Raw genomic sequence first — 57,219 nt, forward strand, 5'->3', positions numbered from 1 at the left:
TGGGGCTATAGCTCAGCTGGGAGAGCGCTTGCATGGCATGCAAGAGGTCAGCGGTTCGATCCCGCTTAGCTCCACCAAATTCGAAACCCTCGCTACGGCGGGGGTTTTTTGTTTGTCTGGCGGAGGAAATGTAAAGCATTCTCTGAATAAGTCAGCAAACCTCTGCGTTAAGTAATTTCAGATTTTTTCACTATTTAAAATCTTGCCTGCCTTTATTAAGCAACATAATATCTGTTGCCTGAATATATTTATTGCAGCCGGAGTTTTAATTAACAATAATGATTGATCATTTTAACATTAAGATCAAAAAAACTCTGCTGGCGCTCCTGGTCTGCTTTATCGCAATTCCGCTGTCCCGATTTATTTCCCCACAAACCATTATTGACGGAAATCAAATTTATCTGGCATGGCTACCGCTGAGCTTAATGTATTCCGTACTTTTTATTTTTGGCCGCTACGCCGTTGCGCCATTGATTATCGCGTTTGCGATCACTAATGCCTGGATAATCGATCTGACGCTAACCCAGGCGCTGATCCTGCTATTTTGCCAGCTCTTCTCGGTTTTCCTGTCCTGCGCGATTGTTCGCTTTCAGCTTGGAAGGCGCTGGCGCGCTGGGCTGACGGCAAAACATATGGGCGCGAGGATTTTTTGGGGCGGCTTTTTTGCACCGTTCCTTTTGAAGGTCACCATGTATCTGGCGGGGCGTTTTTTTGCTTTTCCGTTGGCAATATCCAGCTATTTCGGCAGTATGTCGGTTATTTACACCATTATCGATATACAAAGCCTGATTAGCGCCGCATTAATTTTCACGACATTCTTTTATTATCCGTTGCGGATGATTATCAGTCCACGTTATGCACGAGCATTCTGGCGTAATCTTTGCCACTCATGGCGGGCGGGCGAGCAGCGGGTATTTACGTTGTATTGGTTTGTGGCCCTGGCGGCAATATTACTGGTGCTGTGTACGCCTTATGATTCTGTTTTTATTGCCGGTTATTTAGTCCCGCTTATTTTCATTTTATACTTCATTGGTATTAGCCGCCTGGGGCATACGCTGATTCGCATTTCATGGTCCGTTTCAGCCTTTTTACTCGTGGCGTATAACCAGAATTTTTTACACGGCGTGCAAACTGAATATTCACTGTCGTTTGTCCTTTCGGTACTCATTTGTTTCACTATCTGCCTGTTTTATATGGCGGATATCTATGCTCGCAGTGAAAGAATGAAGTTCAGATGGCGGGATCAGGCGGAAGAAGATCCGCTAACCGGTTTACCCAATCTGCGCGCGCTGGAGAGTCACCTGCAGCGGAATCCTGCTGTGGCTATCAGCAGCCTGCGCATTCAGAATCTGGACTTCCTGAGCCGCCATTATGGCATGATGATGAGAGTGGAGAGCAAGCGGCAGATAGCCCGGAAGCTACAGCCGCTATTAGCTCCCGGCGAGCGAATATTTCAGCTCCCCGGCAGCGAGCTACTGTTGGTACTGAAGGGGCCGGAGCCAGAGGCGCGATTAAGTCATATTGTTTCCACGCTTAACCATAAAAAGTTTAGCTGGAATAACCAGGCGTTGGATCTGGAATTTGGCGCATCGTGGGGCGGCTACCGCGGCATAGAATCTGAGCTTCACCCTATGCTTGGTCAGCTTAGCTGGTTATCGGAGCAGGCCGGCGCGGCGCGGCGCGTATTAGCGCTGGACGCGGCGCAAGAGCAGATTTCCGATCAAACGAGCGAACAGGTACGGCTGCTGGCGAAGATTAAGCAGGCGCTTAACGAACGTGGGCTGGTGCTGTACGCCCAGCCTATCCGGGACGCCTCCGGAGAGGGGTATTACGAGATACTGAGTCGTATGCGCTGCGGTAATACCATCATTACGCCCGATCGGTTTATCCCGCTGATTGCGCAGTTTAACCTGAGCCAGCGTTTTGATATGCAGGTGCTGGATACGCTGTTTAGTTCGCTCAATCACCATCAGGGTCAGCATTTCTCCGTCAACCTTCTGCCCTATACGCTGATGCAAAAGGATAGCGCGGCGCAAATCATCGCGCTGTTTAAACGCTATAACCTGTCGGCGGAGGCGATAACGATTGAAGTTACCGAAGAGCAGGCGTTTTCCGATGTCGAGACCAGCATGCATAACATCCAGCTGCTGCGAGATTTCGGTTGCGGTATAGCGATTGATGACTTTGGTACCGGCTACGCAAACTACGAGCGTCTGAAAAGCCTGCGGGCCGATATCCTGAAAATTGACGGCTGCTTCGTGCGTGATATCGAGACCGATCCGCTGGACGCCATTATGGTCAAATCCATTATTGAAATGGCTAAGGTTAAGAAGATGAAAGTGGTGGCGGAATACGTTGAAACGCCGGAGCAGCGGGAAAAGCTTCTCGAGTTAGGCGTCGATTATCTCCAGGGGTATCTGGTTGGTAAGCCGCTGCCGTTGAGCGAACTGCGGGAATGAAAAAGCCGGGACTTGCCCGGCTTTCGCGATAACGCTGACGAATTACAGTACCAGCGCGGCGATAGACGCAGAGAGCACGCTCACCAGCGTAGAACCGTACACCAGCTTCAGGCCGAAGCGGGAAACCACGTTACCTTGCTCTTCGTTCAGGCCTTTAATCGCGCCGGCGATGATACCGATAGAAGAGAAGTTGGCGAAGGAGACCAGGAAGATAGAGATGATGCCTTCCGCACGCGGAGAGAGCGTGGCGGCAACTTTCTGCAGATCCATCATGGCGACGAATTCGTTAGAAACCAGCTTGGTGGCCATAATACTTCCTACCTGCAGCGCTTCACCTGCCGGTACGCCCATCACCCACGCAACCGGATAGAAGATGTAGCCGAGGATCCCCTGGAAGGAGATGCTATAGCCGAACCAGCCGGTGACGGTGGCGAACAGGGCGTTCAGCGCGGAAATCAGCGCGATAAAACCAATCAGCATGGCGGCCACGATAATCGCCACTTTAAAGCCCGCCAGGATGTATTCACCCAGCATCTCGAAGAAGCTCTGCCCTTCATGCAGGTTAGACATCTGCAGATTTTCTTCGCTTTCGTCAACGCGATACGGGTTAATCAGCGACAGCACGATAAAGGTGCTGAACATGTTCAGTACCAGCGCCGCAACTACATATTTCGGCTGCAGCATGGTCATGTACGCGCCCACGATAGACATGGATACCGTAGACATCGCGGTCGCCGCCATGGTGTACATGCGGTTGCGGGACATCTTGCCAAGAATATCTTTATAGGCGATGAAGTTTTCGGACTGGCCCAGAATCAGCGAGCTGACAGCGTTAAAGGATTCCAGCTTGCCCATGCCGTTGATTTTGGACAGCACGGTACCAATCGCGCGAATGACGATAGGCAGAATACGAATATGCTGCAAAATACCAATCAGCGCAGAAATAAAGACGATCGGGCACAAAACCTTCAGGAAGAAGAACGCCAGGCCTTTGTCGTTCATGTTGCCGAAGACGAAGTTTGTCCCTTCGTTGGCGAAACCGAGAAGTTTTTCAAACATCTCGGAGAAGCCCTTCACAAAACCCAGACCAATGTCAGAGTTCAGGAAGAACCAGGCCAGCAGCACTTCAATGACAAGCAGCTGAATGACATAACGAATACGAATCTGCTTACGATTGTGGCTAACCAACAGGGCCAGAATGGCCACCACTACGATCGCGAGAATAAAGTGCAGGACGCGGTCCATATTTGCTCCAAATATGAGGCAGGTTAAATTTCTGTGCACATTCTATGTAACAAGCGCAAAGAAAACGAGAGCCAGCACACACTATTGCAAGGATATGTGACTAATGGCAAAAATAGTGATCAACCATGCATTTTTGTTATGTTACGTAAAGGTTTTAAAAGTTGCTCGGTTGTACTATTCTGGTGATTAATTAAAAGCGTTTATCAGTTCCCCGGTTTTCCGTTGCCAACCCGCTATCGTTCTCTCCTATCACAGCAATCATTATCATCGCTCCAAATGAACTTGATAATCATTCGCATTTTGATAGCATAAAACATAGCAAAGGCTATATTTCCAGAGGCAGAAAATGACCAACAGTCGCGTTGAGAATAGCAGCGGTCGCGCAGCGCGCAAGATTAAGCTCGCCCTGATGGGGCCGGCGTTCATTGCTGCCATTGGCTATATCGATCCGGGTAACTTCGCCACCAACATTCAGGCCGGCGCCAGCTTTGGCTATCAGCTGCTGTGGGTGGTGGTATGGGCTAACCTGATGGCGATGCTGATTCAGGTGATGTCGGCGAAGCTGGGCATCGCCACCGGTAAAAATCTGGCGGAGCAAATTCGCGACCACTACCCGCGTCCTGTGGTGTGGTTCTACTGGGTGCAGGCCGAAATTATCGCTATGGCGACCGATCTTGCCGAGTTTATTGGCGCGGCTATCGGATTTAAGCTGGTGCTCGGCGTGTCATTGCTTCAGGGCGCTGTATTGACCGGAATTGCGACCTTCCTGATTCTGATGCTGCAGCGTCGCGGTCAAAAGCCGCTGGAAAAAGTGATAGGCGGGCTGCTGCTGTTTGTCGCCGCAGCGTACGTCGTTGAGCTTATCTTCTCCCAGCCCGCGCTGGCACCGCTGGCGAAAGGGATGATCGTGCCTTCACTGCCGACCAGCGAAGCGGTGTTTCTTGCCGCCGGGGTATTGGGGGCGACCATCATGCCGCATGTTATCTACTTACACTCATCGCTCACTCAGCACCTGCACGGGGGGACGCGCAAAGAGCGCTATAACGCCACGCGCTGGGATGTCGCCATTGCCATGACCATCGCGGGTTTTGTTAACCTGGCCATGATGGCGACCGCCGCCGCCGCCTTCCACTTTAACGGCCACACCGGGATTGCCGACCTCGATCAGGCCTATCTGACGCTGGAGCCCTTACTGAGCCACGCGGCAGCTACCATCTTTGGTCTGAGCCTGATAGCGGCGGGTTTATCCTCCACGGTTGTGGGAACCCTGGCAGGGCAGGTGGTAATGCAGGGCTTTATCCGCTTTCATATCCCGCTGTGGTTTCGCCGGGCGATCACCATGCTGCCGTCGTTTATCGTCATTTTAATGGGGCTGGATCCCACGCGTATTCTGGTGATGAGCCAGGTATTGCTGAGCTTTGGTATCGCCCTCGCGCTGGTGCCGCTGCTGATATTCACCAGCGATTCCCGGTTAATGGGCGACCTGGTCAATTCCCGGTGGGTAAAACTGCTGGGGTGGGGGATAGTTGCGGTCGTTGTGCTGCTTAACGGCTGGCTGATTATTGGAACGATATTCAGTTAAGCGTGACGATGAAAAAGGGAGCCGAATGGCTCCCTTTTGCGATTAATGATGCCCGTGGCCATGTCCGCGTCCGCCGCCTGGCCCACGCCCCCAGCCGCCGCGTCGGTCATCGCGATCTTTCCAGCCTTCGCGATAGCCGCGTTCGTAGGCTTTACCTTTATCCCAGCCGCGATGCCAGCCGTTGTCGTGACGACGCCAGCGGTTATCGCGCCACTCATAGTGTCGACGCCAGTAATCACGGTCGCGCCAGCCGCCACCGTCCCAGTAGTTACCGTAATTGTCGCGATCGCCAATTTGTAATTTTATTGATGGCAACAGGGTGATTTCACCAGCGTTAGCGACCAATGGCGCTGAAGCCAGAAGCACTGCAGCCAAAATCAGTGACCTGAACATACTCTTCTCCTTCACGATCGGGGCCGTTGTCGGCCTGTTAACCTGATATTACGGGGCGGTAAAGCCCCGCCGCATCGGAGGAACTCCTAAATCGCAAGTGAGAGCACTTTTTGCTAAAGTAACAATGAATTTACACCGCAAGGATCGCGTCAATGGTGGCCCGTTCTTCGGCGCTGAAATGGCGGTTTCCCAGCATGCCAACCGCATCGTCGAGCTGCGAAGTTTTACTGGCGCCAATCAGTACCGACGTCACTTTCTCATCGCGCAGTACCCAGGCCAGCGCCATCTGTGAGAGCTTTTGCCCGCGGGATTCGGCCAGCGTATTCAGCTGACGAATCTTTTCCAGTTTGCTTTCAGTAAGCTGATCCGGTTGCAGGAACCGGCTGCCGCTGGCGGCGCGGGAGTCCGCAGGGATACCGTGCAGGTAACGGTTGGTGAGCTGGCCGCCCGCAAGCGGTGAAAACGCTATACTTCCCACCCCCGAGCTCTGTAGGAAATCGAGTAATCCCTCCTCGACCCAGCGTTCAAACATCGAATATTTGGGCTGATGAATCAGACACGGCGTGCCGAGATCGTTAAGGATATTGACGGCTTCCCGGGCCTGTTCGAGCGGATAATTCGATAATCCGACGTAGAGCGCTTTCCCCTGGCGGACGATGTGGTCCAGCGCGCTCATGGTTTCCCGCAGCGGCGTTTCGGGATCGGGGCGGTGATGGTAGAAGATGTCGACATAGTCGAGACCCATTCGCTTAAGGCTCTGGTCGAGGCTGGCAATCAGGTACTTGCGCGATCCCCAGTCGCCATAGGGGCCGTCCCACATGGTGTAACCGGCTTTACTGGAGATAATCAGTTCATCGCGATAGGGCAAAAAATCCTCTTTCAGGATGCGGCCAAAATGACTCTCCGCCGAACCCGGCGGTGGCCCATAGTTGTTGGCTAAATCAAAATGAGTCATGCCGAGATCGAATGCGTGACGCAGAAGCTGGCGGCTGGTTTCCACCCGCGTTTCGTCGCCAAAATTGTGCCAAAGCCCAAGAGAAATCGCCGGTAGCTTTAGTCCGCTATGACCGCAGCGGCGGTACTCCATCGTTTGATATCGCGTGGCGTTTGCCTGGTAAACCATACTTCCTCCGCAGATAAAACAGGGTTGTGTATACGTTTACACTAAAGAATGTTTGCCGCGGAGTACACACCCTGAAGGCGTAAATTTTGCTTTCCACCGCCATTGTTGAGCGCAATCTGGACAGCGCACCTGCTTATTCAATACTCAACTTACCTGCACGAGAGGAGAGTAAGGATATGCAACCGACTTATACCATTGGCGATTATCTGCTGGATCGTCTCGTAGATTGCGGCATAGACCGCTTGTTTGGCGTACCGGGTGATTACAATTTACAGTTTCTCGACAGCGTTATCGCGCAGCAGAGCTTAGGGTGGGTAGGCTGTGCTAACGAGCTAAACGCCGCCTATGCCGCCGATGGCTATGCGCGCATTAAGGGCGCGGGCGCGCTGTTGACCACCTATGGCGTCGGTGAACTGAGCGCGCTCAACGGCGTTGCCGGGAGCTACGCTGAGCATGTACCGGTCCTGCATATCGTCGGCGCTCCCTGTACCGGCGCACAGCAGCGCGGCGAGCTGCTGCACCATACGCTTGGCGACGGTGATTTCAGCCACTTTTCGCGTATGAGTGAACATATTACCTGCTCTCAGGCGGTGCTGGCGGTGGGAAATGCCTGTCATGAAATAGACCGGGTACTGAGTGAAATGCTGACCCAGCATCGCCCCGGTTATCTCATGCTGCCGGCCGATGTGGCCAAAGCAAAGGCCACCCCGCCAGCTCACCGCTTGCTTATTCACACGCTGCCCGCCGACGAGAACCAGCTGGCCGGGTTCCGCGAGCATGCCGAGCGGATGCTCAGAAGCAGCCGTCGCGTATCGCTGCTGGCGGATTTCCTCGCCCAGCGCTATGGACTACAAAACGCTCTGCGAGAGTGGGTGGCGAAGGTGCCGGTTGCTTACGCCACGATGCTGATGGGCAAAGGGCTTTTTGATGAGCAGCAGCCTGGGTTCGTCGGGACTTATAGCGGGATAGCCAGCGCAGAGGATACCCGCGATGCCATTGAAAGCGCGGATACCATTATCTGCGTCGGCACGCGTTTTACCGATACCATTACCGCCGGTTTCACCCAACACCTTCCGCAGGAAAAAACAATAGAGGTCCAGCCCTTCGCCGTTCGGGTTGGCGATCGCTGGTTTAGCCGGGTACCGATGGAAAAGGCGCTGGATGTCTTGATCGAACTCTCTGCCAGCCTGGCGGCAGAATGGCATGCGCCAAATGTTCAGGCGCCGGGCGTCAGCGGCGCGCCAGAGGGGAGCCTGACGCAGAAAAACTTCTGGAGTACGGTGCAGAAACAGCTGCGCCCGGGAGATATTATCCTTGCCGATCAGGGGACGGCCGCTTTTGGCGCCGCCGCGCTTAAGCTGCCCGCTGACGCAACGCTGATTGTCCAGCCGCTATGGGGATCGATAGGTTTTACCCTTCCGGCAGCCTACGGGGCGCAAATCGCGGCAGCGGACAGAAGGGTGGTGCTGATTGTTGGCGATGGCGCTGCGCAGTTAACTATTCAGGAACTGGGGTCGATGCTCAGAGATAAGCAGCGCCCGCTGATCCTGTTGCTCAATAACGAAGGCTATACGGTCGAGCGCGCGATTCACGGCCCCGAGCAGCGCTATAACGATATTGCGCTCTGGGACTGGAATCGCCTGCCTGACGCTTTTGCGCCGGATGTCCCTTCCCGATGCTGGCGAGTGACGCGCACCCACGAACTGCAGGAAGCGATGAATAGCAGCGTCGCCTCAGACAGGCTGACGCTGGTGGAGGTGATGCTGCCAAAAATGGATATTCCCGACTTTCTGCGCACGGTCACTCAGGCGCTGGAAGAGAGAAACAGCCGGGTTTAATCTCCACGCTTCCTGGCAATCATCAAGGGTTTACCGGCCAGCAGCAGCCAGGCCGGAAGCATGACGATACACAGCAGCGGAAGCAGCGTGGAATCGGGCACCACGACCGCTGCCATAAACAGGCTCAACCAGCCATCACGCGTCACTACCAGCGTCAGTCCGAGGATGGCGCAGGAAACGGTGATGGCTGCCGGCACGGCATCCACGTGTGCGTGAAGCATCAGGCCTAGCGCGACGCCGACGAACACCGCCGGAAAAATTCGACCGCCGCGAAAACCACAGGCGGCCGCCAGCACCAGCGCCGCCAGCTTCACTAAAGCAATAAGCATGTAATCGCTGGCGGTTAACGTCTGGCTGAAGGCTAATTGCTGCATTTCATCCAGGCCTTTAAACAGCGTGATATGCCCGCCGACGACGCCCAGGATCCCCAATAAAAATCCGCCAATACCGAGGGTTAAGATCGGATTTTTCAGCCGCTGCATCAGCGCGTGCAGGCGCGGTAGGCACCAAACGCCAACCATGCCGACGGCAATAGCAATCAGCGTCACGATAGCCCCGCTAAAGATATCGACAAGCTGCCACCGCTCGTAGTGCGCAATAGGTAACGAAAAGTTGGGGTGGAAAAACAGCCCGGTGGTCAGAGAGCCCGCCGCCGCGGCAAGTAAGGGGGCGAAGAGTCGGTCCCAAAGCGGGACATCGTTACTGCTGTTCAGCGTTTGCGAAAAGATCAGCGCCGCGGCAACAGGCGTGCCAAATAGCGCCCCGATAGTGCCGGAGGACGCCAGGATCGTCCAGTCCAGCGCGCTGACTCGCGGGAAAAGGCGGGAGCCAAGCGCCACAGTGAGGGCGATATTAATCACCATGATAGGATGCTCCGGCCCGAGGCTAACGCCGCCCGCCAGGCCGACGATCAGCGCAGCGAGCAGGCCGGGCAGAGCGCCGGGACTCACCGGTGCGCCAATGAGTGACTCGGTGGCCGGATCGGGTCCGGCGTGACCAGGACTAAAACGCACGACCAGACCCACGGCGATGCCGGTGCCGGTGAGGATAGCTATCGTCCAGAAAGGGCCGCTGGCGTTCATACCCAGCAATCCAGGCAGGCTACTCCAGAGAATATTCTGCAGCATGGCTGCCGTTTTCATCGCCACAATCAAGACCAGGCTGGCAGCAATACCAATCACGATTGCGGGTATCGATAACAACAGCATCGTTCTGGCGCGCGGGTGCAGCATGAAAATATCCTTCTGAAGGTTTCGACGCACTACTTTGCCCGGGCGCGTTAAGGTCGTTGGCGCAAATGGTGCTGAAACGATAAAGTAAAGAGCTGGCCTGACGATCGGCCGCACAATAATTTCATAAATTACAGCCTAACTGTGACGTAGGTCGCTAAACAAAGGGCGCTTATGCGTTGGTCGTTGTTGTTAGGACGTCATGAATTTAGAGTGTGCCAAAGAATCATTTTGACTTTAGCGGAGCCGTAACGGAATGACAAAATTTGCTTTAGTAGGGGACGTTGGCGGAACGAATGCTCGTCTGGCGTTATGCGATCTGGCAAGCGGGGAGATCTCCCGTGCTAAGACCTATTCCGGGCTCGATTATCCCAGTCTTGAAGCCGTTGTTCAGGTCTATCTGGAAGAGCATAACGTCCAGGTAGAAGACGGCTGTATTGCCATCGCCTGTCCGATTACCGGCGACTGGGTGGCGATGACCAACCACACCTGGGCATTTTCTATCGCTGAGATGAAAAAGAACCTGGGTTTCTCGCATCTGGAAATCATTAACGATTTTACCGCGGTATCGATGGCGATCCCCATGCTAAAAGCTGAACATCTGATTCAGTTTGGCGGCGCGGAACCGGTGGAAGGCAAGCCGATTGCCGTCTACGGTGCCGGTACCGGGCTGGGCGTTGCTCATCTGGTACACGTTGATAAGCGCTGGGTGAGCCTGCCGGGTGAGGGCGGCCATGTGGATTTCGCCCCCAATAGCGAAGAGGAAGGCATTATTCTCGAAGAGCTGCGCAGCGAGCTGGGGCACGTCTCCGCTGAACGCGTCTTATCTGGGCCGGGGTTGGTCAATCTTTACCATGCGATCGTGAAGTCTGACGGGCGTCTACCGGAAAATCTGCAGCCTAAAGATGTGACCGAACGCGCTCTGGCCGATACCTGCATCGATTGCCGCCGCGCGCTGTCGCTGTTTTGCGTCATTATGGGCCGATTTGGCGGTAACCTGGCGCTGACCCTCGGCACCTTTGGCGGCGTGTATATTGCTGGCGGTATCGTGCCGCGCTTCCTTGAATTCTTCAAAGCCTCCGGCTTTCGCGGCGGTTTTGAAGATAAAGGCCGATTTAAAGCCTTCGTCCAGGATATTCCGGTCTATCTGATTGTCCACGACAATCCGGGATTGCTGGGCTCCGGCGCGCACCTGCGCCAGACTCTGGGGCAGATTCTGTAAGCCCCATCTCTTACCCGAATAAAATGATTATTCGGGTAAATCCTCTACAGATGCATGAGCTGGCGAAACTCTTTCACCTTGCTGCGGCTTACCGGAACCTGAAACTCAAGGTCGCGTAGCCGCAGAATATAGGTGTTGTTGAACCAGGGTTCGATTTCGCGAATTTTGTTCAGGTTGACGCAGTACGAGCGGTGACAGCGGAAAAAGTGCGCCGGCGGTAGCTTGTTGCAGAACTCCGTGATATTCATCGGCATCACGAAGGACTCCTTGCGGGTATAAACGAACGTCATCTTTTCATGCGCTTCCGCGTAGTAAATATCGTGGATGCTGGTGACGATAATCCGTTCATCTTTAACCAGATTAATCGTGTCGTTTTCCCTGGCTGGATTGGCCGCTGCCCCGGTACCGGCGCTGACCTGCTGCTGTTGCTGCCAGGCGCCGGTCAGCTTTTGCAGCATGTTGATAATGCGCGATTCCTGGTAGGGCTTGAGAATATAATCAAACGCCTCCAGCTCAAAGGCTTCCACCGCATGCTCTTTCCACGCGGTAATAAAAACGATAAAGGGCTTATGCGCGAATTGGCTGATGTTTTGCGCCAGCAGTACGCCATCCAGAGATGGAATATTGATATCGAGAAAAATGGCGTCGACTTTGTTGTGCTGTAAGAACTTCAGCACATCCAGACCGTCGTCAAAGGTGCCGACAATCTCCATTTCGCTATGGGTGTTAATCAACCAGGTGAGCTCTTGCTGCGCGAGGAACTCATCTTCCACAATGATGACCTTCATTTTATCTCCGCTCATGACAGCAGCGACTCCGTAGCCACCTGGGGCGCGTGTTGGGTTGGCACATAGAAGGCAATTTCGGTCCCCGGCGTCAGGCGTCGGATATGCAGTCCTTCCCCGTACAGTAGCTTGACCCGGTGATGAACATTGAGTAAACCGATTTTATTTCCCGGCATTTCGTCAGCCTCTACCCTCGCTACCACCGCAGGGTCGATACCGTTCCCTGTATCGCGAACGCTAATTCGTACCCGATTCCCGCACTCATTGATGCCAATGGTCACCACGCCTTTTCCTTTGCAGGGCTGAATCCCGTGGACGATAGCATTCTCCACCAGCGGCTGAATTAGCAGGCTGGGGATCATAAAGCTGACTTCATCATCAATATCATAAATCACCGTCAGCTTGTCGCCGAAGCGAGCCTGTTCAATCGCGATGTAATCCTTGATTTGATACAGCTCCCTTTTGATATCTATCTGTTCATCATCTTTTAATTCAATGTTGTAGCGTAAATAGCGCGACAAATTAAAAATTAACTGACGCGCGGTGTCCGGATTCATGCGAATCGACGATGAAATGGCGTTCAGCGCATTAAATAAGAAATGGGGATTGATTTTGCTTTGCAGCGCCCGCAGCTCGGCTTTATTGGCCATTTCACGCAGCTGTTCAGCGCGGGAAACCTCCAGCTGCGTAGAGATGATTTGCGACAGGCCTACCGCCATTTCCTGCAATGAAGAGGTGATGCGGTGCGCGTGGCAGTAATAGATTTTTAGCGTACCGGTAACGACGCCTTTTTCCCACAGCGGAATGACCAGCATAGAGTGTATTTCCGGCGTCCGATGAGCCTCATCATTGTTTTTAATAATGATTTTTCCATAGCGGATCGCCTGTTGCGTCGTCGGGCTGATAAAGTCATCGTTATCGCGGTAGTTGATTTCCCCGACGCCGACGTAGGCCATCACGTGTTGGGTATTGGTAATCGCGACGGCATCGGCACTGATATCGCGGCGGATAATGTCGCATACCTGACGCAGGGACTCGCTGTTGACGTGGCGAAATAGCGGGAGCGTTTTGTTGGCGATGTCGAGCGCCAGTTTTGCCTGGCGGGCGGCGCTGGCTTCCTTTTCCCCCTCAACGCTCTGCACCAGCAAAACGATAAAGCCGATACATACGCTGCCAAGGATCATCGGAATACCAATCTTAGACACGATATCTATCCCCAGCGCGAATGAAGGCGCCCACACGATCACGAGAATCATGGTTAAGGTTTCGCATAGCATCCCGGCGAGGATCCCCGCTTTCCAGCGCTGGGCTTTCGGCACTTTACGACCAATAAAACCAGAGAGCAGACCGGCGACAATGCTGGTAATAAAGCAGGGGACGGCGGTGACGCCATCAATATCAATCAGGTAGCGATGTACGCCGGCGATCGCGCCGACAATAGCCCCAACCCACGGGCCGAACAGGATCCCGCCGGACATGACCGCGATAATACGCACGTTGACCAGCGATCCCTCGACCGGTACGCCTGACCAGGTGCTAAAGAGGGCAAAGAGAGAGAAGATCGCGGTAACGGCCAGCAATTCTTTAGGGGTGTGCGCGGATTTATGCAGAAGTTCACGAAACAGGCGCAGGCGAATGAGGAAAAAGAGACAAATCAGCATTAATGCCGCGCGGTCAAAAACCGCCAGCAGCATAGTAAATATTTCGTGCATGTGTGCGCCGTGTTAATCGCGAGAAAGCAACATGATAGAAAACCTCGCGGCAGAAGGCCAGCTGAAGGCATGAATAGGGAAAAGTCTTACAAATAAAAGGGGATTAATAACAAACACCCGCGATTCAATAGCGTCTACGGATGAGCAAGCATTTAAGTAAAATTAAAGATATCAGTATGTTAATTTTGATGGGATAGTCGAGGAGGGGAAAGAACGTTGCTGCCGTATTTAGTCGTACTGATGCCCGTTTTTATCGCCAGAAATTATTTTTCTCTGCCCCTCTCGACAGCAGGAAAATTTTCGGGTTATTTTCTAAACGTGCTGCACAGGCAGCAGCGTCGCTCGGACGGTCCGGGCGCTAACGTTAATCCGAGGAATCTATGGCTGAATTCAGTCCTGAACGCCGTTTTACGCGTATCGATCGTCTCCCCCCTTACGTTTTTAATATCACTGCTGAACTAAAAATGGCTGCGCGACGCCGCGGCGAAGATATTATTGATTTCAGCATGGGTAACCCCGATGGCGCCACTCCGCCGCATATCGTTGAGAAACTTTGCACCGTTGCCCAGCGTCCCGATACCCACGGCTATTCTACTTCCCGCGGCATTCCGCGCCTGCGCCGGGCGATTTCTCGTTGGTATCAAGAGCGCTATAACGTTGAGATCGATCCGGAATCAGAAGCGATAGTCACCATTGGTTCAAAAGAGGGGCTGGCGCATCTGATGCTGGCGACGCTTGACCATGGCGATACCGTGCTGGTGCCAAATCCCAGCTATCCCATCCATATTTACGGTGCGGTGATTGCCGGAGCCCAGGTACGTTCGGTACCTCTGGTCGAAGGCGTGGATTTCTTCAACGAGCTTGAGCGCGCGATTCGTGAGAGTTACCCGAAGCCGAAAATGATGATCCTCGGTTTCCCTTCCAACCCGACCGCGCAGTGCGTCGAACTGGAGTTCTTTGAGAAAGTCGTGGCGCTGGCGAAGCGTTATGACGTGTTGGTGGTGCACGATCTGGCCTATGCCGATATTGTTTACGATGGCTGGAAAGCGCCCTCTATCATGCAGGTCCCCGGCGCGCGCGATGTCGCCGTCGAATTCTTTACGCTCTCTAAAAGCTATAATATGGCGGGCTGGCGTATCGGCTTCATGGTCGGTAACAAAACGTTGGTTAATGCGCTGGCGCGCATTAAAAGCTATCACGATTACGGCACTTTCACCCCTCTACAGGTTGCGGCGATTGCCGCGCTTGAAGGCGATCAGCAGTGCGTTCGCGACATTGCTGAGCAGTATAAACGTCGTCGCGATGTACTGGTGAAAGGGCTGCATGAGGCCGGATGGATGGTGGAATGTCCGAAGGCGTCAATGTATGTCTGGGCGAAGATCCCAGAGCAGTATGCGGCGATGGGCTCACTGGAGTTTGCTAAAAAGCTGCTGCAGGATGCAAAAGTCTGCGTTTCTCCGGGCATTGGTTTTGGAGACTATGGCGATACCCATGTACGCTTCGCGTTAATTGAGAACCGCGATCGTATCCGCCAGGCGGTGCGCGGCATTAAATCAATGTTCCGTGCCGACGGACTGCTTCCCGCGTCGGCTAAGTTGACCAGCGAAAGCCACGAATAAAAAAAGGAGCCGAAAGGCTCCTTTTTTAACACCGTTAAAGCTAGATCATCAGGGCGAAAGTACCGGCCCAAACGATGACCATAAAAGAAATGCCCATTAAGAAATATTTCACGACTCATCACTCCGCGCTCTCGGCGAGACGCCTTAAATGAATTTGCTCTTCATTGCCTGCTCAGCTATCGCTCACGAAAACGACGCTTTTTCAGCGGGCGGTAGCTGTAAATTCTGAGCGTAAACGGCTCCAGATGGCGCTAATGTACGCCTAAAAAATGAGGGAAACAAGAGCCATTTTTTTATTAATTTTTAGTTACTTACGAGTGTCGTGATTCGGCGACACATTAATTTCATTCGGTATTAAATTTCATTCTGGCGACGGTCATTAACAACAGTTTTTGTACTGATATAGTTGTTTGATTTTGTGCTTTTTTCTGCCTGAATGCGGGAGGAGTTAACTATCCCGCATGAGGAGATGACGGGTTTAGCGAGCGGCTGAATCCTTATGTTGCCACTCTTGCGGGTAGCGTGCGGGAGCGAAACGCAGCGTTATGGCCATTAAGGCCAGGACGCAGGCGGCGTGAAGCATCCAGTCGAGCTGGTAATTGCCGCTTAAACTCCGCAGCAGTCCCGACAGCCAGGGGGAAAGCCCGGCGACAATAAAGCCTACTCCCTGCATAAACGCGACCAGTCGGCCCGCAATGGCGGGGTGCCTGGCGTGATCGAGCGCCAGGACCAGACACAGCGGAAATGCGCCGCCAAGCCCAATACCGCAGCAGATGGCCCAGACAAGCGGTACCTGCTGCGGTAGCCAGATAAAACCGCAGAAGCCGACAAGCTGTAAGGCCAATGCCAGCATCAGAAGCGTTCGTCGATCCTCATGTCTGGCCAGGATGGGCAGCAGGAGCGCTCCGCCGGTCTGGCCGATGGTCATTAACGCCAGCAGGGTACCGCTGAACTGCGCGCTGTAGCCCGACTGCATATAGTAAGGCGGCAGCCAGGCAATCAGGCTGGCATAGCCGCCGTTGATCAAACCAAAATAGAGGCTAAGCGTCCACGCGCGACGATGGCGAAAAAGTGTGACCCGGGTTGTTGATGGCGTCCGGGCGGGTAACGTTCGGCTTAGCGGCCACCAGCAGAGGAGCGCGGCGGCGGCGGGTAACGCCCACCACGCAAGCGCGTGATACCAGATAGCGCTATGCTGCGCCAGCCACGGCGTGAATGCCGCGCCCAGGCCGCCGCCGCCCATCAGCGCCGCGGACCAGAGCCCCATCACCTGCGGCGTCCGACGATGAAAAAGACGCTTTATCACCGCGGGAATGAGCGCCTGAATAATACCAATGCCGATTCCGCCAAGGAGCGCGCTGCTGAGTAATAGTGCGCTCTGCGGTGCCAGTTCGCGAAGTAAAGCCCCGGCGACGATCGTTAACAGGCTGAGGGAGATACTTTGACGCTCGCTGAAATGACGGTTAATCCAGCCGCCGGCTAGCGCCAGCAGACCCATAGCGATCACCGGTAGCGCGGTGAGCAGAGAGGCAAGCGTGAAGCTCATGCCGCTTGCCTGCTGGATCTGCGGAAGGAGGGGGCCAACAGAGGTCAACAGCGGACGCATATTGATACCGATAAGCACCAGCACCAGCAGCATCGTGCCATTACGTTGCGTCAGGTTCATCGTTGAGTGGCCGGCGTTTGTTTCGCAGTGGGGAAGGTATTAACGCAGTTCATGCCGATCTCCTGTGGCGTTTGGTAAAGAATCGCGAGCAGAGTACGTAACTTATTTCATAAGTTAAAATACTTAATTATGATTGAGTTCATTTGAATTTCTTATGGATGAATTCATGCTGCCGCGACATCTCAACTACTTTATTGCCGTTGCTGAACACGGCGGCTTTACGCGAGCGGCAGCCATCCTGCATGTTTCACAGCCGGCTTTGTCGCAGCAGATTCGACAGCTGGAAGAGACTCTGGGGGTACGGCTTTTTGATCGCAGCGGGCGCAACACTTGCCTGACGGACGCCGGCAAGGTCTGGTTGATTTATGCGCGCCGCGCTTTACGGGAACTGGCCGAGGGGCAGCGCGCGCTCCATGATGTTGACGATTTGCAGCGCGGCACCTTACGTGTGGCGATGATGCCAACCTTTACCCATTATTTTATCGGGCCGCTGGTGGCTTCGTTTTATCAACGTTACCCGAATATAACGCTGGATATACAAGAGCTGGCGCAGGATCGAATGGAGACTCTGCTGCTCAATGATGAGCTGGATATCGGGATCGCTTTCGACGGTGGCGCTTCGCGGGATATTGTGTCTCAGCCGCTGCTCTCTGAAACCCTGGCGCTGGTGGTTGGCCGCTCTCATCCTCTGGCGGCGACCCGTCGTGTGGCGCTGACGGCGCTCAATCAGGCGTCACTGATTCTGCTAAGCAGCGCTTTTGCTACTCGCGAACAAATCGATCGCGACTGCCGACAGCGCGGTATTCAACCGAAAGTGCAGATGGAGGCCAACTCGATTAGCGCAGTGCTGACCGTGGTTGAACGCACGTCGTTGGCAACCTTGCTTCCTGCTGCCATTGTCCAGGGGCGTGACGATTTAACCGCGATCGAACTCGGGCCATCATTACTGGAAAGAACCGCGTGTTTGATACAGCGAAAGGGGGCCTGGCAAAGCGCCGCGACCCGAGAGTTTATACTAATGGCACATCAGGCTGCGTCAGTATTGAGCGCAGGGCAGGGCTTTCAGGAATCGACTGGTGGAGACTTAACGTCACGTTGATTCGCTGTATATGAAGTGATTCATAAGCATCAGGAGCGTTTATAGAGAACTGTTTTATTGTGAAGCCAGATTTATATATGAATTCATATTGAAATGCATTTCACATTTGCTACTGCGTTGCGCGCCCTGTATCTATGGCGCTGAAATGATTCATTCTGATATAATTTAATTAAAGAAGTATCATTCGAACGTATATTCTGTCGTCGGAAGATTAATGCTGCCGTAGCTGGAAACCACGCCTTCAGACCTGAGTTTATCCATAGCTCTATTAAATATTTTATTTTTTTTGTTTTCAGTCGCGTTAAGCATGTTATCGCCAAAATGTGGATTGGATTGAATGATGTGATTGATAAATTCAATGAGCAACTTATTTTGCATAATCGTTGAGGGCGTCGCCATATCTTGCTCCTCAGGTAAATGTAAGGCTTTTTCAGAAAGTTCGAGAGGGCGACTGCTGATGGTATGTTCATAAATTTTCTCAATCGCCTGACTCGTGATGTAAAGCTTACTCAGCGTGATGGTTGGTCTCTCATCCTCGTCGGGTATGAAGTGACAGAAGAGGATATTGGTGGCCGGTGATATGATGCTTATCCTCTCCTCGGTAATCATGCCATCAGGCGTTTCTAAGATCTCCATTAAATTTCTTGTGTGGCAGTACCATAACCCGGAGACGGAAACCCGGAGTTTCAGCTGGGTAATCGGCATACCATATTGGGCTTCCTGATTTGCTTCACTATCATTAAATTTAAAAATTTTGTTAATTTTTGAATGCCGTGACCACGATCTTTCGCTGATGCTCAATTCATCAACATTGGGTGCGTTAAGAAAATAGAGATTATTACTGCTCTGGTCATGTTGGAACGCACCTTTTAATGTTCCGTTAATTTTACCCACTTTTATGCACAGGTTTATCGCGCCAATATCATGCCAATGAAGCAGATCTTCTATTTCACAATTCAATAGTTTTTTAGCGCGAGATATTGAACAGTATTCCAGGGGGGGAAGATTGTTTAGTTTCCATATGTTTCTTTCTTTTCTTTCCATGGTCTATATCATCTTATGAAAAATAGGGGGTTATGGTTTTCTTAAATTGACCTCTATCGACGTTGTGACGATTTCGATTCATACAAAATTTTTATCAAAACAGATGTTTTATATCAAACTTTGATATTGTCGCGTCATGTTGAATCTGGTCAGAATATTATCTGTAATGCATCTTATCAGCTTTCCTCTAATAATTAAATGTATCGCGGCTAAAAAAATCCGCAGTACTCATTATCCTTGTGATGAATTAATGACTTTTAATTATTTTGTTGGTGCATTGAATTTCAAATAATTATATGAAATTACTAATAATGCAGGAGGCGATATTGAGTCAAAAGGCTGATGATTCATCGAAAGCGCAACCTGCTTGAAAATCCTCGGATAGCCGATGCGGCTGGTGAACGGACAGAAGAGGGATCGCCATGGGTCAGGCCTGTATCGTGTAAATGCTTGTTTTGACGCGGGCTCGTGCGCAAAGAATCCTGCTATCTCCGCCATAAGGAAAACAGAATTTGCCCTGCGGGAATCAAGCTGACGTACGGTGGGGAGCATATTTTTGAAAGTACGGTGGGGGTATACCCCACCGTACTGTTCTTACTTTTTCACTGCGTTTTTAGCCGCAGTTTTTGCGTTGTCGCAGGCTGCCTGGTTTTTAGCACAGGCGTCTTTGGCTGCTTTTGCTTCTTTCTGCGCAGTCGCTTTCGCCGTGGACTTTGCCTGGGCGCACTGCGTTGCGTTGTTCTGGCAGGCTGATTTCGCCTTTGAAACGACCTGACCATTTGCCGCGCTGGCAGCGCCACAAGCCATAAGCGCACAGATACCCAGTGCCATTGCGAGTTTTTTCATCATATCTATCCGTATAACCAATTTAGGTAAGGCAACAGGCTGTCCGCAAGTCCTGTACAGAACCCGTTCTTGTCGCTGACATCCTGCCGCAATATGAAGCGGATGGCTGAGAAGATAGTCTTTCATCCGCCATAAACCGCCGGACGCGCTGCTTTTAAGCAACGCTGATACTGAAAGAACAGCAGTTCAGCGCATCCGGCAGCGGGAAGAATACGTGACGTTGGGGATTTATCTACCGGCATTGTTTTGCGAATCGTAACGCAAGGAAACAATCAACAATGATAACTACCATGAATGTTTGTTTTTAATCTATTTGGTTGATTTTAAATGGAATTAAATTTATGAATGGAATGTCAGGCCAGGCATAATTATGAAAAGCGTTACGGTAGAAAAATTCTTCCCCTCTCCGGGCAAGTAATACCACGACCCGCGTTGATGCAATTCTGACCGATACTTCAGCCAGGCTGTAGGGCGCTTCATCGTCGGGAAAAAGATATTGCGGAAGGCGCGCGGCTTATCCGATCGGGGCTTTAAGGGGGATTAACTATAATTACCGACAGCACGGATAGTTCAGAGCGTCAGTGTGTCAAAAGCTTACGCTGGGCTTCGTAGCGAGAGCCACTCGTTATAAGCGGGTAGCACAAATGGCGGGAGTGCGGAAATGGAGCGCATATGAAGATAAGAGAAGTACTGATGACTATTGCTGTGCTGTATCCGATAGCGGGGTACTCCGCGAGTTTTGATTGTCAGAAAGCGACGCAGGCGGATGAAAAGGCTATCTGCGCTAACCGGAGCCTGAACGATATGGATGTTGCGATGGCGACGAAGTATCAGTTTCTGCGAGGGCTTTTTCCAATGGGGACGCGTGGCGAGATGATGGATGCACAAAAAACATGGCTCCATAGCCGGCAGAAATGCGGCAGCGACAGCCGTTGTTTGACGAAATCATATGAAGGCCGGTTACAGCAGCTTGATGAGATCTATGCTGGGATCGATAAACCTCTATGATTCATCTGCTTTGGGGCTGGCGTTTTTCTGCGGTGGTGATGATTAAACGAATGCTGTAAACGGAGGTAAACGACGCAAAAGTGTCCCCTGCAGGAATCGAACCTGCAACTAGCCCTTAGGAGGGGCTCGTTATATCCATTTAACTAAGGGGACGAAGCGCCGGGATTATAGCGTTATTTTCGGCGCTCGTTAAGCTTGTACGGGCCAACTGCTTAATCTATAGCCATTTAGCGCTTTTTGGCCTCCTCGGCTGCACGAGCCTTCTTCTCGTGACTCATGTCATTGCGAATTTGGGCATGGCTTAGTAAAGCGAAAATAAAGGTCCCGCCGCATATGTTGCCGGCAAGCGTTGGCAGAGCAAAAGGCCAGATAAATTCCTGCCACGGCAGCGTCCCGTTAAATACCAGGTAGAAAATCTCGACGCTGCCAACCACAATATGCGTGGTGTCCGCGAGGGCGATAAGCCAGGTCATCAGAATGATGACGACAATCTTTGCAGAACCTGCGGCAGGAAACATCCACACCATAGTGGCGACCAGCCAACCGGAGATAATTGCATTGGCAAACATCTCCAGCGGCGGGTTTTGCATGACCTTCAGGCTAATTTTAAGAAAGGCTTCGCGAGTGGGCTCATCGAACACAGGCATAACATCGAACGCCCAGGCTGCGATAGCGGTGCCGATTAGGTTACCCGCCAGCACAATCCCCCATAAACGTAACAGCAGGCCGATGTTGCCTGGCGTGGGTTTATGCATAATAGGCAGGACGGCGGTGACGGTGTTCTCGGTAAACAGCTGTTGGCGAGCGAGAATGACGATCACAAAACCAAAGGTATAGCCAAGATTTTCCAGCAAGAAGCCGCCGGGAAGTTCGCTCAGATGGACATGGAAAATGCCTTTGGCGACCAGCGAGGCCCCCATTGAAAGCCCGGCGGCAATCGCTGACCATAGTAGCGCCATGGCATCGCGCTCGAGCTCTTTCTCGCCCTCCTGGCGAATCACTTCATGAGTGGCCATTGCCTGTGAAGGCAGGCGTTCTTCATCAACCTCAATTTCTTCACCATTCTGCTTTTCTTCACTCTCTACTTCAACATCCTCATTATCATGGTGAGTTTGCGGTTTCATAACTTTTCCTCAACGGCGGGTCTTTATTATAATCCTAGAGCGGTTTCGGCTGTTCGGGTCGGATAAGCTCCTAAATTCTTCACAATGACAAGATTAGCAATACGGAAATTGCAAAATGTGTATAGAATCGGGACACCAACAATGATGCTAAAAAAGGCTATGCTGAAAGCAGGCACATGCTTACGGGCGATATCTTTATGGAGGCAGCTGTCCCCCGATAACCCCCAGCGATAGCTTAAATTAACAGGGAGACACCTATGAATTTTCGCCTGTCGGCGCTTGCGCTTGGCGCCACATTGCTGGTGGGATGCGCCAGTTCTAGTTCTGGCGATCGGCCGCAGGGGCGTTCAGATCCGCTTGAAGGCTTTAACCGTACCATGTTCAACTTCAACTTCAACGTTGTCGATCCCTATGTCCTTCGCCCCGTCGCGGTGGCGTGGCGTGATTACGTTCCGCAGCCGGCGCGTAACGGGCTGAGTAATTTTACCAGCAACCTCGAAGAGCCGGCGGTAATGGTGAACTCCTTCCTGAAAGGCGATCCCTATAAAGGAATGGTGCACTTTACGCGTTTCTTCCTGAACACCATCCTTGGGATGGGGGGCCTGGTTGATGTGGCCGGGATGGCGAATCCGAAACTGCAGCGCGTTGAGCCTGCCCGCTTCGGTAGCACGCTGGGTCACTATGGCGTTGGCTATGGTCCATATGTGCAACTGCCGTTCTACGGCAGCTTCACCCTTCGTGATGAGGGTGGCGATATGGCTGATGACCTGTATCCGGTTCTTTCCTGGCTGACATGGCCGATGTCTATCGGCAAATGGATGGTTGAGGGCGTTGAAACGCGCGCGCAGCTGCTGGATTCAGACGGCTTGCTCCGTCAGTCCTCCGATCCGTATATCTTAATGCGTGAAGCCTACTTCCAGCGTCACGACTTTATCGCCAACGGCGGTAAACTTTCCCCGAATGAAAACCCGAACGCGCAGGCGATTGAGGGCGATCTCAAAGATATCGATTCACAGTAACCGACGGGTAGAAAGTAAAAAGGGTGAACATGATGTTCACCCTTTTTTGTGGCTTCACATTATCAGAAACGGTAGTTGAAGTTCGCGCCGTACAGCCAGGCTTTACCTTCTGATTTAAAGGTATACGGCCCTTCTGTAAATTCAACGTGCTGACCGTGCATATAAGACACACCGACGTCGACTGAGGCATCTTTATTAAAGGCGTAAGTCGTACCGGCGCTGAGCCACAGGCGATCCTGGTCCGGAATAGAGATAGAACGATTGGAAGCCGGGACCGGGCTATCATCAAAGGCGATACCGGTACGGAAGGTCCAGTTATCGTCGTGGTAATAGGTCGTACCTAGCGCGATACGGTAGGAATCTTTAAAACCTTCGTCCTTGTAGAACAGCGTTTCCCCACCGCTGGTTTTGGTCGCTTTCAGCTCCTGGAACTGGCTCCAGCTGGTGTATGCCAGGCTGTAGTGAACGGCCCATTTTGGCGCCACGCGGTTATAACCTGATACTTCCCACATTTCTGGCAGATTCAACGTCAGAGAACCGCCAATCGTGGAGCCGCCGGTGCCGTACGGCAGACCCAGGCCCAGAGCAGAGTTGATGGGGTTGAGGGACGACGGCAGGCTGCTCTTGTAATCCCCGTCAAAATCAACTTTGACTTCAGAGCGGTAGGTTAAGCCGTAGCGGTTGTTTTTATCGACTTCATATAAAATACCGGCATTCCAGCCAAAGCCCCATTCATCACCCTTCAGACGAGCAATTTGGGTGTCGCGGCTGATACCGCCGGCCTGTTGACCGATGGCCGCAGCCTGAGCCGGGGAGAGTTTGCCGGCTTTCACCATTCCCGGTAGCTGTGCGCCGATAATTTCCGGTAAATCACCCGCATAGCGCTCTAATTTTGCTCGAGCGTACACGGCGTCAAAGCCCAGACCAAAACTCCAGTGGTCGTTGAGACGATAAGCGCCGCTCAGGTTCAGGTTAAGCGTTTCGAGATCGGTGGTTCCGCCCATCGAGCCCGCGGCAAAATCGTTGTTGAACTCGGTGGCTAAACCATAGTTAGAGGTCAGGGAAGCTCCCCAACCGAACTGGTCGTTAATCGGCGCCACGAAGTGCAAATTTGGCACCCATGCGGTAGGTGCGATATTGTCCTGGCTGGCGTCATTACCGATAACTGAACTACCGGTGACGTTGACATCAGGATCGACGAAAATAGCGCCGCCGGAGAAGGTTGGACGGTCGAACATCATGATTAACGCCGGGTTACGACTGGCGTTTCCCGCATCATCAGCAATAGCGCCTTCACCTGAATAGGCGCGACCAAGGCCCGATGAAGAGAATTCGTTTAGCTGAAAGCCTGCTGACCAGGCCTGGGTTGAAACGAGTGCTACAGCCACTGCAAGGGCAGATTGGGTAAGGCGGGTTTTCTGGCTCATGCCCATAACCTCATAGAGTTATTTTTATTTAAACAATGTTACATGCTGTAACAGGAGCGCGAAGTGTAGGGTCTGCTTTACGACAGAGAAATCAGACCAGTGCGCTGAGTATAGGTCTGACCAGATGATATGTTGCAAGTTTGTTTATAAGTTTTTTCAATTGTGATCTAAGAAACGCGATCCAGTTGGCAAATTTGCCCGGGTACCTGTTACCCAAAGTAGGCGCTTTTTGTTTTGGATCATTTTTAAGTGTGATTTCGGTCACTTATCCCGTTTGTCGCCATTAACGACTGGAGGCAGGCATGCCCGGGGCGTAAAATACGCACATTATTTGTCTGGCACCTTGAGTGCATATACAGAGGAAATCTACGATGAGTAAATGCAGTGCTGATGAAACCCCGGTTTGCTGCTGTATGGATGTTGGCACCATTATGGACAACACCGATTGCACCGCCTCTTATAGCCGCGTGTTTGCGAACCGTGCCGAAGCCGAAGAAACGCTCGCCGCATTAAGCGAAAGAGCGCGTAACGTTGAATCAGAGCCGTGCAGAATCACCCCGACCTTTACCGACGTTGATGGCGGCGTGAAGCTGGATATCGATTTCGTGTTCAGCTGTGAAGCTGAAACCCTGATTTTCCAGCTCGGCTTGCGTTAATCCTTCCCTTAATGCCCCTCATGGCAGGGGCGTTACCTTTTCTAATCAATGTGTTTTGGCTCCCACTTTTTCGGTTCCCCGATTGGCTTAATGTAAAATATTAGTTAAAACTGTTATCAGGTCAGACCACTTTGTTTTATCGGTTAACAGGGGAGCGTTATGAGTCAGGCATTACCGCTAGTCACCCGACAGGGCGATCGTATCGCGATAGTCAGCGGTTTACGTACTCCGTTTGCCCGACAGGCGACGGCTTTTCACGGCGTGCCGGCCGTTGATTTAGGTAAGCTGGTGGTCGGCGAAATGCTGGCTCGCAGCAACATCCCCGCGGACATAATAGACCAGCTGGTATTTGGCCAGGTGGTGCAGATGCCGGAAGCGCCGAACATCGCCCGGGAAATTGTGCTGGGGACCGGCATGAGCGTGCATACCGATGCCTACAGCGTCAGCCGCGCCTGTGCGACCAGCTTTCAGGCGGTGGCCAACGTCGCGGAAAGCCTGGTGGCAGGCACTATTCGCGCGGGTATCGCCGGCGGAGCCGACTCCTCTTCCGTATTACCTATTGGCGTCAGCAAAAAACTCGCCCGAACGCTTGTTGATGCCAACAAAGCTCGCACCCTGGGACAGCGCCTGAAGCTATTTTCTCGGCTACGTTTTCGCGACCTTTTGCCCGTACCGCCAGCGGTTGCCGAATACTCAACCGGCCTGCGGATGGGCGATACCGCCGAGCAGATGGCGAAAACGTGGGCTATCACGCGCGAACGGCAGGATGCGCTGGCGCTGCGTTCACACCAGCTTGCCGCCAGAGCCTGGGAGGAAGGTAAGCTCTCGGCAGAAGTGATGACGGCGTACACGCCGCCGTTCCGTGAGCCGCTGGAACAGGATAATAATATTCGTAAAAATTCAACCCTGGCGGATTACCAAAAGTTACGCCCGGCCTTCGATCGTCAACACGGGAGCGTAACCGCCGCGAATAGTACGCCGCTAACCGATGGGGCGGCGGCGGTGATCCTGATGACCGAATCCCGGGCTAAAGAGCTGGGCCTTGTTCCGCTGGGCTATCTGCGAAGCTACGCTTTCACCGCGATTGATGTTCGCCAGGATATGCTGCTGGGCCCGGCGTGGTCGACGCCGCTGGCGCTGGAAAGAGCGGGGCTGACGTTGGCTGATTTGACCCTGATTGATATGCATGAAGCTTTTGCCGCGCAAACGCTGGCTAATCTGCAATGTATGGCCAGCGATCGCTTTGCCCGCGAAGTGCTTGGCCGCTCTCAGGCTACCGGGGAAGTGGACGAGAGCAAATTTAACGTGCTTGGCGGCTCGATTGCCTACGGTCATCCCTTTGCCGCCACCGGCGCGCGGATGATTACCCAAACGCTGCATGAACTGCGGCGGCGCGGCGGCGGATTTGGTCTGGTCACCGCCTGCGCGGCGGGTGGGTTGGGTTCAGCGATGGTTCTGGAGGCCGAATAATGGAAACCGTATCGGCATTTGCGCTTGAGGTTCGCCCGGACAATATCGCCGTCATCACCATTGACGCGCCCGGTGAAAAAATGAATACCCTGAAAGCTGAGTTCGCCAGCGAGGTGCGGGGGATCATCCGCCAGATCCGCGACAATAAGGAGCTGCGCGGCGCGGTGTTTATCTCGGCAAAAGCGGATAACTTTATCGCTGGGGCGGATATCAATATGATTGCCCGCTGCCATTCCGCGCAGGAAGCGGAGGCGCTTGCCCGTCAGGGCCAGCAAATCATGGCCGAGATCCACGGCCTGTCGATTCCGGTGATTGCCGCTATCCACGGCGCATGCCTGGGCGGCGGCCTTGAGCTGGCGCTGGCCTGCCACGGGCGGGTATGCAGCGATGACGATAAAACCCGGCTTGGCCTCCCGGAAGTTCAGCTGGGGCTGCTGCCCGGCTCTGGCGGAACTCAGCGTCTACCGCGATTAATTGGCGTCAGCGGCGCGCTGGAGATGATCCTGACCGGTAAGCAGCTTCGCCCGCGTCAGGCCCTGAAGGCAGGGCTGGTTGATGAGGTGGTGCCGCAGACTATCCTGCTGCAAACCGCGATTGAACTGGCGCTCAAAGGTCGCCCGGCAAGCCGCGCTGTTCCGGCGCGCGAACGTATTCTCGCAGGCCCGCTTGGCCGCAGCCTGCTGTTTCGTCTGGTCGCGAAAAAGACGCATCACAAAACCCAGGGGAACTACCCGGCAACTGAGCGCATTCTGCAGGTGATTGAAACCGGACTGGCGCAGGGCTGCAGCAGCGGATACGCCGAGGAGGCCCGCGCTTTTGGCGAGCTGGCGATGACGTCGCAATCGCAGGCGCTACGGTCGATTTTTTTCGCCAGCACCGATCTGAAAAAAGATCGCGGCGCGGATGCTGAGCCCGTCGCGCTGCGCAGCGTGGGCATTCTGGGCGGAGGACTCATGGGGGGCGGTATTGCTTACGTCACCGCCTGCAAAGGCGGATTACCGGTACGCATTAAGGACATCCAGCCGCGCGGGATAAATCACGCGCTGAAGTACAGCTGGGATCTGCTCGATAAACAGGTGCGTCGCCGCTATCTGCGCGCCAGCGAGCGCGATCGCCAGATGGGATTAATATCCGGTTCGCTGGATTATCAGGGATTTGCACATCGCGATGTGGTGATCGAAGCGGTGTTTGAAGATCTTGCGCTCAAGCAGAAGATGGTCAGCGAAGTTGAACAGCACTGCCGCCCGGAGACGATCTTTGCTTCTAATACGTCGTCTTTACCGATCGGCGAGATCGCGGCGCATGCAAGCAGGCCGCAGCGGGTCATCGGGCTTCACTTCTTTAGCCCGGTAGACAAAATGCCGCTGGTGGAGGTGATTCCGCATAGTGGTACGGATCGGCAAACAATTGCGACGGCGGTTAAGCTGGCGAAACTGCAGGGTAAAACGCCGATTGTCGTCGCCGATAAAGCGGGCTTTTATGTTAACCGCATTCTGGCCCCCTACATAAATGAAGCCATGCGCCTGTTGATGGAAGGCGAGCCGGTAGAGCATATTGATAACGCTTTGGTTAAATTCGGTTTTCCGGTTGGCCCTATTCAGCTCCTTGATGAAGTGGGAATCGATACCGGTACCAAAATTATCCCGGTGCTGGAGGCCGCATGGGGAGAACGTTTTAGCCCGCCTGCAAACATCATTAGCTCGATTCTGAATGACGATCGCAAAGGGAGAAAAAATAACCGGGGTTTCTATCTTTATGCGGCAAAAGGGCGTAAAAGCAAAAAACGGCCCGATCCTGCGATCTACGCTTTACTGGGTATTTCCTCACCGCAGGCGCGCTTGTCCGCGCAGCAGGTGGCGGAACGCTGCGTGATGATGATGCTTAACGAAGCGGCGCGCTGCTTCGATGAGCGAGTGGTTCGCAGCGCCCGCGATGGTGATATCGGCGCCGTATTTGGCATTGGTTTTCCGCCGTTTCTTGGCGGCCCGTTCCGCTATATGGATACCCTGGGAGCGGGTGAGGTCGCCGCGATATTGCAGCGCCTGGCTGCTCAGTACGGCCCGCGTTTTACACCATGTGACACTTTGTTACACATGGCCGAGCAGGGGGCGACCTTTTGGCCCGCTGAGGAACGTACGACCTAAGTTGTGGTCAAAGAAGGTAAATCCGGTAATGAACGGCGCTGCGCTTTGGCGATTTTGTAAGCAATAGTTGACTATACTTACGCCATTGAGGTAAAAAACAGCGTTTCATTCGTTGAATGGATCAGGCACAATGCCCGGCCACCGGGTCACCTGCGTATCGTCTACGTGGGTAAGACCGCGGTGCTTCTGGTTAACAAAAGCGGTGCAATATGCAAGTTTTTATCATGCGTCACGGCGACGCTGCCCTCGATGCAGCCAGTGACTCGGTTCGTCCATTAACCGTCTGCGGTTGCGATGAGTCTCGTCAGATGGCTACCTGGCTGAAAGGTCAAAAAGTGGATATTGAGCGGGTTCTTGTGAGTCCCTACCTGCGTGCAGAACAGACGCTGGAAATTGTTGGGGAGTGCATGAATCTGCCAAAAGATGTCGACGTGATGCCGGAACTCACGCCGTGCGGCGACGTTGGCATGGTTAGCGCTTATCTGCAGGCGCTGGCGAATGAAGGTGTGGCGACGGCGCTGGTCGTGTCTCACCTCCCTCTGGTGGGGTACCTCGTCTCAGAGCTGTGCCCGGGGGAAACTCCCCCGATGTTCACCACTTCGGCGATTGCCTGCGTCACGCTTGATGCCAGCGGCAAAGGCGAATTCAACTGGCAAATGAGCCCCTGCAATTTGAAGATGGCGAAGGCTATCTGATTCCCTCCGGGGCTGACGTTTACGGAAGCTCCGGCGGTTGCCACTCTTCAACTTCAATCAGAACCAGCAGTGCGGCGTCTCCGCCGTACTCTTTTGGTGCCTGATGAAACGCCATAATATGCGGGTGCTGGGCCAGCCACAGCGGCGTTTGCTGTTTGAGAATATGCTTTCCATGCCCGTGCATCACGCAGGCGCAGAATACGTGCTCGCGACGGCAGGCGGCAATCAAGGCTCCCAGTTCCTGCTTGGCCTGCTGCTGGGTTAAACCGTGCAGGTCGAGAAACAGCTCCGGCGAATAATCACCCCGACGCAGCTTTTTCAGCTCAAAATGGCTGACGTCCGAGCGCACATATTTAACCGACCCTTCGGTATTCAGCAGCGGCTGAAACTCATCGGAAAAATAGTGGCTGTTATCCGCCTGCTCCTGGAGCAGCCGCTTGGGCGGTACTTCAGCGATTTTTTTACGCTGCGGGCGATGAACGATGGTGTCCTGCTTAATCTGACGCGTGCCGGTCATCAGCTGCCGGAACAATGCCTGATCCTCCTCGCTTAGCGATGTTTTCTTTTTCATTATCTGATCTCATTTTTTCTTTGTCGGTAGTTTACCCGACTCGCCACGCATCCAGGCAAGGAAAACCTATTTTTCCCCCTCCGCCTGACGTAAGAATGCTGATTTATCCCCGTCTTCGTGGCAAACTAGCCGCCGAATTTATAGCAGAGCGTGCCCTGGGGGATAGCGTGGATAAAATTTTTGTTGATGAAGCCGTGAATGAGCTTCATACCATTCAGGACATGCTGCGTTGGGCGGTAAGCCGCTTCAGCGCTGCAAACATCTGGTACGGACACGGCACCGATAACCCGTGGGATGAAGCCGTACAGCTGGTGATGCCTTCGCTGTATCTGCCGCTTGATATTCCGGAAGATATGCGTACCGCGCGTCTGACTTCCAGCGAAAAACATCGCATCGTTGAGCGCGTCATTCGCCGTATTAACGAGCGCATTCCGGTCGCTTATTTGACCAACAAAGCCTGGTTCTGCGGCCATGAGTTTTACGTCGATGAACGCGTGCTGGTGCCGCGCTCGCCGATTGGCGAACTCATTAACAACCATTTTTCCGGCCTGATTGACCACTATCCGCAGCACATCCTTGATATGTGCACCGGCAGCGGCTGTATCGCTATCGCCTGCGCTTACGCTTTCCCGGAAGCGGAAGTCGATGCGGTGGATATTTCCCCTGACGCGCTGGCCGTTACCGAGCAGAACGTGGAAGATCACGGCTTAATTCATAACGTTACGCCGATTCGCTCCGATCTGTTCCGCGATCTGCCGAAGGTGCAATACGATCTGATCGTGACCAATCCGCCGTACGTCGATGAAGAAGATATGTCCGACCTGCCGGGTGAATATCGCCATGAACCGGTCCTGGGGCTGGCTTCCGGTAGCGATGGTCTGAAGTTAACCCGCCGGATCCTCGCCTGCGCGCCGGATTATCTCAGCGATGACGGTATCCTGATTTGTGAAGTCGGTAACAGCATGGTACATCTGATGGAGCAATATCCTGACGTGCCATTTACCTGGCTGGAGTTTGAAAACGGCGGCGATGGCGTCTTTATGCTGACTAAACCGCAACTGATTGCCGCCCGCGCGCATTTCGGTATTTATAAAGACTAAAACAACACGCAAACATAACGACAAAAACGGAGCCGTGATGGCAGGAAACACAATTGGACAACTCTTTCGCGTCACGACGTTCGGCGAGTCGCATGGCCTGGCGCTGGGCTGCATCGTTGACGGCGTGCCGCCAGGCATTCCGCTAACCGAAGCCGATCTCCAGCACGATCTCGATCGCCGTCGTCCGGGAACCTCACGCTATACCACCCAGCGCCGCGAGCCGGACCAGGTGAAGATCCTTTCCGGAGTATTCGAGGGGGTGACCACCGGGACCAGCATTGGCCTGCTGATTGAGAATACCGACCAGCGTTCTCAGGACTACGGCGCCATTAAGGACGTTTTCCGCCCGGGACACGCTGACTACACCTACGAGCAGAAATATGGCCTGCGCGACTATCGTGGCGGCGGTCGTTCCTCTGCGCGTGAAACCGCCATGCGCGTGGCCGCAGGGGCGATTGCCAAGAAATTCCTCGCCGCGAAATTTGGTATTGTGATTCGCGGTTGCCTGACCCAGATGGGCGATATCCCGCTGGCGATAAAAGCGTGGGATCAGGTAGAGCAGAACCCGTTCTTCTGCCCGGATCCGGACAAAATCGAAGCGCTTGATGAACTGATGCGCGGCCTGAAAAAAGAGGGCGACTCCATCGGGGCGAAGGTCACCGTGGTGGCCGATGGCGTACCGCCGGGACTGGGTGAGCCGGTATTCGACCGTCTCGATGCCGATATCGCGCACGCGCTGATGAGCATCAATGCGGTGAAGGGCGTGGAAATTGGCGATGGTTTTGAGGTGGTGAAGCTGCGCGGCAGCGAAAACCGCGATGAAATTACCAAAGCGGGCTTCCAGAGCAACCACGCGGGCGGCATTCTCGGCGGCATTAGCAGCGGTCAGCAGATCGTGGCGAATATCGCGCTGAAGCCGACCTCCAGCATCACCGTCCCGGGTCACACGATCAATCGCTTTGGCGAAGAAGTTGAGATGATCACCAAAGGGCGTCACGATCCTTGCGTCGGTATTCGTGCGGTACCTATTGCCGAAGCGATGCTGGCGATCGTGTTAATGGATCACTTTATGCGTCAGCGCGCGCAAAATGGCGACGTGACGACATCAATTCCACGCTGGTCATAGATGAAAAACACCGTTATCGCACTGCTGGCGCTCCTCGCCAGCGGTACCAGCCTGGCGGCGACGCCGTGGCAGAAAATTACGCAGCCCGTTAGCGGCAGCCCGCAGTCCATTGGCGCGTTTGCCAATGGCTGTATCGTTGGCGCGCAGGCGCTGCCGTTAAACGCCACTGGCTATCAGGTGATGCGTACCGATCAGAACCGCTACTTCGGCCATCCGGACCTCGTGCAGTTTATTCAGCGTCTGAGCAATCAGGCGCACAATAAAGGCATGGGAACGGTGCTGATTGGCGACATGGGTATGCCGGCCGGCGGGCGCTTTAACGGCGGCCACGCCAGCCATCAGTCCGGACTGGATGTCGATATTTTTCTTCAGCTGCCGCAGGCGCGTTGGAGTTCAGCTCAGCTGCTGAAGCCGCAGGCGCTGGACCTGGTGGCCCGCGACGGCAAACGCGTAGTGCCGTCGCTGTGGAGCCCGCAAATCAGCCAGCTGATTAAGATGGCGGCGCAAGATAGCGACGTTACGCGTATTTTCGTCAACCCGGCGATTAAGCAGCAGCTGTGCCTGGATGCCGGTAGCGATCGCGACTGGCTACGCAAAGTTCGCCCATGGTTCCAGCACCGAGCGCATATGCACGTGCGCCTGCGCTGCCCGGCCGACAGCCTCGAGTGTGAAGACCAGGCTCCGCCTCCGGCGGGCGATGGCTGCGGTGCGGAATTGCAAAGCTGGTTTGAACCCCCTAAGCCAGGATCAACCCCTCCTGTGAAGAAGACGCCGCCTCCGCTGCCGCCTTCCTGCCAGGCGCTACTGGATGAGCATATTCTTTAATGGATAGTTTTATCGACGTTTTTATGGTGTCACCGACGGTACTGGTCGTACTGTTTTTCGTGGCCATTCTGGCGGGATTTATCGATTCACTGGCGGGCGGCGGCGGGTTATTGACCGTCCCGGCCCTGATGGCGGCGGGTCTTCCCCCTGCGCAGGCGCTGGCCACCAACAAGCTGCAGGCCTGCGGCGGGTCGCTGTCCGCTTCGCTTTATTTCATTCGCCGCAAGGTGGTGAATCTGGCCGACCAGAAGCTCAATATTCTGATGACCTTTCTCGGCTCGACGGGCGGCGCGCTGCTGGTCCAGCACGTCCAGTCCGATATACTCAAGCAGATACTGCCAATCCTGGTTATCGGCATTGGCCTCTATTTTCTGCTGATGCCGAAGCTCGGCGAAGAGGACCGGCAGCGACGTCTGTACGGTCTGCCGTTTGCCCTGGTGGCTGGTGGCTGCGTCGGTTTTTACGACGGCTTCTTTGGCCCGGGCGCCGGATCGTTTTACGCGCTGGCTTTCGTCACCCTGGCGGGGTTCAATCTGGCGAAATCGACCGCGCATGCAAAATTGCTTAACGCGACGTCTAACGTTGGCGGCCTGCTGTTGTTTATTATTGGCGGCAAGGTGATATGGGCTACCGGCTTTGTGATGCTGGCCGGGCAATTTATCGGCGCCCGCGCGGGATCGCGGCTGGTGCTGAGCAAAGGACAGTCACTGATTCGACCGATGATCGTCGTGGTGTCGGCGGTGATGAGTGCAAAACTGCTTTATGACAGCCATGGACAGGAGTTCCTCCAGTGGCTGGGGATGAACTAATGAACAGCACGCATAAATATGAACAGCTGATCGAAATTTTCGACGGCTGTTTTGCTGAAGATTTTAATACCCGTCTGATTAAAGGCGATGACGAACCGATCTATCTTCCGGCAGATGATGACGTGCCTTACAACCGTATCGTCTTTGCCCACGGCTTTTACGCCAGCGGACTGCACGAGATATCGCACTGGTGCATTGCCGGGAAGGCGCGACGTGAGCTGGTAGATTTCGGTTACTGGTACTGCCCGGACGGTCGCGACGCGATGACCCAGTCTCAATTTGAAGACGTTGAGGTGAAGCCTCAGGCGTTTGACTGGCTGTTTTGCGTGGCGGCGGGATATCCATTTAACGTCAGCTGCGACAACCTGGAAGGGGATTTTGAGCCCGACCGGATCGCTTTTCAGCGGCGCGTGCATGCCCAGGTGATGACCTATCTGGAGCAGGGGATCCCTGAGCGTCCCGCGCGTTTCATTCAGGCGCTGCAAGAATATTACCAAACGCCGCCCTTGACGGCAGAACAGTTCCCGTGGCCGGAAGACCTGCACTAAGGCCACACTTTACATACTATGAGGAAAGAAGATGATCGCGGAGTTTGAATCACGCATTCTGGCGTTAATTGATGATATGGTCGACCACGCCAGTGATGACGAACTGTTTGCCGGCGGTTATCTGCGCGGCCACCTGACGCTGGCGGTGGCCGAGCTGGAAGGAGAGGGCGAGCATACTGCGCAAGCGGTACATGACAAGGTATCCCGGAGCCTGGAAAAAGCCATCAGCGCGGGCGAACTGTCGCCGCCGGATCAGGTTCTGGTGCAGGAGATGTGGAACAGTTTGTACCAGAAGGCGATGCAGAAATAGTTCTGCCCTCCGCCAAAGCCCGGCATTCGCTCAGCCGGGCTCTATTTCCCGCAATTATTTCACCGCTTTCCCTTTCAGCAGTTTTCTTACCCACAGCCGGTTAGGATTCAGCGCCGCCAGCGTTTCTTTATCCATGGGTAATGGCTCATTGCTCATTTGCGACGCCAGAATTTCAGCCGCCAGCGGCGCGGAGCACAGGCCGCGCGAGCCCAGCGCGCCTAGCATATACAGGTTGCGGTAAACCGGCGCTTCTCCGGCCTGCTCCTGACGTTCAGCCAGCGAGGCATATTCGCGTAAGGTGGCCTCATAATCAGGCACGCTGCCGACCATCGGCAAATGATCGCGGGTTGCGCAGCGCACGCCGCTGCGGGCCTGATTAGCGCTCACGTCTACCTCCCGCGTCCATTCCGCCTGCGGGAAACAGTCAATCAGGCGCTGGCGATTCTGCTGCTGATCCTCGGCGCTAAACGCGGCCTCTGCCTGTCCGCGGTGGTAGCTTGCGCCAATGCAGTGTTGCTGATTATGCGGGTTTTGCGGCGTCAGGTAGCCGTTGTAGCACAGGACCTGGCGCAATTTCGATAGCCCTGGCGTCGTCGGAATATGGCTAACCTGACCGGCAACCGGGTACATGGGAAGATGCTCCGTCTGGCTAAAGCGGGTCAGCTGATGGCCGTTGGCCAGTACCACGACCTCGTGGTACTGCCGCTGGTTTAATTGCCAGCCGTTGTTGTCTGCGCTGAGCTCCGTGACCGGATAATCGTAGCGCACGCGCAATCCACGAGTGGCGGCGAGGGCCAGCAGTTCAGCGGTTAACTGCTGTGGACAAAGCCAGCCGCCGGCAGGATAGGCGATGCCCCCGCAGCCGGTTTCCACACCGGTTTGTTGCGCAGTGGTTCGGGCATCCACGGCGACGGCGATTTCCGGCGGCAGGTTAAGCTCAATCATCTGGGCGATTTTCTGCGCGCTTTTCGTATCCCAGCCCAGCTGCGTCACGCCGCACCAGTCATGATCGAACATCACCGGCAGAGCGTCATACAGGCGGCGGGCGAAAGTAAATGCCGCCGGGAAGAAGCGGGCCAGGGCGGGATCGTGCTGGCTGAGCAGCGGATAGAGCGCGCCCTGGCGGTTTCCGGATGCGCCTTCAGCCGGCGCGCTGTCGGCGCAGTATAACGTTACCTGCCATCCGCGGCGCAGCAGCGCCAGCGCGAGCAGGGCGCTGGCGATCCCCCCGCCGACAATCGCGGCATCGCGCTGTTCCGTACCGCTGCGGGCAAACCACGGCGCGCGCGCGGGGATCTCCGGCGTTTCACGCATTTCGCCGGTCAGCATTTCGCGCTTGCGGCCAAAACCCTTGCGCTTCTGCATGCTGAAACCGGCCTCCTGCAGGCCGCGGCGCACAAAGCCGGCGGAGGTGAAGGTGGCCAGGGTACCGCCGGGTCTTGCCAGACGAGCCATCGCCGCAAACAGCTCCGCCGTCCACATGTCCGGGTTTTTTGCCGGGGCAAAGCCATCAAGAAACCAGGCGTCCACCTGCTGATTAAGCGAATCATCGAGCTCGTTGGTCAGTTCATTAATATCGCCAAACCACAAATCCAGCGTGACCCGCCCTTCATCCAGCAGCAGACGATGGCAGCCCGCGATGGGCAGAGGCCACTGCGCCTGCAGCTGCTCGGCCCAGGTTGCAAGCTCCGGCCAGCGTTGGTGGGCAAGGCGCAGGTCCTCCGCTTTCAGCGGAAATTTTTCGAAACTGATGAAATGTAATCTTTGCAGGGTAGCTTCTGGGTTATCGCGGTGAAAAACGTCAAACGCCTGCCACAGCGTGAGGAAATTCAGGCCGGTACCGAACCCGCTTTCGGCAACCACAAAGAACGGACGTGCATGCTCAGGGAAGCGTTCCCTGAGCTGGTTTCCGTCGAGGAAAACGTAGCGCGTCTCTTCCAGACCGTTGTCATTGGAAAAGTAGACATCGTCAAAATCTCGGGAAACAGGTGTACCCTCAGCGTTGAATTCCAGGTTGGCGGGTTGTATGGCGTTTTGTTTCACGTAAGTTACTCGAATCACAAGGCGTAGAACGATCTTAACGATGTGTGCCTGAGGGCGCAAATTTATACACAAATTGGCTGATCGGACTTGTTCGGCGTACAAGTGTACGCTATTGTGCGACTCGAAACTTAATATAGTGCGACTTACAGAGGTATTGAATGAAACGTGCAGTGATTACTGGCCTGGGCATCGTTTCCAGTATTGGTAATAACCAGCAGGAAGTCCTGGCATCTCTGCGTGAAGGACGCTCCGGGATCACTTTCTCTGAAGAGTTTAAAGATTCAGGAATGCGCAGCCACGTATGGGGCAACGTCAAACTGGACACCACCGGCTTGATCGACCGTAAAGTGGTTCGTTTCATGAACGATGCCTCTATCTATTCCTATCTTTCCATGCAGCAGGCAATTGAAGATGCTGGCCTGAAAGAGGAAGTCTATCAGCAAAACCCGCGCGTGGGCCTGATTGCCGGTTCTGGCGGTTCTTCTAAATCTCAGGTTTTCGGCGCTGATGCAATGCGCAGCCCGCGCGGTCTGAAAGCGGTTGGCCCCTACGTGGTGACCAAAGCGATGGCGTCCGCGGTATCCGCTTGCCTTGCAACACCGTTCAAAATCTACGGCGTGAACTACTCCATCAGCTCCGCCTGTGCGACTTCCGCCCACTGCATCGGTAACGCTGTTGAACAAATCCAGCTGGGCAAACAGGACATCGTGTTTGCCGGCGGCGGCGAAGAGCTGTGCTGGGAAATGGCGTGTGAATTCGACGCGATGGGCGCGCTGTCCACCAAATACAACGAAACGCCAGAAAAAGCGTCTCGTACCTATGACACCCACCGTGATGGTTTCGTTATCGCGGGCGGCGGCGGTATGGTTGTGGTTGAAGAGCTGGAACATGCTCTGGCGCGCGGCGCGCACATCTATGCTGAAATCGTTGGCTACGGCGCAACGTCCGATGGCGCAGACATGGTTGCCCCGTCCGGTGAAGGCGCGGTTCGCTGCATGAAGATGGCGATGGACGGCGTTGACACACCGATTGACTACCTGAACTCCCACGGTACTTCTACCCCGGTAGGCGATGTGAAGGAGCTGGGGGCGATTCGTGAAGTCTTCGGTGATAACAGCCCGGCGATCTCCGCGACCAAAGCGATGACCGGCCACTCCCTGGGCGCCGCTGGCGTACAGGAAGCTATCTACTCCCTGCTGATGCTGGAACACGGCTTTATTGCGCCGAGCATCAACATCGAAGAGATGGACGAGCAGGCCGCCGGCCTGAATATCGTGACCGAGCCGACCGAACGCGCGCTGACGACCGTGATGTCTAACAGCTTCGGCTTTGGCGGGACTAACGCCACGCTGGTCATGCGCAAATACCGCGCATAACGAACACGCTTTACAAGGGGAGCCAACGGGCTCCCTTTTTTGTATTCTTGACAGACCCCCGGGAGAAAAGGCAAACTCCTGGCACAACATTATTCTCTCAGATAATGCGTAAGCGTTTAACGTCATCCAACGCGCCTTAACCCTGATAATCAGGTGGAGAGGGCGTGGTCTCACCTCGCCTTACTCTGCGAACTGGAGTAAAGCATGTCCGCAGTCACTGAAACAAAACGCACTCCTTCAGCGAATGGTTCGCTGTTTCGGATCACGTTCGCCGTTTTTCTCACCTATATGACCGTCGGCCTGCCGCTACCGGTTATCCCTTTGTTTGTCCATCAGGAACTGGGATTTGGCAATACTATGGTTGGCGTCGCCGTCGGTATCCAGTTTCTGGCGACCGTATTAACCCGCGGCTATGCCGGCCGCCTTGCCGATCAGTACGGCGCCAAACGCTCTGTCCTGCAGGGGATGTTGGCCTGCGCGCTGGCGGGGGGCGCCTGGCTGTGCGCCGCGCTGCTGCCGGTGCCGGTCATGGCGAAGTTTGGCCTGCTGGTGCTTGGCCGTCTGATCCTGGGTTTTGGTGAAAGCCAGCTGCTCACAGGTAATTTAAGCTGGGGGATGGGGCTGGTGGGGCCCATGCGCTCCGGTAAAGTCATGTCGTGGAACGGTATGGCGATATACGGCTCTCTGGCGGCCGGGGCGCCGCTGGGGCTGCTGATCTACAGCCATTACGGCGTCGAGGCGCTGGCCTGCGTCACCATGGTGCTGCCGTTAGTGGCCTGGGCGATTAACGGCACGGTGCGTAAAATTCCTGCTCACGGCGGCGAGCGGCCGTCGCTGTGGAGCGTGGTGGGAATGATCTGGCAGCCCGGCATCGGTCTTGGCCTTCAGGGCGTCGGCTTCGCGGTAATTGGCACATTTGTCTCTTTGTATTTCGCCAGCAACGGCTGGGCGATGGCCGGTTTTACGCTGACCGCGTTTGGCGGGGCGTTTGTCCTGATGCGCGTACTGTTTGGCTGGATGCCGGACCGCTTCGGCGGGGTGAAAGTGGCCATCGTTTCGCTGCTGATTGAAGCGATAGGCCTGGCGCTGCTCTGGCAGGCGCCCAATGCCTGGATCGCGCTGGCGGGGGCGGCGCTCACCGGCTGCGGATGCTCGCTTATCTTCCCGGCGCTGGGCGTCGAGGTTGTGAAGCGGGTACCGCCGCAGGTACGAGGAACGGCGCTTGGCGGCTATGCCGCGTTTCAGGATATCTCTTACGGCGTCACCGGCCCGCTTACCGGGCTGCTGGCGACGTCGTTGGGCTACTCTTCCGTCTTCCTGGCCGCGGCAATATGCGCCGTGCTGGGGATCCTGGTTAGCCTGGTGTCGCTGCGTAAGTAGCGCTTCATTCGGCCCGGCATGCGGGCCGATGATATCTCCTTAAATCACCAGCCACAGCAGGGCAAGCACCACGATAGCTGCCAGCGCGATAACCCACGGTTTTTTCAATGCCAGCCACGGTGAGGCGGGAGGCGCCTGAACTGGCGGGATCGCCAGCGTCTCCTGGGCTCTGGCGACCCTGAGCACGAAAATTTTGTTGAGCAGCGTCAGCAGCTGCGCCGCGCTGAGCGGCGTTTGCGCCGTCGCGTGCCAGTGGGTTTGGGCAAAATCCATCACTCTTTGCCATTCCGCGGCTTCAAGCGGCTGTTTTAATGCGGCCTGCAGCGAGGTCAGCGTCGGCGCAGCCTGCGAACTGAGCGTTTGCCGGGCATGTAGCCAGTACGAGAGGGGAGTGAAGTGGGTCGCCGGGATCAGCTCTCCGCTCTTGACGCCGCTTAGCTCCAGCATGGATTGCCAGATAAGCTTGCTGGACTCGCCGGTGGCCGCCGCGAGTTTGGTCACCTGCTGATTGAGCGTGTTGTGCTCCGCGGGCAGCAGCGGACGATGCGTTGGCGGGCGCTGCTGCGGCTGAGGAATCGAGAGCTGGCCGCTTTGCAGGAGCTGCAGAACATTCTCCAGCTGCGGCTGGGACAAGGCATGCAGGGCGGTTTGACCGTCATGCTGACGAATATAATCGCTGACCGCCTGGCGATTGTTGCCCTGATTCAGCAGCTCGCTCAGCTGCGCCAGGATTTGCCGACGGTGATGATTTTGCTGGGCGAGGATTAGGCGCTGGTTCAGGCTGTTCTCGGCGGCGGCAAAATGGCTTGCCAGCAGCGGCGCGTCGTTTTTCAGGCTCAGATCGTGTTTTACGCAGGCCCACACTTCCGCATTTTGCTGGGATGTTAAAGCCACCAGGCGCGTAATGAGCCGCTCAAGCGCGGTACGCTGCTGAGTGGTGAGCGGAGGTTCGCCTGAGCCCGGAGGGCGATCGGACATACCTGAAACGGGTTGCGTCATGATTAATCCTTTGCGTATTGCTGTACTAAATTACTGTACTAAGGGCCGGGTGGTGATGTTCCTGGCGGGCAGATTATGGCACACTTCCCCGGTTTACTCTCGCTCTCAGACAGGTACTGAACCGTGAAAATCCTCGTTGATGAAAATATGCCCTATGCGCGCGAGCTTTTTAGCCGCCTGGGGGAAGTGAAGGCCGTTGCAGGTCGCCCTGTCCCGGTTGAAGCGCTGAATGACGCCGATGCGCTGATGGTGCGATCCGTCACCAAAGTTAACGAAGCGCTACTTTCTGGCAAAGCGATCAAATTTGTTGGCACCGCGACGGCGGGTACCGATCATGTCGATCAGGCGTGGCTACAGCAGGCGGGAATCGGTTTTTCCGCGGCGCCGGGCTGCAACGCTATCGCGGTGGTGGAATATGTGTTTTCCGCGCTGCTTATGCTGGCCGAGCGTGACGGTTTTGCGCTGGCCGACCGTACCGTCGGGATCGTGGGCGTCGGCAACGTGGGCGGGCGTCTGCAAAAACGCCTTGAGGCGCTGGGAATCAAAACGCTGCTCTGCGATCCGCCGCGCGCCGATCGCGGCGACGAGGGGGATTTCCGCTCTCTTGACGAGCTGGTGCAGGACGCGGACATTTTGACGTTCCATACCCCGCTCTATAAGGAAGGGCAGTACAAAACGCTGCACCTGGCGGATGAGGCGCTGATTCGCCGCCTGAAGCCGGGGACGATTTTAATCAACGCCTGCCGTGGTCCGGTGGTGGATAACGCCGCGCTGCTGCAGCGGCTGCAGGCCGGGCAGGCATTAAGCGTGGTGCTGGATGTCTGGGAGCCGGAGCCGGATCTGAATACCGAATTGCTCAAGCGGGTGGATATTGGTACGCCGCATATTGCCGGCTATACCCTTGAAGGCAAAGCGCGCGGTACGACGCAGGTTTTTGAGGCCTACAGCGCGTTTATTGGTCATCCACAGCAGGTGGCGCTGGATACGTTGCTACCGGCGCCGGAGTTTGGCCGCATTACGCTGCACGGGCCGCTCGATCAGGCAACGCTAAAACGGCTGGCGCATTTGGTGTATGATGTGCGCCGCGATGATGCGCCGCTGCGAAAAGTCGCGGGCGCTGCGGGCGAGTTCGACAAACTGCGCAAAAATTATCAGGAACGCCGTGAATGGTCTTCGCTGTACGTACAGTGCAGCGATGCGCAGGCGGCGACGCTGTTGCGCCAGCTGGGCTTTAACGCCGTTCATCATCCTGTTCGTTAATATCATCTTAATGCTCCTGCTGGATAATCCGGCAGGGCCGCTTTTTTCTGGAGTACACCACCATGTCTGAAGGCTGGAATATTGCCGTACTGGGCGCAACGGGCGCCGTAGGCGAAGCCCTGTTCGAAACGCTTGCCGATCGTCAGTTCCCGGTGGGGGATATTTATGCGCTGGCGCGTAGCGATAGCGCCGGTGAACATCTGCGTTTTTCGGGCAAGTCGGTTATCGTTCAGGATGCGGCGGAATTTGACTGGACCCAGGCCCAGCTGGCCTTTTTTGCCGCCGGTGTAGAGGCCTCCGCCGCGTATATCGAAGACGCCACTAACGCGGGCTGCCTGGTGATTGATTTAAGCGGTCTGTTTGCGCTGGAGCCGGACGTGCCGCTGGTGGTACCGGATGTTAACCCGTTCGTACTGGCGGATTACCGCAATCGCAACGTTATCTCGGTCGCGAATAGCCTGACCAGCCAGCTGCTGTCGGCGTTGAAACCGTTGATCGATCGCGGCGGCCTGTCGCGCATCAGCGTGACCAGTCTGCTTTCCGCTTCCGCCCACGGTAAAAAAGCGGTCGATGCCCTTGCGGGGCAGAGCGCCAAATTGCTTAACGGCATTCCGATCGATGAAGATGATTTCTTCGGTCGTCAGCTGGCGTTCAATATGCTGCCGCTGCTGCCCGATCGTGAAGGAAGCGTGCGTGAAGAGCGCCGTATCGTCGATGAGGTCCGCAAAATCCTGCAGGATGATGGCCTGATGATCTCCGCAAACGTCGTTCAGTCGCCGGTGTTTTACGGCCACGCGCAGATGGTGAGTTTTGAAGCGCAGCGTCCGCTGGCCGCCGAAGAGGCGCGCGATGCCTTTAGCCTTGGCGAAGATATCGAATTGTCCGAAGAGGGCGAGTTCCCGACGCAGGTCGGCGATGCTTCCGGTAACGCCCGCCTCTCCGTCGGCTGCGTGCATAACGACTACGGTATGCCTGAGCAGGTGCAGTTCTGGTCCGTCGCCGATAACGTCCGTTTTGGCGGCGCGCTGATGGCGGTGAAAATCGCTGAGAAGCTGGTTCAGGAGTATTTGTACTGATGTCTGAGATGGAGCAGCCGCCGGTCTACAAAATCGCGCTGGGCATCGAATACGATGGCAGCAAGTACTACGGCTGGCAGCGGCAGAACGAAGTCCGCAGCGTACAGGAGAAGCTGGAAAAGGCGCTCTCGCAGGTAGCGAACGAGCCTGTTAACGTTTTTTGCGCGGGCCGTACGGATGCCGGCGTTCACGGTACCGGTCAGGTCGTGCATTTTGAAACCCGCGCGCAGCGTCAGGATGCCGCATGGACGCTGGGCGTAAATGCGAATTTGCCCGGCGACATTGCGGTGCGCTGGGTAAAGCCGGTTCCACCGGATTTTCATGCCCGCTTCAGCGCCACGGCGCGTCGCTATCGTTATGTTATCTATAATCATCGTCTGCGGCCGGCGGTATTGAGCCGCGGCGTAACCCATTATTACCTCCCGCTGGATGCGGAGCGGATGCAGCGCGCCGCTCAGTGTCTGCTGGGAGAGAATGATTTCACCTCGTTTCGTGCGGTACAGTGCCAGTCGCGCACGCCGTGGCGCAACGTGATGCATATTAACGTCACCCGTTATGGTGCATATGTGGTGGTGGACATCAAAGCGAATGCCTTTGTACATCATATGGTAAGGAACATTGTCGGCAGTCTGATGGAAGTAGGTGCCGGTAACCAGCCAGAGAGCTGGATTGCAGAACTTCTGGCGGCAAAAGACAGGACGCTTGCCGCCGCAACGGCAAAGGCGGAAGGATTGTATCTGGTGTCGGTGGACTACCCGGCCCACTACGACCTCCCGGTCATGCCGATGGGCCCGCTGTTTCTGGCGGACTAACCGGGTTATTAAGGGCTAACGCAAACTATGGACCTGATTCACTTTTTAATTGATTTTATCCTGCATATTGATGTGCATCTGGCTGAGCTGGTCGCGGAGTACGGCATTTGGGTATACGCGATTTTATTCTTGATTCTGTTCTGCGAAACCGGCCTGGTGGTCACGCCGTTCCTGCCGGGGGATTCGCTGCTGTTTGTGGCAGGCGCGCTCTCCGCGCTGCCGACCAACGATCTCAACGTGCATTTAATGGTGCTGCTGATGGTCATTGCCGCGATTGTTGGCGATGCCTTGAACTACACGATTGGCCGGCTGTTTGGCGAAAAGCTCTTCAGTAATCCCAATTCGAAAATTTTCCGCCGCAGCTACCTGGATAAGACCCATAGCTTCTACGAACGCCACGGCGGTAAGACCATCATCCTGGCCCGTTTCGTGCCGATCGTCAGAACATTTGCGCCGTTTGTGGCGGGAATGGGGCATATGTCCTATCGTCATTTTGCGATGTATAACGTTGTTGGCGCGCTGCTGTGGGTACTGTTATTTACCTACGCGGGTTATCTGTTCGGCGATTTGCCGATCGTCCAGGAAAACCTTAAGCTGCTGATCGTGGCGATTATCGTCCTGTCCGTATTGCCGGGCGTGATTGAAGTCATCCGCCACAAGCGGGCGGCGGCGAAACAGGCGAAATAACGCGGCGACGATCTTCGGGCGGTATGCCGCCGCCCGAAGAGTGAAGTGTGAGCGGTTCGACCACTTTTTTATCCCATGTTACGGGATGTTATGATTTAATGTGCAACATTCATGGTCTGTGAGGGGCAAAAATGGCATTATGCGCCCCTTGCGACAAAACTGGCATCGACCAGGTTCAGGTAGAAAGGTTATCAATGAGCTGGATTGAACGAATTAAAAGCAATATAACCCCCACCCGTAAGGCAAGTATCCCTGAAGGTGTATGGACCAAGTGCGACAGCTGCGGTCAGGTATTGTACCGCGCAGAGCTGGAGCGCAACCTGGAGGTTTGCCCTAAGTGCGATCACCACATGCGTATGTCGGCGCGCAACCGCCTGCATAGCCTGCTGGACGAAGGTTCCCTCGTGGAGCTGGGAAGCGAGCTCGAGCCGAAAGATGTGCTGAAGTTCCGCGATTCGAAAAAGTATAAAGACCGTCTGGCGTCCGCCCAGAAAGAGACCGGCGAAAAAGACGCGCTGGTGGTCATGAAAGGCACCCTGCATGATATGCCGGTTGTTGCCGCCGCTTTCGAATTCTCCTTTATGGGTGGGTCGATGGGCTCCGTGGTCGGCGCGCGCTTTGTTCGCGCGGTTGAGCAGGCTCTGGAAGACAACTGCCCGCTGATTTGCTTCTCCGCATCCGGCGGCGCCCGTATGCAGGAAGCGCTGATGTCGCTGATGCAGATGGCGAAAACCTCCGCTGCGCTGGCGAAAATGCAGGAGCGCGGCTTGCCGTATATCTCCGTGCTGACCGACCCAACCATGGGCGGCGTGTCTGCGAGCTTTGCGATGCTGGGCGATCTCAACATCGCTGAGCCAAAAGCGCTGATCGGCTTTGCCGGCCCCCGCGTTATCGAGCAGACCGTTCGCGAGAAGCTGCCGCCGGGATTCCAGCGCAGCGAGTTCCTGATTGAGAAAGGGGCGATCGACATGATCGTACGCCGCCCGGAAATGCGTCTGAAGCTGGCCAGCATTCTGGCGAAGCTGATGAACCTTCCGGCGCCAAATCCGGAACCCGCTCACGAAGGTGAGGTGGTGCCACCGGTGCCGGATCAGGAACCAGAGGCCTGATAATGCAGAGGGCAGGCCTGACGGCGCTGCCCTTTTTTTTACGCGTAGTTATCCTAACTCTTGCCGGACATCATGGAAAAACAACCTATTCCTCAGGCCACGTCGCCCCTGGCTACGTGGCTTTCTTATCTGGAACATCTGCACAGCAAAACTATCGATCTCGGGCTGGCGCGCGTCAGCGAGGTCGCGCAGCGGATGGCGGTAATGAAACCTGCGCCGTTTGTCTTTACGGTGGCGGGGACCAACGGCAAAGGCACCACCTGCCGTACCCTGGAGTCGGTGCTGATGGCGGCGGGCTATAAGGTTGGCGTTTACAGTTCGCCGCATCTGGTGCGCTACACAGAGCGGGTGCGGGTGCAGGGCGAAGAGCTGGCGGAGCTCGCGCATACGACCTCTTTTGCTGAAATTGAAGCCGCGCGCGGCGAGATTTCCCTGAGCTATTTCGAGTTTGGCACACTCTCCGCGCTGTGGCTGTTTCAGCAGGCGCGGCTGGATGTGGTGATTCTTGAGGTGGGCCTGGGCGGCCGCCTGGATGCGACCAATATCGTCGATGCTGACGTGGCGGTGGTGACCAGTATTGCCCTCGACCATACCGACTGGCTGGGGCCCGATCGCGAAAGCATCGGCCGCGAAAAGGCGGGGATTTTCCGCCCTGGTAAACCGGCTGTCGTCGGCGAACCCGATATGCCGTTGACCATCGCTGAGGTGGCGAGCGAAAAAGGGGCGCGGCTCCTGCGCCGTGACGTTGACTGGCAGTATGACGCCAGTGAACGAGGCTGGTCCTTCCGCGATCGTCAGGGGGCGTTAAGCGATCTGCCGCTGCCGCAGGTCCCGCTGCCGAATGCGGCAACTGCGATTGCGGCCTTGCGCGCCAGCGGGCTTAAGGTAAACGAGCAGGCGTTGCGCGACGGCGTTCAAAACGCGATGCTGCCGGGGCGTTTCCAGATAATCAGCGATGCTCCCCGGACGATCCTGGATGTTGCCCATAATCCGCATGCGGCGGCCTATCTCGCCGGGCGTCTCAAAACCTTATCGAAAACGGGGCGCGTGCTGGCGGTTATTGGTATGCTGCATGACAAGGATATCGCGGGAACGCTGGCAAATTTGCAGGCCGAAGTTGACGATTGGTACTGCGCGCCGCTGGAAGGGCCGCGCGGAGCCACGGCGGAGCAGCTGCTGGAACATTTGCGCGCAGGTAAAGTCTATACTAGCGTCGCTGAGGCGTGGCATGCCGCGATGGCGGACGCCGGGCCTGAAGATACGGTGCTGGTGTGTGGTTCATTCCACACGGTGGCGCATGTAATGGAAGAAATAGACGCGGGGAGAATCGGTGGCGAGTAAGTTTCAGAACCGTTTAGTCGGGACGATTGTGCTGGTGGCGCTGGGGGTGATTATCCTGCCAGGGCTGCTGGATGGTCAGAAAAAACATTATCAGGATGAGTTTGCCGCCATTCCGCTGGTGCCAAAACCGGGGGATCGCGATGAGCCGGATATGCTGCCAGCGGCGACCCAGGCGCTGCCTTCGCAGCCTCCTGAAGGGGCGGCGGAAGAGGTGAGGGCCGGCGATGCCGCTGCGCCATCGCTGGATCCGTCGCGGATACCGGTGAACAACAACAGTTTTGATGTGGTGCAGGAGCCGGTGGTCGCACCGAAACCACAGCCAAAACCTCAGCCGAAGCCGGTAGAGAAGCCGCAACCGCAACCACAGCAGCAGCAGGTTGCGGCGCAGACGCCGCCGCCTAAACCGCAGCAGCAGGCTGAAATTCCGGCGCCGACCGGTAAAGCCTATGTGGTGCAGCTTGGCGCGCTGAAGAACGCCGATAAGGTCAACGAGATTGTCGGTAAGCTGCGCGCTTCCGGCTTTAAAGTTTACACGTCGCCTTCGACGCCGGTGCAGGGTAAAATTACCCGTATTCTCGTGGGGCCGGATACCTCGAAGGATAAGCTGAAAGGTCAGCTTGGTGAGCTGAAGCAGCTTTCGGGACTTAGCGGCGTGGTCATGGGCTACAGCCCGAACTAACTCTCTCTTTTTTAAAGGAGTAGAGTGCTGAAACCCCTGTCTGACGCGCCCTGAAGAGGCGAAAGACAGTATGGCGTTGAATGTTTTTTCAGCGCCATTTTTATTTCTGTAGGGCACGGAAATCCCTACGCAAACGTTTTCTTTTTCTGTTAGAATGCGCCCCGAACCGGACGACAGGGCGTAAAATCGTGGGACGTATATGGTCTGGATTGATTACGCCATAATTGCGGTGATTGGTTTTTCCTCACTGGTTAGCCTGATCCGCGGCTTTGTTCGTGAAGCTTTATCGCTGGTAACCTGGGGATGCGCTTTCTTTGTTGCCAGTCATTACTACACTTACCTGGCTGTCTGGTTCACGGGCTTTGAAGACGAACTGGTCCGAAATGGGATTGCTATCGCGATACTGTTTATCGCAACGCTTATCGTCGGCGCTATCGTTAACTTTGTGATAGGTCAGCTGGTGGAAAAAACCGGCCTGTCGGGAACCGACAGGGTGTTAGGGATCTGCTTTGGCGCCCTGCGCGGGGTGCTAATCGTCTCGGCGATTCTGTTCTTTCTCGATAGCTTTACCGGTATGGCGAAAAGCGAAGACTGGCAAAAGTCTGAGCTTATCCCGCAGTTCAGTTTCGTTATCAGATGGTTCTTTGACTATCTGCAGAGCTCGTCAAGTTTCTTGCCCAAAGCATAAGCGTTGGGATGTAGCTTAACGAGGAAAAGACGTATGTGCGGTATTGTCGGTATCGCCGGTGTTATGCCGGTAAACCAGTCGATTTATGACGCGTTAACGGTGCTTCAGCATCGTGGCCAGGATGCCGCAGGCATCATCACCATTGATGCGAACAACTGTTTCCGTTTGCGTAAGGCGAACGGTCTGGTGAGCGACGTTTTTGAAGCTCGCCATATGCAGCGTATGCAGGGCAATATGGGTATTGGTCACGTTCGTTACCCGACGGCTGGCAGCTCCAGCGCCTCCGAGGCACAGCCTTTCTACGTCAACTCGCCATACGGCATTACGTTGGCGCACAACGGTAACCTGACTAACGCTCACGAGCTGCGTAAAAAGCTGTTTGAAGAAAAACGCCGCCACATCAACACCACCTCTGATTCCGAAATCCTGCTCAATATCTTCGCCAGCGAGCTGGACAACTTCCGCCACTATCCGCTGGAAGCAGACAACATTTTTGCGGCGATCGCCGCCACCAACCGCCAGATTCGCGGCGCTTATGCCTGCGTGGCGATGATTATCGGTCACGGCATGGTCGCTTTCCGCGACCCGAACGGCATCCGTCCGCTGGTGCTGGGCAAGCGCGATATCGGCGATGGCCGCACCGAGTATATGGTTGCTTCGGAAAGCGTGGCGCTGGATACGCTGGGCTTTGAGTTCCTGCGCGACGTGGCGCCTGGTGAAGCGGTGTATATCACCGAAAAAGGCCAGCTGTTTACTCGCCAGTGCGCGGAAAACCCGGTCAGCAACCCGTGCCTGTTCGAGTACGTCTATTTTGCGCGTCCGGACTCCTTCATCGACAAAATTTCCGTTTACAGCGCCCGCGTCAATATGGGCACGAAGCTGGGCGAGAAAATTGCCCGCGAGTGGGAAGATCTGGATATCGATGTGGTCATTCCCATTCCGGAAACCTCCTGCGATATCGCGCTGGAAATTGCCCGCATCCTCGATAAGCCGTATCGCCAGGGGTTTGTTAAAAACCGCTACGTTGGCCGTACCTTTATCATGCCCGGTCAGCAGCTGCGCCGTAAGTCCGTGCGCCGTAAGCTTAACGCCAACCGCGCCGAGTTCCGCGATAAGAACGTGCTGCTGGTGGATGACTCCATCGTGCGCGGCACCACCTCTGAGCAGATTATCGAGATGGCGCGCGAAGCCGGGGCGAAGAAAGTGTATCTGGCCTCCGCTGCGCCGGAAATTCGCTTCCCGAACGTGTATGGCATCGATATGCCAACCGCCAATGAGCTGATAGCCCACGGGCGTGAGGTAGATGAGATCCGCCAGATCATCGGCGCCGATGGCCTGATTTTCCAGGATCTGGACGATCTGATTGACGCGGTGCGCGCGGAGAATCCGGATATTCAGCAGTTTGAATGCTCGGTGTTCAACGGTATCTACGTCACTAAAGATGTCGATCAGCAGTATCTGGACTATCTCGACTCTCTGCGTAACGACGACGCGAAAGCGGTTCAGCTGCAGAATGAAGTTGAAAACTTAGAGATGCACAACGAAGGGTAATCCTCTGTTTTGCTGAGAGCCCGCGGTCTGACGGCCGCGGGCTTTTTATTTTCTCGCGCCAAATGCGGGTCCGCGGTTGCGTCGGAGACTATAATCCGGCAAAGTCTGCGCCATTGTGTGAAAGGGGCAATCATCGTGAAGCGACTCATTATCGGTATTTCTGGCGCCAGCGGCGCGATTTACGGCGTACGCTTGCTCCAGGTTTTGCGCGAGGTTTCGGATGTCGAAACCCATCTTATTTTAAGCCAGGCCGCGCGCCAGACGCTGGCGCTGGAGACGGATTTCTCCCTGCGCGAGGTGCAGGCGTTAGCCGATGTGGTGCACGATGCCCGCGATATCGCCGCCAGCATCTCTTCCGGCTCTTTTAAAACCGCCGGGATGGTGATTTTGCCATGCTCAATGAAGACCCTCTCCGGCATTGTTCATAGCTATACCGACGGGCTGCTGACCAGGGCAGCGGACGTGGTGCTTAAAGAGCGCCGCCCGCTGGTGCTGTGCGTACGGGAAACGCCGTTCCACCTTGGCCATTTGCGGCTGCTGGTCCAGGCGGCGGAAATGGGCGCGGTGATTATGCCGCCGGTTCCGGCGTTTTATCATCGCCCGAAAAGCCTGGACGATGTGATTAATCAGACGGTCAATCGCGTGATCGATCAGTTCGATATCTCTCTTCCGCAAGACCTCTTTTCCCGCTGGCAGGGCGCGTAGGGCGCACTAAGATAGTGCGCTTTGTTCACATCCGCCTCCCCGCAGTGCAATTTTGTCGCCTCGATCAAATCCTCAACATTTAATTTGTTTTTTTGCGCTGCGGCACTGCGGTTTATCCGTTATTGCTGGTATCTTCCTTTTTAAGACAAACTTGCAACCTTTATTTAACAAATTTAACGCCATTTCCAGCACGCACTGAGAAAATGGCATAAAACGTGCAAGATTTTGTCGGCAGTACAAATAACAAGATAACGCATCGCATAACAACATCACGACACTTAAGGGTAACCTATGAAGAAGACGGTCCTGGCTCTCTCTTTAATGATGGGAATTTGCAGCGCCTCCAGCGCGTTCGCCGCGCTGCCGCAGAGTATCCGCATTGGCACCGATGCCACCTACGCGCCTTTCTCTTCAAAGGATGCGAAAGGGGATTTCGTGGGTTTTGACATTGATTTGGGTAACGAGCTCTGTTCGCGCATCAAAGTAAAATGCACCTGGGTCGGCAGCGATTTCGACTCCCTGATCCCGTCGCTGAAGGCCAAGAAAATCGACGCCATTATCTCTTCGCTGTCGATTACGGAAAAACGCCAGCAGGAAATCGCCTTCTCTGACAAGCTCTACGCGGCCGACTCCCGCCTGATCGCCGCCAAAGGCTCGCCGATTCAACCGACGCTGGAATCCCTCAAAGGCAAGCATGTTGGCGTACTGCAGGGCTCCACCCAGGAGGCCTATGGTAATGAACGCTGGCGCAGCCACGGCGTGGACGTTGTGGCCTATCAGAATCAGGATTTGATCTACTCAGACCTCGCTGCGGGTCGCCTGGACGCCGCGTTGCAGGATGAAGTGGCCGCCAGCGAGGGTTTCCTCAAGCAACCTGCCGGTAAAGATTTTGCCTTTGCCGGTCCTTCCGTTAAAGACAAAAAGTTCTTCGGTGATGGTACCGGCATCGGCCTGCGTAAGGACGATAGCGAGCTGAAGGCCGCGTTTGATAAAGCGCTGGCCGACATGCGTAAAGACGGCACCTACGACAAAATGGCGAAGAAATACTTCGACTTCAACGTTTACGGTGATTAAGACGCCCGCTGGCCCGCACGCCGGGCCATGCGCATCCCTTTCTGTCTGATTTTGGTGCAGCTGCGCTTTTAGCGGATCAATTTGGTGCAGGAAATTGCGCACGCGATGTTAAAAAGTGCATAGTTAAGCGTTTCCGATGCGAAAAAATTTGCTTTCCGGCGCAGAATGCTTTGCCTTACCGGGGCGAATAATGGCACGATAACTGCCGTAAGTACTTCTAATAAATCCGTTAGAATGACAGTCTGTTGAGGATAGTTATGAAAAAACTGGCGTTGTCTCTCTCTTTAGCGCTGGCCCTTTCCAGCGTTTCCACTGTATTCGCAGCCATTCCGCAAAAAGTCCGCATCGGCACCGATCCTACTTATGCCCCGTTCGAATCGAAGAATGCGCAGGGTGAACTGGTGGGTTTTGACATCGATCTGGCAAAAGAGCTCTGTAAGCGTATCAATACGCAATGTACCTTCATTGAGAACCCGCTGGACGCGCTGATCCCTTCTTTAAAAGCGAAGAAAATCGACGCCATCATGTCTTCGCTTTCGATCACCGAAAAACGCCAGCAGGAAATTGCCTTCACCGACAAACTGTACGCGGCTGATTCGCGCCTGGTCGTGAAAAAAGGCAGCGATATTACGCCAGACCTCGCGAAGCTGAAAGGCAAGCGCGTTGGCGTTCTCCAGGGCACCACCCAGGAAACCTACGGCAACGAGCACTGGGCGCCAAAGGGCATTGAAATCGTTTCCTATCAGGGACAGGACAATATTTATTCCGACCTGACTGCCGGACGCATTGACGCGGCGTTCCAGGATGAAGTCGCCGCCAGCGAAGGCTTCCTCAAACAGCCTATCGGCGAGGATTATCAGTTCGGCGGTCCGTCGATTAAAGACGAGAAGCTGTTCGGCGTCGGCACCGGTATGGGGCTGCGCAAAGAGGATAACGAACTACGTGAAGCACTGAATAAAGCCTTTGCCGAGATGCGCCAGGATGGCACCTACGACAAGCTGGCGAAGAAATATTTCGATTTTAACGTGTACGGCGACTAACCATCCCGCGTACCCCGTCGCGCGTTATTTTGCGCGCGATGGTTGATGACAGACAGGGCAGACAGCATGCTGTACGGGTTTTCACAGGTTATTTTTCAGGGCGCGCTGGTCACCCTTGAGCTGGCGTTAAGCTCGGTCGTTCTGGCGGTGCTTATCGGTCTGGCGGGCGCCGGGGCGAAACTTTCCAACAATCGTCCGTTGGCGTTGATTTTTGAAGGCTATACCACCTTAATCCGCGGCGTGCCCGATCTGGTGCTGATGCTGCTGATTTTCTACGGGCTACAGATTGCGCTCAACGGCGTAACCGATGCGCTTGGCCTGGCGCAGTTTGATATCGACCCCATGGTGGCGGGGATCATCACGCTGGGCTTTATTTACGGGGCCTACTTCACCGAAACCTTTCGCGGCGCCTTCCTGGCGGTGCCAAAGGGACATATTGAAGCGGCGACGGCCTTCGGCTTTAGCGGTGGGCAAACCTTTCGTCGTATTCTGTTTCCGGCAATGATGCGCTATGCGCTGCCCGGAATCGGCAACAACTGGCAGGTTATCCTCAAAGCGACCGCGCTGGTCTCACTGCTGGGACTGGAAGATGTGGTCAAGGCAACCCAGCTGGCGGGTAAAAGCACCTGGGAGCCGTTCTACTTTGCCATCGTCTGTGGCCTGATTTATCTGGTATTTACAACGGTTTCCAATGGTGTGCTGCTGATGCTCGAACGCCGTTATTCTGTGGGCGTGAAGAGGGCCGACCTGTGATTGATATTATTCAGGAGTACTGGAAATCCCTGCTGTGGACCGACGGTTATCGCTTTACCGGCGTGGCGATTACGCTCTGGCTGCTGATCTCTTCCGTGGTGATGGGCGGCATCCTGGCGGTTTTCCTCGCCATTGGCCGAGTGTCGAGCAATAAATTTATCCAGTTCCCCATCTGGCTGTTCACCTATATCTTTCGCGGCACGCCGCTGTACGTCCAGCTGCTGGTGTTCTATTCCGGAATGTACACGCTGGAGGTCGTCAAAGGCACAGAACTGCTGAACGCCTTCTTTCGCAGCGGCCTGAACTGTACGGTGCTGGCGCTGACGCTGAATACCTGCGCCTACACCACGGAGATTTTCGCCGGGGCGATTCGTTCAGTGCCGGCAGGCGAGATAGAAGCCGCCCGGGCGTACGGTTTTTCGTCGGTCAAAATGTATCGCTGTATTATTTTGCCTTCCGCGCTGCGTATTGCGCTGCCTGCATACAGCAACGAAGTGATTCTGATGCTGCATTCCACCGCGCTGGCTTTTACCGCTACGGTGCCGGATCTGCTGAAAATTGCCCGCGATATTAACTCGGCAACCTACCAGCCGTTTACCGCCTTCGGTATTGCCGCAGTACTGTATTTAATTATCTCGTATGTGTTGATTAGCCTGTTCCGCAGGGCGGAAAAGCGCTGGCTCCAGCATATCAAACCTTCTTCGACGCACTGAGAACGCCATGTCCGACAATAAATTAAATGTAATCGATCTGCATAAACGTTACGGCGAGCATGAGGTACTGAAGGGCGTCTCACTGCGGGCGAAAGCCGGAGACGTGATCAGTATTATTGGTTCATCCGGTTCCGGGAAAAGTACTTTTTTGCGCTGTATTAACTTTCTTGAGAAGCCCAGCGAAGGGACGATCGTTGTTAACGGGCAAAACATTGGCCTGGTTCGCGATAAAGACGGTCAGTTAAAGGTTTCTGATAAAAATCAGCTACGTTTGCTACGTACTCGCCTGACGATGGTATTCCAGCATTTTAACCTGTGGAGCCATATGACGGTGCTGGAAAACGTGATGGAGGCGCCGATTCAGGTGCTGGGCCTGAGTAAACAGGAAGCGCGCGATCGGGCGGTAAAATACCTGGCGAAAGTCGGTATTGATGAACGCCAGCAGATTAAATATCCGGTTCATCTCTCCGGGGGCCAGCAGCAGCGCGTTTCCATTGCCCGCGCGCTGGCGATGGAGCCCGACGTACTGCTGTTTGATGAACCGACGTCGGCGCTTGACCCTGAACTGGTGGGCGAAGTACTGCGGATCATGCAGCAGCTGGCGGAAGAGGGGAAAACCATGGTCGTAGTCACCCATGAAATGGGCTTTGCACGCCACGTCTCCTCGCACGTGATCTTTCTGCATCAGGGCAAAATTGAAGAAGAAGGGCATCCTGACGAGGTCTTCGGCAACCCGAAAAGCCAGCGTCTGCAGCAGTTCCTGAAGGGCTCTTTGAAGTAAACACTGTCCAGCCCCCGGCGGAACACTCTCCGTCGGGGCGGCTAACGCTCCAGCCGATACACCCAGTCGTCATAGTCAATGCCGTTCAGATGATATGCTTTTTCGAGCACCTGAATGCGGATAAAGCCGTGTTTTTCCAGCAGACGGGAAGAGCCAGCGTTACTGCCCAGCACCCAGGCATTTATTGCGTGAACGCCGAGCTGCTGAAATCCGTAGTCGCAAATCGCTTTTAGCGCTTCACTGGCGTAACCCTTCCCCTGAGCCTCAGGCAGGAGAGCGTATCCGACATCCGCTTCGTGCGGATTTTTACCGCTGATGCGCAGGCCAATATCGCCAACCGCCGCGCCGCTGGCGTCGCGCAGTACGAATACGCCCGGGTCAGCGCAGCGTGATGCAAACAGCGTCCGCAGCGCCGGCTCCTCAAGAATCTCGCCCATATAGCGCATCACTTCCGGGTCTCGCCGTAAGCGCAGGAAAAAAGGCCAGTCGGAGGAGTGAAACGGCGAGAGGCGCAGGCGCGGAGTGGTGAGTATTCTCATAAAGCGGTCCATAGCGGTGGATTATTCCGCCACCTTAACATCATAAAGCGCCGGAAGGGCAATGGGTCTAAGCAACCGTCGGACAAGCCCGGGGCTGATTTTCGAAGCCGCGAAGATAGCGCAGCACGGTGGTGCTCTCCGGCGTCGCCCTCAGTTGTAGCGCCAGGTTGAGGTTATCCAGAACTGTCGCGTGGGCGACCAGCGGTGAATCTTCGGCAAGCCGTCCTTCCATCACCAGCCAGCTTACGACGGTTTTCCAGCGCCACAGCGGGGAATTGCCTTTAACTCGCTGTACCGGCCCGGGAAACTGACCTGAGCCTCTCGCGCCATCTTTCAGCAGGGCAATGGCCTGCCGCGTCAGGCCGGTGAGTTCGGCAATATCGCTTAAACCGACCAGCGCGGAATCGACGGATTCAACCCGCGCGTTCAGAGCCGATGCGGATTCGATATCGGCAATCGCTGACAGAATAGCCTGCTCAAGAGAGTCTCTTTCGCGATCGAACTCCAGATAGACCGCCGTTCCGTAAAAACAGACCAGGGCGTCAGCGCAGCCTGCGGCATGCAGCGCATCTTCCAGACCTACGGTACGAGCAGTTACGCCGGAGAGGGTGAGCGTAAAATTATACAGCGCCATGGTTTAATCCTTCTTGTGGTTAATCTGACCCGAGGCAGGCGGCTGGCAGCGGTCGACCATTCTGATAATTTGCCTGGCGTGGTTAATGGGTACCGCAGGCGTTGACCAGATGCTCATCATATGTTCCCGGTGCCGGGCTGTCCCACACATCAACCTGCCAAAACAGTGAGCGCTTTTGCCGCCAGTGATAAAAATCCAGTCTCGTGCCAGTGCGTAGTCAATAGCTGCTCTGATATGTTTATCCGGATGTTCCTTCATCAATTCGTCCTGGTAATATTGAATAAATTGTTGACGGATGTCAACGGTGTGATGGTGTTAAATTACACGCAGGGTTATGGCAGAGTGAAAGGCATATCACTGGAATGAGATTCACAGTTAAGGCGACACAGGACTGGTGATTTTTACGCGCTGCGAGGCGGGTTCCATAAATTAATTAATCAGGGAGAGCGATACTCTCCCTGATGGACCTGGACTACCGCAGCACGTTGGCCAGCGCTTCTTCCAGATCGTACCATCGAAAGCCAAATCCGGCGGCTTCCAGGCGTTTAGGCAGCGCGCGCTGGCCGCCGAGCACCAGAACGGAAGATTCTCCCATCAGCAGGCGAATAGCCGCCGCCGGGACGCGGAAAATGGCAGGGCGATTTAGCGCATGCCCCAGCGCGTGGGCGAACTGCTCGTTGCGCACAGGGTAAGGGGAAACCATATTAAACGGCCCCCGCAGGTCGTTATCCAGCAGCCAGAGAATACCGTTGACCATGTCGTCGATATGGATCCACGCCAGATATTGCCTTCCGCTACCGATAGGGCCGCCGAGGCCAAGCTTAAAGGCGGGCGTCATTTTGGCCAGAATGCCGCCCCGCGGCGCCAGCACCACGCCGGTACGCAGCAGGCAGACGCGGGTGCGATCGCTCTGCGCTTCGCAGGCGATTTGCTCCCAGCGGGCGCAAAGCTTGTGGGTAAACTCGTTGTGCGGCGGCTCCTCTTCGGTTACCACGACTTCACCTAGGTCGCCATAATAGCCGGCGGCGGAGCCGCTAATCAGCACCGAGGGCGGCGTATCGCTGGCGTTGAACAGCGTGACCAGCTTTTGCGTGGTATCCCAGCGGCTGTGGCAGAGACGCTGTTTCTGCTCCGCCGTCCAGCGCTTATCGGCGATCGGCTCGCCGGCCAGATTAATGACGGCATCAATGCCGTTGAGGTTCGCCTGATGCTCGAAATCGCGCCACAGGGTGACGCGCGAATCGAGGCGGCTTTTGGCCTTTTCAGGGCTGCGCGTTGAAACCGT

Annotated in this window: 54 protein-coding genes and 2 tRNA genes (1 of these 56 cut by a window edge); 36 read left to right on the forward strand and 20 right to left on the reverse strand. The window is 55.2% G+C overall.

The genetic code is table 11. From position 1 onward, the window contains the following. The first annotated feature begins 1 nt into the window (after position 1). Positions 2–77 (forward strand) — tRNA-Ala (locus tag ACESQ2_RS14425). Between the two features lie 201 nt (positions 78–278). Then, on the forward strand, positions 279–2,459 hold the full coding sequence (locus ACESQ2_RS14430; protein ID WP_373170751.1) for an EAL domain-containing protein: 2,181 nt from the start codon (positions 279–281) through the stop codon (positions 2,457–2,459). 42 nt (positions 2,460–2,501) lie between these two features. Here the strand turns inward: ACESQ2_RS14430 and ACESQ2_RS14435 are convergent, their stop codons facing one another. Continuing rightward, complete coding sequence (locus ACESQ2_RS14435; protein WP_004104312.1) at positions 2,502–3,704, reverse strand: NupC/NupG family nucleoside CNT transporter; 1,203 nt, start codon at positions 3,702–3,704, stop codon at positions 2,502–2,504. Positions 3,705–4,050: 346 nt separating this feature from the next. On the opposite strand from ACESQ2_RS14435, the gene ACESQ2_RS14440 reads away from it, so the two are divergent. Then, a complete protein-coding gene (locus tag ACESQ2_RS14440; RefSeq protein ID WP_025106644.1) occupies positions 4,051–5,286 on the forward strand; it encodes an Nramp family divalent metal transporter in 1,236 nt (411 codons plus the stop codon). 42 nt (positions 5,287–5,328) lie between these two features. Here ACESQ2_RS14440 and ACESQ2_RS14445 read toward each other — a convergent pair whose 3' ends face one another. Together ACESQ2_RS14445 and mgrA are read right to left on the reverse strand one after the other, a co-directional pair. Next, entirely contained in the window at positions 5,329–5,679 is a 351-nt protein-coding gene (locus tag ACESQ2_RS14445) for a DUF2502 domain-containing protein (protein WP_014230302.1), read from the reverse strand. 130 nt (positions 5,680–5,809) lie between these two features. After that, positions 5,810–6,802 (reverse strand): L-glyceraldehyde 3-phosphate reductase, encoded by a 993-nt coding sequence (mgrA, locus tag ACESQ2_RS14450; protein WP_368768225.1) that lies wholly within the window; start codon positions 6,800–6,802, stop codon positions 5,810–5,812. A 176-nt stretch (positions 6,803–6,978) separates the two neighbouring features. Between mgrA and ACESQ2_RS14455 the strand changes: the two genes are divergently transcribed. After that, complete coding sequence (locus ACESQ2_RS14455) at positions 6,979–8,640, forward strand: alpha-keto acid decarboxylase family protein (protein ID WP_368768224.1); 1,662 nt, start codon at positions 6,979–6,981, stop codon at positions 8,638–8,640. On the opposite strand, the gene ACESQ2_RS14460 is transcribed toward ACESQ2_RS14455, so the two are convergent. Further along, the gene (locus ACESQ2_RS14460; protein WP_014230299.1) at positions 8,637–9,872 is read right to left on the reverse strand and encodes an ion channel protein; all 1,236 of its coding nucleotides are present in this window, start codon (positions 9,870–9,872) and stop codon (positions 8,637–8,639) included. The genes ACESQ2_RS14455 and ACESQ2_RS14460 overlap by 4 nt on opposite strands. A 253-nt stretch (positions 9,873–10,125) precedes the next feature. Between ACESQ2_RS14460 and glk the strand changes: the two genes are divergently transcribed. After that, complete coding sequence (glk, locus tag ACESQ2_RS14465) at positions 10,126–11,091, forward strand: glucokinase (RefSeq protein ID WP_004852938.1); 966 nt, start codon at positions 10,126–10,128, stop codon at positions 11,089–11,091. A gap of 44 nt (positions 11,092–11,135) precedes the next feature. Here glk and ACESQ2_RS14470 read toward each other — a convergent pair whose 3' ends face one another. Next, positions 11,136–11,879: a LytTR family DNA-binding domain-containing protein gene (locus ACESQ2_RS14470; RefSeq protein WP_128334617.1), complete on the reverse strand. Its 744-nt coding sequence runs from the start codon at positions 11,877–11,879 to the stop codon at positions 11,136–11,138. Between the two features lie 11 nt (positions 11,880–11,890). Next, the gene (locus ACESQ2_RS14475) at positions 11,891–13,570 is read right to left on the reverse strand and encodes a sensor histidine kinase (protein WP_161506375.1); all 1,680 of its coding nucleotides are present in this window, start codon (positions 13,568–13,570) and stop codon (positions 11,891–11,893) included. Positions 13,571–13,968: 398 nt separating this feature from the next. Here ACESQ2_RS14475 and alaC point away from each other — a divergent pair, with 398 nt between their 5' ends. Next, a complete protein-coding gene (gene alaC / locus ACESQ2_RS14480; RefSeq protein WP_009654875.1) occupies positions 13,969–15,207 on the forward strand; it encodes an alanine transaminase in 1,239 nt (412 codons plus the stop codon). 40 nt (positions 15,208–15,247) lie between these two features. On the opposite strand, the gene ypdK is transcribed toward alaC, so the two are convergent. Both ypdK and ACESQ2_RS14490 read right to left on the reverse strand, forming a co-directional pair. Next, positions 15,248–15,319, reverse strand: a complete 72-nt coding sequence (gene ypdK / locus ACESQ2_RS14485; protein ID WP_077777854.1) for a membrane protein YpdK — start codon at positions 15,317–15,319, stop codon at positions 15,248–15,250. Positions 15,320–15,685: 366 nt separating this feature from the next. Next, entirely contained in the window at positions 15,686–16,873 is a 1,188-nt protein-coding gene (locus tag ACESQ2_RS14490) for a cyanate transporter (RefSeq protein ID WP_373170753.1), read from the reverse strand. Between the two features lie 166 nt (positions 16,874–17,039). Between ACESQ2_RS14490 and cynR the strand changes: the two genes are divergently transcribed. Next, positions 17,040–17,972, forward strand: a complete 933-nt coding sequence (gene cynR, locus ACESQ2_RS14495; protein WP_049069330.1) for a transcriptional regulator CynR — start codon at positions 17,040–17,042, stop codon at positions 17,970–17,972. A 180-nt stretch (positions 17,973–18,152) separates the two neighbouring features. On the opposite strand, the gene ACESQ2_RS14500 is transcribed toward cynR, so the two are convergent. Together ACESQ2_RS14500 and ACESQ2_RS14505 are read right to left on the reverse strand one after the other, a co-directional pair. Further along, positions 18,153–19,016 (reverse strand): hypothetical protein, encoded by an 864-nt coding sequence (locus tag ACESQ2_RS14500; protein ID WP_265798112.1) that lies wholly within the window; start codon positions 19,014–19,016, stop codon positions 18,153–18,155. A 594-nt stretch (positions 19,017–19,610) separates the two neighbouring features. Beyond that, the gene (locus ACESQ2_RS14505; protein ID WP_046877195.1) at positions 19,611–19,865 is read right to left on the reverse strand and encodes a hypothetical protein; all 255 of its coding nucleotides are present in this window, start codon (positions 19,863–19,865) and stop codon (positions 19,611–19,613) included. A 669-nt stretch (positions 19,866–20,534) separates the two neighbouring features. On the opposite strand from ACESQ2_RS14505, the gene ACESQ2_RS14510 reads away from it, so the two are divergent. Next, complete coding sequence (locus tag ACESQ2_RS14510) at positions 20,535–20,870, forward strand: lysozyme inhibitor LprI family protein (protein WP_046877194.1); 336 nt, start codon at positions 20,535–20,537, stop codon at positions 20,868–20,870. An 81-nt stretch (positions 20,871–20,951) separates the two neighbouring features. Here ACESQ2_RS14510 and ACESQ2_RS14515 read toward each other — a convergent pair. Together ACESQ2_RS14515 and ACESQ2_RS14520 are read right to left on the reverse strand one after the other, a co-directional pair. Further along, positions 20,952–21,023 (reverse strand) — tRNA-Arg (locus ACESQ2_RS14515). A 74-nt stretch (positions 21,024–21,097) separates the two neighbouring features. Further along, positions 21,098–21,994 carry a formate/nitrite transporter family protein gene (locus ACESQ2_RS14520; RefSeq protein ID WP_032720499.1) on the reverse strand — a complete coding sequence of 299 codons (897 nt, stop codon included), beginning with the start codon at positions 21,992–21,994 and terminating at the stop codon, positions 21,098–21,100. A gap of 257 nt (positions 21,995–22,251) precedes the next feature. On the opposite strand from ACESQ2_RS14520, the gene mlaA reads away from it, so the two are divergent. Beyond that, positions 22,252–23,013: a phospholipid-binding lipoprotein MlaA gene (mlaA, locus tag ACESQ2_RS14525; RefSeq protein WP_014230289.1), complete on the forward strand. Its 762-nt coding sequence runs from the start codon at positions 22,252–22,254 to the stop codon at positions 23,011–23,013. A 62-nt stretch (positions 23,014–23,075) separates the two neighbouring features. Here the strand turns inward: mlaA and fadL are convergent, their stop codons facing one another. Then, complete coding sequence (fadL, locus tag ACESQ2_RS14530) at positions 23,076–24,440, reverse strand: long-chain fatty acid transporter FadL (protein ID WP_014839142.1); 1,365 nt, start codon at positions 24,438–24,440, stop codon at positions 23,076–23,078. 371 nt (positions 24,441–24,811) lie between these two features. Between fadL and ACESQ2_RS14535 the strand changes: the two genes are divergently transcribed. From ACESQ2_RS14535 to sixA, 4 genes are all read left to right on the forward strand, one after another. Next, on the forward strand, positions 24,812–25,096 hold the full coding sequence (locus ACESQ2_RS14535; RefSeq protein WP_046877191.1) for a YfcZ/YiiS family protein: 285 nt from the start codon (positions 24,812–24,814) through the stop codon (positions 25,094–25,096). Between the two features lie 159 nt (positions 25,097–25,255). Continuing rightward, positions 25,256–26,566: an acetyl-CoA C-acyltransferase FadI gene (fadI, locus tag ACESQ2_RS14540; protein WP_046877190.1), complete on the forward strand. Its 1,311-nt coding sequence runs from the start codon at positions 25,256–25,258 to the stop codon at positions 26,564–26,566. Then, positions 26,566–28,710, forward strand: a complete 2,145-nt coding sequence (fadJ, locus tag ACESQ2_RS14545) for a fatty acid oxidation complex subunit alpha FadJ (RefSeq protein ID WP_345911430.1) — start codon at positions 26,566–26,568, stop codon at positions 28,708–28,710. The genes fadI and fadJ overlap by 1 nt, the downstream gene beginning before the upstream one ends. Before the next feature lie 209 nt (positions 28,711–28,919). After that, entirely contained in the window at positions 28,920–29,405 is a 486-nt protein-coding gene (gene sixA, locus ACESQ2_RS14550; protein WP_014230284.1) for a phosphohistidine phosphatase SixA, read from the forward strand. 19 nt (positions 29,406–29,424) lie between these two features. Here sixA and smrB read toward each other — a convergent pair whose 3' ends face one another. Next, a complete protein-coding gene (gene smrB, locus ACESQ2_RS14555) occupies positions 29,425–29,976 on the reverse strand; it encodes an endonuclease SmrB (protein WP_004123257.1) in 552 nt (183 codons plus the stop codon). A 167-nt stretch (positions 29,977–30,143) separates the two neighbouring features. Between smrB and prmB the strand changes: the two genes are divergently transcribed. The 6 genes from prmB to ACESQ2_RS14585 are packed head-to-tail and all read left to right on the forward strand — an operon-like array spanning position 30,144 to position 34,694. Next, a complete protein-coding gene (prmB, locus tag ACESQ2_RS14560) occupies positions 30,144–31,076 on the forward strand; it encodes a 50S ribosomal protein L3 N(5)-glutamine methyltransferase (RefSeq protein WP_009652591.1) in 933 nt (310 codons plus the stop codon). A gap of 37 nt (positions 31,077–31,113) precedes the next feature. Beyond that, positions 31,114–32,202 carry a chorismate synthase gene (gene aroC, locus ACESQ2_RS14565; RefSeq protein ID WP_014230282.1) on the forward strand — a complete coding sequence of 363 codons (1,089 nt, stop codon included), beginning with the start codon at positions 31,114–31,116 and terminating at the stop codon, positions 32,200–32,202. After that, a complete protein-coding gene (gene mepA / locus ACESQ2_RS14570) occupies positions 32,203–33,027 on the forward strand; it encodes a penicillin-insensitive murein endopeptidase (RefSeq protein WP_014230281.1) in 825 nt (274 codons plus the stop codon). It begins immediately after the preceding gene. Continuing rightward, complete coding sequence (locus ACESQ2_RS14575) at positions 33,027–33,836, forward strand: sulfite exporter TauE/SafE family protein (protein WP_014230280.1); 810 nt, start codon at positions 33,027–33,029, stop codon at positions 33,834–33,836. The genes mepA and ACESQ2_RS14575 overlap by 1 nt, the downstream gene beginning before the upstream one ends. Continuing rightward, entirely contained in the window at positions 33,836–34,384 is a 549-nt protein-coding gene (locus ACESQ2_RS14580) for an elongation factor P hydroxylase (protein ID WP_014230279.1), read from the forward strand. The genes ACESQ2_RS14575 and ACESQ2_RS14580 overlap by 1 nt, the downstream gene beginning before the upstream one ends. A gap of 31 nt (positions 34,385–34,415) precedes the next feature. Then, complete coding sequence (locus ACESQ2_RS14585) at positions 34,416–34,694, forward strand: YfcL family protein (protein ID WP_014230278.1); 279 nt, start codon at positions 34,416–34,418, stop codon at positions 34,692–34,694. Between the two features lie 54 nt (positions 34,695–34,748). On the opposite strand, the gene mnmC is transcribed toward ACESQ2_RS14585, so the two are convergent. Next, the gene (gene mnmC / locus ACESQ2_RS14590; RefSeq protein ID WP_049069334.1) at positions 34,749–36,737 is read right to left on the reverse strand and encodes a bifunctional tRNA (5-methylaminomethyl-2-thiouridine)(34)-methyltransferase MnmD/FAD-dependent 5-carboxymethylaminomethyl-2-thiouridine(34) oxidoreductase MnmC; all 1,989 of its coding nucleotides are present in this window, start codon (positions 36,735–36,737) and stop codon (positions 34,749–34,751) included. A gap of 158 nt (positions 36,738–36,895) precedes the next feature. On the opposite strand from mnmC, the gene fabB reads away from it, so the two are divergent. Beyond that, a complete protein-coding gene (gene fabB / locus ACESQ2_RS14595) occupies positions 36,896–38,113 on the forward strand; it encodes a beta-ketoacyl-ACP synthase I (RefSeq protein WP_025106657.1) in 1,218 nt (405 codons plus the stop codon). Positions 38,114–38,317: 204 nt separating this feature from the next. Then, on the forward strand, positions 38,318–39,493 hold the full coding sequence (locus tag ACESQ2_RS14600; protein ID WP_224260403.1) for an MFS transporter: 1,176 nt from the start codon (positions 38,318–38,320) through the stop codon (positions 39,491–39,493). Positions 39,494–39,532: 39 nt separating this feature from the next. Here ACESQ2_RS14600 and flk read toward each other — a convergent pair whose 3' ends face one another. Beyond that, positions 39,533–40,492, reverse strand: coding sequence for a flagella biosynthesis regulator Flk (flk, locus tag ACESQ2_RS14605; protein WP_049069319.1), 960 nt, complete (start codon positions 40,490–40,492; stop codon positions 39,533–39,535). Positions 40,493–40,615: 123 nt separating this feature from the next. Here flk and pdxB point away from each other — a divergent pair, with 123 nt between their 5' ends. The 15 genes from pdxB to hisP all read left to right on the forward strand — a co-directional run bounded on the left by pdxB (position 40,616) and on the right by hisP (position 54,761). Next, entirely contained in the window at positions 40,616–41,752 is a 1,137-nt protein-coding gene (gene pdxB, locus ACESQ2_RS14610) for a 4-phosphoerythronate dehydrogenase PdxB (protein ID WP_009654654.1), read from the forward strand. 62 nt (positions 41,753–41,814) lie between these two features. After that, positions 41,815–42,828, forward strand: coding sequence for an aspartate-semialdehyde dehydrogenase (locus ACESQ2_RS14615; RefSeq protein WP_046877188.1), 1,014 nt, complete (start codon positions 41,815–41,817; stop codon positions 42,826–42,828). Beyond that, the gene (gene truA / locus ACESQ2_RS14620; RefSeq protein WP_009654666.1) at positions 42,828–43,640 is read left to right on the forward strand and encodes a tRNA pseudouridine(38-40) synthase TruA; all 813 of its coding nucleotides are present in this window, start codon (positions 42,828–42,830) and stop codon (positions 43,638–43,640) included. The genes ACESQ2_RS14615 and truA overlap by 1 nt, the downstream gene beginning before the upstream one ends. A gap of 27 nt (positions 43,641–43,667) precedes the next feature. Then, positions 43,668–44,327 (forward strand): DedA family protein, encoded by a 660-nt coding sequence (locus ACESQ2_RS14625; RefSeq protein ID WP_004123217.1) that lies wholly within the window; start codon positions 43,668–43,670, stop codon positions 44,325–44,327. 194 nt (positions 44,328–44,521) lie between these two features. Continuing rightward, a complete protein-coding gene (gene accD, locus ACESQ2_RS14630; protein ID WP_004870882.1) occupies positions 44,522–45,436 on the forward strand; it encodes an acetyl-CoA carboxylase, carboxyltransferase subunit beta in 915 nt (304 codons plus the stop codon). Between the two features lie 72 nt (positions 45,437–45,508). Next, positions 45,509–46,777: a bifunctional tetrahydrofolate synthase/dihydrofolate synthase gene (gene folC / locus ACESQ2_RS14635; protein WP_046877187.1), complete on the forward strand. Its 1,269-nt coding sequence runs from the start codon at positions 45,509–45,511 to the stop codon at positions 46,775–46,777. Then, the gene (gene dedD / locus ACESQ2_RS14640; RefSeq protein ID WP_046877186.1) at positions 46,767–47,456 is read left to right on the forward strand and encodes a cell division protein DedD; all 690 of its coding nucleotides are present in this window, start codon (positions 46,767–46,769) and stop codon (positions 47,454–47,456) included. Before folC ends, dedD begins: the two co-directional genes overlap by 11 nt. 199 nt (positions 47,457–47,655) lie before the next feature. Then, positions 47,656–48,144, forward strand: coding sequence for a colicin V production protein (gene cvpA / locus ACESQ2_RS14645; protein ID WP_004104143.1), 489 nt, complete (start codon positions 47,656–47,658; stop codon positions 48,142–48,144). Between the two features lie 33 nt (positions 48,145–48,177). Then, positions 48,178–49,695 carry an amidophosphoribosyltransferase gene (gene purF, locus ACESQ2_RS14650; protein WP_004123211.1) on the forward strand — a complete coding sequence of 506 codons (1,518 nt, stop codon included), beginning with the start codon at positions 48,178–48,180 and terminating at the stop codon, positions 49,693–49,695. Between the two features lie 135 nt (positions 49,696–49,830). Further along, positions 49,831–50,400: a UbiX family flavin prenyltransferase gene (locus tag ACESQ2_RS14655; protein WP_004852887.1), complete on the forward strand. Its 570-nt coding sequence runs from the start codon at positions 49,831–49,833 to the stop codon at positions 50,398–50,400. A gap of 291 nt (positions 50,401–50,691) precedes the next feature. Continuing rightward, a complete protein-coding gene (gene argT, locus ACESQ2_RS14660; RefSeq protein ID WP_014230270.1) occupies positions 50,692–51,474 on the forward strand; it encodes a lysine/arginine/ornithine ABC transporter substrate-binding protein ArgT in 783 nt (260 codons plus the stop codon). Positions 51,475–51,731: 257 nt separating this feature from the next. After that, entirely contained in the window at positions 51,732–52,514 is a 783-nt protein-coding gene (gene hisJ / locus ACESQ2_RS14665) for a histidine ABC transporter substrate-binding protein HisJ (protein WP_046877185.1), read from the forward strand. Between the two features lie 66 nt (positions 52,515–52,580). Beyond that, positions 52,581–53,267 (forward strand): histidine ABC transporter permease HisQ, encoded by a 687-nt coding sequence (locus ACESQ2_RS14670; RefSeq protein ID WP_014230269.1) that lies wholly within the window; start codon positions 52,581–52,583, stop codon positions 53,265–53,267. Then, positions 53,264–53,980, forward strand: coding sequence for a histidine ABC transporter permease HisM (hisM, locus tag ACESQ2_RS14675; RefSeq protein WP_004852883.1), 717 nt, complete (start codon positions 53,264–53,266; stop codon positions 53,978–53,980). Before ACESQ2_RS14670 ends, hisM begins: the two co-directional genes overlap by 4 nt. 7 nt (positions 53,981–53,987) lie before the next feature. After that, the gene (gene hisP, locus ACESQ2_RS14680; protein ID WP_004852881.1) at positions 53,988–54,761 is read left to right on the forward strand and encodes a histidine ABC transporter ATP-binding protein HisP; all 774 of its coding nucleotides are present in this window, start codon (positions 53,988–53,990) and stop codon (positions 54,759–54,761) included. Between the two features lie 41 nt (positions 54,762–54,802). On the opposite strand, the gene ACESQ2_RS14685 is transcribed toward hisP, so the two are convergent. From ACESQ2_RS14685 to ACESQ2_RS14700, 4 genes are all read right to left on the reverse strand, one after another. Then, positions 54,803–55,300, reverse strand: coding sequence for a GNAT family N-acetyltransferase (locus tag ACESQ2_RS14685; RefSeq protein WP_046877205.1), 498 nt, complete (start codon positions 55,298–55,300; stop codon positions 54,803–54,805). 67 nt (positions 55,301–55,367) lie between these two features. Beyond that, positions 55,368–55,934, reverse strand: coding sequence for a hypothetical protein (locus ACESQ2_RS14690; RefSeq protein WP_046877184.1), 567 nt, complete (start codon positions 55,932–55,934; stop codon positions 55,368–55,370). Positions 55,935–55,937: 3 nt separating this feature from the next. Further along, positions 55,938–56,192 (reverse strand): hypothetical protein, encoded by a 255-nt coding sequence (locus tag ACESQ2_RS14695; RefSeq protein WP_032720494.1) that lies wholly within the window; start codon positions 56,190–56,192, stop codon positions 55,938–55,940. 214 nt (positions 56,193–56,406) lie between these two features. Next, positions 56,407–57,219: the 3' portion of a TIGR01777 family oxidoreductase gene (locus ACESQ2_RS14700; protein WP_025106667.1), read on the reverse strand. 81 nt of this gene lie beyond the right edge of the window; 813 of the gene's 894 nt are visible here — the last part of the coding sequence; its start codon lies beyond the right edge, outside the window; it ends in the stop codon at positions 56,407–56,409.

The sequence above is a fragment of the Klebsiella sp. Q11 genome (assembly GCF_964241505.1).
Classification (GTDB): Bacteria; Pseudomonadota; Gammaproteobacteria; order Enterobacterales; family Enterobacteriaceae; genus Klebsiella; species Klebsiella michiganensis.

Coding starts and splice junctions, on each gene's coding strand:
- ACESQ2_RS14520 (WP_032720499.1), bottom strand. CDS start 21,994: ATGAAACCGCAAACTCACCATGATAATGAGGATGTTGAAGTAGAGAGT.
- ACESQ2_RS14535 (WP_046877191.1), top strand. CDS start 24,812: ATGAGTAAATGCAGTGCTGATGAAACCCCGGTTTGCTGCTGTATGGAT.
- cynR (WP_049069330.1), top strand. CDS start 17,040: ATGCTGCCGCGACATCTCAACTACTTTATTGCCGTTGCTGAACACGGC.
- accD (WP_004870882.1), top strand. CDS start 44,522: ATGAGCTGGATTGAACGAATTAAAAGCAATATAACCCCCACCCGTAAG.
- glk (WP_004852938.1), top strand. CDS start 10,126: ATGACAAAATTTGCTTTAGTAGGGGACGTTGGCGGAACGAATGCTCGT.
- ACESQ2_RS14475 (WP_161506375.1), bottom strand. CDS start 13,570: ATGCTGCTGGCGGTTTTTGACCGCGCGGCATTAATGCTGATTTGTCTC.
- ACESQ2_RS14510 (WP_046877194.1), top strand. CDS start 20,535: ATGAAGATAAGAGAAGTACTGATGACTATTGCTGTGCTGTATCCGATA.
- mgrA (WP_368768225.1), bottom strand. CDS start 6,802: ATGGTTTACCAGGCAAACGCCACGCGATATCAAACGATGGAGTACCGC.
- ACESQ2_RS14585 (WP_014230278.1), top strand. CDS start 34,416: ATGATCGCGGAGTTTGAATCACGCATTCTGGCGTTAATTGATGATATG.
- ACESQ2_RS14470 (WP_128334617.1), bottom strand. CDS start 11,879: ATGAAGGTCATCATTGTGGAAGATGAGTTCCTCGCGCAGCAAGAGCTC.
- ACESQ2_RS14615 (WP_046877188.1), top strand. CDS start 41,815: ATGTCTGAAGGCTGGAATATTGCCGTACTGGGCGCAACGGGCGCCGTA.
- fabB (WP_025106657.1), top strand. CDS start 36,896: ATGAAACGTGCAGTGATTACTGGCCTGGGCATCGTTTCCAGTATTGGT.
- ACESQ2_RS14455 (WP_368768224.1), top strand. CDS start 6,979: ATGCAACCGACTTATACCATTGGCGATTATCTGCTGGATCGTCTCGTA.
- hisP (WP_004852881.1), top strand. CDS start 53,988: ATGTCCGACAATAAATTAAATGTAATCGATCTGCATAAACGTTACGGC.
- fadI (WP_046877190.1), top strand. CDS start 25,256: ATGAGTCAGGCATTACCGCTAGTCACCCGACAGGGCGATCGTATCGCG.
- ACESQ2_RS14500 (WP_265798112.1), bottom strand. CDS start 19,016: ATGGAAAGAAAAGAAAGAAACATATGGAAACTAAACAATCTTCCCCCC.
- ACESQ2_RS14490 (WP_373170753.1), bottom strand. CDS start 16,873: ATGAACCTGACGCAACGTAATGGCACGATGCTGCTGGTGCTGGTGCTT.
- ACESQ2_RS14440 (WP_025106644.1), top strand. CDS start 4,051: ATGACCAACAGTCGCGTTGAGAATAGCAGCGGTCGCGCAGCGCGCAAG.
- sixA (WP_014230284.1), top strand. CDS start 28,920: ATGCAAGTTTTTATCATGCGTCACGGCGACGCTGCCCTCGATGCAGCC.
- fadL (WP_014839142.1), bottom strand. CDS start 24,440: ATGAGCCAGAAAACCCGCCTTACCCAATCTGCCCTTGCAGTGGCTGTA.
- truA (WP_009654666.1), top strand. CDS start 42,828: ATGTCTGAGATGGAGCAGCCGCCGGTCTACAAAATCGCGCTGGGCATC.
- ACESQ2_RS14670 (WP_014230269.1), top strand. CDS start 52,581: ATGCTGTACGGGTTTTCACAGGTTATTTTTCAGGGCGCGCTGGTCACC.
- ACESQ2_RS14575 (WP_014230280.1), top strand. CDS start 33,027: ATGGATAGTTTTATCGACGTTTTTATGGTGTCACCGACGGTACTGGTC.
- ACESQ2_RS14430 (WP_373170751.1), top strand. CDS start 279: ATGATTGATCATTTTAACATTAAGATCAAAAAAACTCTGCTGGCGCTC.
- argT (WP_014230270.1), top strand. CDS start 50,692: ATGAAGAAGACGGTCCTGGCTCTCTCTTTAATGATGGGAATTTGCAGC.
- ACESQ2_RS14580 (WP_014230279.1), top strand. CDS start 33,836: ATGAACAGCACGCATAAATATGAACAGCTGATCGAAATTTTCGACGGC.
- folC (WP_046877187.1), top strand. CDS start 45,509: ATGGAAAAACAACCTATTCCTCAGGCCACGTCGCCCCTGGCTACGTGG.
- ACESQ2_RS14435 (WP_004104312.1), bottom strand. CDS start 3,704: ATGGACCGCGTCCTGCACTTTATTCTCGCGATCGTAGTGGTGGCCATT.
- ACESQ2_RS14685 (WP_046877205.1), bottom strand. CDS start 55,300: ATGAGAATACTCACCACTCCGCGCCTGCGCCTCTCGCCGTTTCACTCC.
- cvpA (WP_004104143.1), top strand. CDS start 47,656: ATGGTCTGGATTGATTACGCCATAATTGCGGTGATTGGTTTTTCCTCA.
- alaC (WP_009654875.1), top strand. CDS start 13,969: ATGGCTGAATTCAGTCCTGAACGCCGTTTTACGCGTATCGATCGTCTC.
- ACESQ2_RS14690 (WP_046877184.1), bottom strand. CDS start 55,934: ATGGCGCTGTATAATTTTACGCTCACCCTCTCCGGCGTAACTGCTCGT.
- ACESQ2_RS14460 (WP_014230299.1), bottom strand. CDS start 9,872: ATGCTGCACCCGCGCGCCAGAACGATGCTGTTGTTATCGATACCCGCA.
- ACESQ2_RS14695 (WP_032720494.1), bottom strand. CDS start 56,192: ATGAAGGAACATCCGGATAAACATATCAGAGCAGCTATTGACTACGCA.
- ACESQ2_RS14600 (WP_224260403.1), top strand. CDS start 38,318: ATGTCCGCAGTCACTGAAACAAAACGCACTCCTTCAGCGAATGGTTCG.
- ACESQ2_RS14445 (WP_014230302.1), bottom strand. CDS start 5,679: ATGTTCAGGTCACTGATTTTGGCTGCAGTGCTTCTGGCTTCAGCGCCA.
- aroC (WP_014230282.1), top strand. CDS start 31,114: ATGGCAGGAAACACAATTGGACAACTCTTTCGCGTCACGACGTTCGGC.
- smrB (WP_004123257.1), bottom strand. CDS start 29,976: ATGAAAAAGAAAACATCGCTAAGCGAGGAGGATCAGGCATTGTTCCGG.
- flk (WP_049069319.1), bottom strand. CDS start 40,492: ATGACGCAACCCGTTTCAGGTATGTCCGATCGCCCTCCGGGCTCAGGC.
- mlaA (WP_014230289.1), top strand. CDS start 22,252: ATGAATTTTCGCCTGTCGGCGCTTGCGCTTGGCGCCACATTGCTGGTG.
- purF (WP_004123211.1), top strand. CDS start 48,178: ATGTGCGGTATTGTCGGTATCGCCGGTGTTATGCCGGTAAACCAGTCG.
- ACESQ2_RS14625 (WP_004123217.1), top strand. CDS start 43,668: ATGGACCTGATTCACTTTTTAATTGATTTTATCCTGCATATTGATGTG.
- ACESQ2_RS14505 (WP_046877195.1), bottom strand. CDS start 19,865: ATGATGAAAAAACTCGCAATGGCACTGGGTATCTGTGCGCTTATGGCT.
- mepA (WP_014230281.1), top strand. CDS start 32,203: ATGAAAAACACCGTTATCGCACTGCTGGCGCTCCTCGCCAGCGGTACC.
- hisJ (WP_046877185.1), top strand. CDS start 51,732: ATGAAAAAACTGGCGTTGTCTCTCTCTTTAGCGCTGGCCCTTTCCAGC.
- fadJ (WP_345911430.1), top strand. CDS start 26,566: ATGGAAACCGTATCGGCATTTGCGCTTGAGGTTCGCCCGGACAATATC.